At 73.2% G+C, this 57,152-nt stretch carries 51 protein-coding genes (1 of these 51 only partly in view); 38 read left to right on the forward strand and 13 right to left on the reverse strand.

Features of this window, described 5'->3' with window-relative positions; genetic code table 11:
• Together BF93_RS10450 and BF93_RS10455 are read left to right on the forward strand one after the other, a co-directional pair.
• Positions 1-333: the final stretch of a M50 family metallopeptidase gene (locus BF93_RS10450; protein WP_038372452.1), read on the forward strand. 1,008 nt of this gene lie to the left of the window's left edge; 333 of the gene's 1,341 nt are visible here — the last part of the coding sequence; the start codon falls outside the window, past its left edge; the stop codon is at positions 331-333.
• A 224-nt stretch (positions 334-557) separates the two neighbouring features.
• A complete protein-coding gene (locus BF93_RS10455) occupies positions 558-1,415 on the forward strand; it encodes a GNAT family N-acetyltransferase (RefSeq protein WP_038372453.1) in 858 nt (285 codons plus the stop codon).
• Positions 1,416-1,494: 79 nt separating this feature from the next.
• On the opposite strand, the gene BF93_RS10460 is transcribed toward BF93_RS10455, so the two are convergent.
• A complete protein-coding gene (locus tag BF93_RS10460; protein WP_051486825.1) occupies positions 1,495-2,112 on the reverse strand; it encodes a class I SAM-dependent methyltransferase in 618 nt (205 codons plus the stop codon).
• Positions 2,113-2,224: 112 nt separating this feature from the next.
• The gene (locus BF93_RS10465) at positions 2,225-3,856 is read right to left on the reverse strand and encodes a ribonuclease J (protein ID WP_232226321.1); all 1,632 of its coding nucleotides are present in this window, start codon (positions 3,854-3,856) and stop codon (positions 2,225-2,227) included.
• Between the two features lie 311 nt (positions 3,857-4,167).
• Here BF93_RS10465 and BF93_RS10470 point away from each other — a divergent pair, with 311 nt between their 5' ends.
• Positions 4,168-5,949: a proline--tRNA ligase gene (locus BF93_RS10470; RefSeq protein WP_038372455.1), complete on the forward strand. Its 1,782-nt coding sequence runs from the start codon at positions 4,168-4,170 to the stop codon at positions 5,947-5,949.
• On the opposite strand, the gene BF93_RS10475 is transcribed toward BF93_RS10470, so the two are convergent.
• Positions 5,946-7,031 (reverse strand): DUF4439 domain-containing protein, encoded by a 1,086-nt coding sequence (locus BF93_RS10475; RefSeq protein WP_051486826.1) that lies wholly within the window; start codon positions 7,029-7,031, stop codon positions 5,946-5,948. The genes BF93_RS10470 and BF93_RS10475 overlap by 4 nt on opposite strands.
• 151 nt (positions 7,032-7,182) lie before the next feature.
• On the opposite strand from BF93_RS10475, the gene BF93_RS10480 reads away from it, so the two are divergent.
• The 7 genes from BF93_RS10480 (at position 7,183) to truB (ending at position 15,003) form a co-directional block, all read left to right on the forward strand.
• A complete protein-coding gene (locus tag BF93_RS10480; protein WP_051486827.1) occupies positions 7,183-7,758 on the forward strand; it encodes a ribosome maturation factor RimP in 576 nt (191 codons plus the stop codon).
• Position 7,759: 1 nt separating this feature from the next.
• A complete protein-coding gene (gene nusA, locus BF93_RS10485; protein ID WP_051486828.1) occupies positions 7,760-8,785 on the forward strand; it encodes a transcription termination factor NusA in 1,026 nt (341 codons plus the stop codon).
• A 167-nt stretch (positions 8,786-8,952) separates the two neighbouring features.
• Positions 8,953-9,258 (forward strand): YlxR family protein, encoded by a 306-nt coding sequence (locus tag BF93_RS10490; protein ID WP_038372457.1) that lies wholly within the window; start codon positions 8,953-8,955, stop codon positions 9,256-9,258.
• Between the two features lie 95 nt (positions 9,259-9,353).
• Complete coding sequence (gene infB, locus BF93_RS10495) at positions 9,354-12,308, forward strand: translation initiation factor IF-2 (protein ID WP_038372458.1); 2,955 nt, start codon at positions 9,354-9,356, stop codon at positions 12,306-12,308.
• 76 nt (positions 12,309-12,384) lie between these two features.
• On the forward strand, positions 12,385-13,509 hold the full coding sequence (locus tag BF93_RS10500) for a TRM11 family SAM-dependent methyltransferase (RefSeq protein ID WP_038372459.1): 1,125 nt from the start codon (positions 12,385-12,387) through the stop codon (positions 13,507-13,509).
• The gene (gene rbfA, locus BF93_RS10505; protein ID WP_038372461.1) at positions 13,502-14,026 is read left to right on the forward strand and encodes a 30S ribosome-binding factor RbfA; all 525 of its coding nucleotides are present in this window, start codon (positions 13,502-13,504) and stop codon (positions 14,024-14,026) included. The genes BF93_RS10500 and rbfA overlap by 8 nt, the downstream gene beginning before the upstream one ends.
• On the forward strand, positions 14,023-15,003 hold the full coding sequence (truB, locus tag BF93_RS10510) for a tRNA pseudouridine(55) synthase TruB (RefSeq protein ID WP_038372463.1): 981 nt from the start codon (positions 14,023-14,025) through the stop codon (positions 15,001-15,003). Before rbfA ends, truB begins: the two co-directional genes overlap by 4 nt.
• Positions 15,004-15,111: 108 nt before the next feature.
• On the opposite strand, the gene BF93_RS10515 is transcribed toward truB, so the two are convergent.
• Complete coding sequence (locus tag BF93_RS10515; protein ID WP_038372464.1) at positions 15,112-16,665, reverse strand: L,D-transpeptidase family protein; 1,554 nt, start codon at positions 16,663-16,665, stop codon at positions 15,112-15,114.
• A 327-nt stretch (positions 16,666-16,992) separates the two neighbouring features.
• Here BF93_RS10515 and ribF point away from each other — a divergent pair, with 327 nt between their 5' ends.
• From ribF to BF93_RS10595, 16 genes are all read left to right on the forward strand, one after another.
• Positions 16,993-18,075: a bifunctional riboflavin kinase/FMN adenylyltransferase gene (gene ribF, locus BF93_RS10520; RefSeq protein ID WP_038372465.1), complete on the forward strand. Its 1,083-nt coding sequence runs from the start codon at positions 16,993-16,995 to the stop codon at positions 18,073-18,075.
• A gap of 159 nt (positions 18,076-18,234) precedes the next feature.
• Positions 18,235-18,504, forward strand: a complete 270-nt coding sequence (rpsO, locus tag BF93_RS10525) for a 30S ribosomal protein S15 (RefSeq protein ID WP_038372468.1) — start codon at positions 18,235-18,237, stop codon at positions 18,502-18,504.
• 196 nt (positions 18,505-18,700) lie between these two features.
• Positions 18,701-20,953 carry a polyribonucleotide nucleotidyltransferase gene (locus tag BF93_RS10530; RefSeq protein ID WP_038372607.1) on the forward strand — a complete coding sequence of 751 codons (2,253 nt, stop codon included), beginning with the start codon at positions 18,701-18,703 and terminating at the stop codon, positions 20,951-20,953.
• A gap of 271 nt (positions 20,954-21,224) precedes the next feature.
• Entirely contained in the window at positions 21,225-22,553 is a 1,329-nt protein-coding gene (locus BF93_RS10535) for a M16 family metallopeptidase (protein WP_038372608.1), read from the forward strand.
• Between the two features lie 100 nt (positions 22,554-22,653).
• Complete coding sequence (dapB, locus tag BF93_RS10540) at positions 22,654-23,412, forward strand: 4-hydroxy-tetrahydrodipicolinate reductase (RefSeq protein WP_038372469.1); 759 nt, start codon at positions 22,654-22,656, stop codon at positions 23,410-23,412.
• Between the two features lie 7 nt (positions 23,413-23,419).
• Positions 23,420-23,875, forward strand: coding sequence for a hypothetical protein (locus tag BF93_RS10545; RefSeq protein WP_038372471.1), 456 nt, complete (start codon positions 23,420-23,422; stop codon positions 23,873-23,875).
• Positions 23,876-23,944: 69 nt separating this feature from the next.
• A complete protein-coding gene (locus BF93_RS10550) occupies positions 23,945-24,700 on the forward strand; it encodes an HAD family hydrolase (RefSeq protein ID WP_038372473.1) in 756 nt (251 codons plus the stop codon).
• Positions 24,701-24,823: 123 nt separating this feature from the next.
• Positions 24,824-25,753, forward strand: coding sequence for a 4-hydroxy-tetrahydrodipicolinate synthase (gene dapA / locus BF93_RS10555; protein WP_038372475.1), 930 nt, complete (start codon positions 24,824-24,826; stop codon positions 25,751-25,753).
• A gap of 69 nt (positions 25,754-25,822) precedes the next feature.
• Positions 25,823-27,460, forward strand: a complete 1,638-nt coding sequence (locus tag BF93_RS10560; protein ID WP_051486846.1) for a ribonuclease J — start codon at positions 25,823-25,825, stop codon at positions 27,458-27,460.
• Between the two features lie 279 nt (positions 27,461-27,739).
• Positions 27,740-30,529 (forward strand): FtsK/SpoIIIE family DNA translocase, encoded by a 2,790-nt coding sequence (locus tag BF93_RS10565; protein WP_038372477.1) that lies wholly within the window; start codon positions 27,740-27,742, stop codon positions 30,527-30,529.
• A 44-nt stretch (positions 30,530-30,573) separates the two neighbouring features.
• Complete coding sequence (gene pgsA / locus BF93_RS10570) at positions 30,574-31,173, forward strand: CDP-diacylglycerol--glycerol-3-phosphate 3-phosphatidyltransferase (protein WP_038372479.1); 600 nt, start codon at positions 30,574-30,576, stop codon at positions 31,171-31,173.
• Positions 31,170-31,676, forward strand: a complete 507-nt coding sequence (locus BF93_RS10575) for a CinA family protein (protein ID WP_051486829.1) — start codon at positions 31,170-31,172, stop codon at positions 31,674-31,676. Before pgsA ends, BF93_RS10575 begins: the two co-directional genes overlap by 4 nt.
• 390 nt (positions 31,677-32,066) lie before the next feature.
• The gene (locus BF93_RS10580; protein ID WP_038372481.1) at positions 32,067-32,372 is read left to right on the forward strand and encodes a helix-turn-helix domain-containing protein; all 306 of its coding nucleotides are present in this window, start codon (positions 32,067-32,069) and stop codon (positions 32,370-32,372) included.
• A 1-nt stretch (position 32,373) separates the two neighbouring features.
• On the forward strand, positions 32,374-32,598 hold the full coding sequence (locus BF93_RS10585; RefSeq protein WP_038372484.1) for a DUF3046 domain-containing protein: 225 nt from the start codon (positions 32,374-32,376) through the stop codon (positions 32,596-32,598).
• A 247-nt stretch (positions 32,599-32,845) separates the two neighbouring features.
• Entirely contained in the window at positions 32,846-33,934 is a 1,089-nt protein-coding gene (gene recA, locus BF93_RS10590) for a recombinase RecA (protein ID WP_038372485.1), read from the forward strand.
• A 124-nt stretch (positions 33,935-34,058) separates the two neighbouring features.
• Positions 34,059-34,715, forward strand: coding sequence for a regulatory protein RecX (locus BF93_RS10595; protein ID WP_232226322.1), 657 nt, complete (start codon positions 34,059-34,061; stop codon positions 34,713-34,715).
• A gap of 79 nt (positions 34,716-34,794) precedes the next feature.
• On the opposite strand, the gene BF93_RS10600 is transcribed toward BF93_RS10595, so the two are convergent.
• From BF93_RS10600 to BF93_RS10615, 4 genes are all read right to left on the reverse strand, one after another.
• Complete coding sequence (locus BF93_RS10600) at positions 34,795-35,664, reverse strand: amino acid ABC transporter permease (RefSeq protein ID WP_038372486.1); 870 nt, start codon at positions 35,662-35,664, stop codon at positions 34,795-34,797.
• Entirely contained in the window at positions 35,661-36,308 is a 648-nt protein-coding gene (locus BF93_RS10605) for an amino acid ABC transporter permease (protein ID WP_038372488.1), read from the reverse strand. The genes BF93_RS10600 and BF93_RS10605 overlap by 4 nt, the downstream gene beginning before the upstream one ends.
• Before the next feature lie 85 nt (positions 36,309-36,393).
• Positions 36,394-37,272, reverse strand: coding sequence for a glutamate ABC transporter substrate-binding protein (locus tag BF93_RS10610; protein WP_051486830.1), 879 nt, complete (start codon positions 37,270-37,272; stop codon positions 36,394-36,396).
• Between the two features lie 40 nt (positions 37,273-37,312).
• Positions 37,313-38,095, reverse strand: a complete 783-nt coding sequence (locus BF93_RS10615; RefSeq protein WP_038372490.1) for an amino acid ABC transporter ATP-binding protein — start codon at positions 38,093-38,095, stop codon at positions 37,313-37,315.
• 175 nt (positions 38,096-38,270) lie between these two features.
• Between BF93_RS10615 and miaB the strand changes: the two genes are divergently transcribed.
• Entirely contained in the window at positions 38,271-39,866 is a 1,596-nt protein-coding gene (gene miaB, locus BF93_RS10620; protein ID WP_038372491.1) for a tRNA (N6-isopentenyl adenosine(37)-C2)-methylthiotransferase MiaB, read from the forward strand.
• A gap of 90 nt (positions 39,867-39,956) precedes the next feature.
• Here miaB and BF93_RS10625 read toward each other — a convergent pair whose 3' ends face one another.
• Positions 39,957-40,442 carry a YbjN domain-containing protein gene (locus tag BF93_RS10625; RefSeq protein ID WP_051486831.1) on the reverse strand — a complete coding sequence of 162 codons (486 nt, stop codon included), beginning with the start codon at positions 40,440-40,442 and terminating at the stop codon, positions 39,957-39,959.
• 156 nt (positions 40,443-40,598) lie between these two features.
• Here BF93_RS10625 and miaA point away from each other — a divergent pair, with 156 nt between their 5' ends.
• Positions 40,599-41,555, forward strand: a complete 957-nt coding sequence (gene miaA / locus BF93_RS10630) for a tRNA (adenosine(37)-N6)-dimethylallyltransferase MiaA (RefSeq protein ID WP_198025406.1) — start codon at positions 40,599-40,601, stop codon at positions 41,553-41,555.
• A 9-nt stretch (positions 41,556-41,564) separates the two neighbouring features.
• Positions 41,565-42,458 (forward strand): diaminopimelate epimerase, encoded by an 894-nt coding sequence (dapF, locus tag BF93_RS10635; RefSeq protein WP_084148456.1) that lies wholly within the window; start codon positions 41,565-41,567, stop codon positions 42,456-42,458.
• A 65-nt stretch (positions 42,459-42,523) separates the two neighbouring features.
• Here dapF and BF93_RS10640 read toward each other — a convergent pair whose 3' ends face one another.
• The gene (locus tag BF93_RS10640) at positions 42,524-43,141 is read right to left on the reverse strand and encodes a class I SAM-dependent methyltransferase (protein ID WP_038372494.1); all 618 of its coding nucleotides are present in this window, start codon (positions 43,139-43,141) and stop codon (positions 42,524-42,526) included.
• 126 nt (positions 43,142-43,267) lie between these two features.
• Between BF93_RS10640 and hflX the strand changes: the two genes are divergently transcribed.
• Both hflX and BF93_RS10650 read left to right on the forward strand, forming a co-directional pair.
• The gene (gene hflX / locus BF93_RS10645; protein ID WP_038372496.1) at positions 43,268-44,818 is read left to right on the forward strand and encodes a GTPase HflX; all 1,551 of its coding nucleotides are present in this window, start codon (positions 43,268-43,270) and stop codon (positions 44,816-44,818) included.
• Positions 44,819-44,971: 153 nt separating this feature from the next.
• Positions 44,972-46,990 (forward strand): ATP-dependent DNA helicase, encoded by a 2,019-nt coding sequence (locus tag BF93_RS10650; protein ID WP_038372498.1) that lies wholly within the window; start codon positions 44,972-44,974, stop codon positions 46,988-46,990.
• Positions 46,991-47,096: 106 nt separating this feature from the next.
• Here the strand turns inward: BF93_RS10650 and lexA are convergent, their stop codons facing one another.
• Positions 47,097-47,783 (reverse strand): transcriptional repressor LexA, encoded by a 687-nt coding sequence (gene lexA, locus BF93_RS10655; protein WP_038372501.1) that lies wholly within the window; start codon positions 47,781-47,783, stop codon positions 47,097-47,099.
• Positions 47,784-47,963: 180 nt separating this feature from the next.
• On the opposite strand from lexA, the gene BF93_RS10660 reads away from it, so the two are divergent.
• Positions 47,964-48,344: a LysM peptidoglycan-binding domain-containing protein gene (locus tag BF93_RS10660; protein ID WP_038372503.1), complete on the forward strand. Its 381-nt coding sequence runs from the start codon at positions 47,964-47,966 to the stop codon at positions 48,342-48,344.
• A 34-nt stretch (positions 48,345-48,378) separates the two neighbouring features.
• Positions 48,379-48,846, forward strand: coding sequence for a transcriptional regulator NrdR (nrdR, locus tag BF93_RS10665; protein WP_038372504.1), 468 nt, complete (start codon positions 48,379-48,381; stop codon positions 48,844-48,846).
• Positions 48,847-49,003: 157 nt separating this feature from the next.
• Here the strand turns inward: nrdR and BF93_RS10670 are convergent, their stop codons facing one another.
• Positions 49,004-51,241 carry a HelD family protein gene (locus tag BF93_RS10670; RefSeq protein ID WP_038372505.1) on the reverse strand — a complete coding sequence of 746 codons (2,238 nt, stop codon included), beginning with the start codon at positions 51,239-51,241 and terminating at the stop codon, positions 49,004-49,006.
• Between the two features lie 148 nt (positions 51,242-51,389).
• Between BF93_RS10670 and BF93_RS10675 the strand changes: the two genes are divergently transcribed.
• Entirely contained in the window at positions 51,390-52,328 is a 939-nt protein-coding gene (locus BF93_RS10675) for a proteasome assembly chaperone family protein (protein WP_038372506.1), read from the forward strand.
• A 262-nt stretch (positions 52,329-52,590) separates the two neighbouring features.
• Positions 52,591-52,794, forward strand: coding sequence for a cold-shock protein (locus BF93_RS10680; protein WP_038372508.1), 204 nt, complete (start codon positions 52,591-52,593; stop codon positions 52,792-52,794).
• Positions 52,795-52,911: 117 nt separating this feature from the next.
• Here BF93_RS10680 and BF93_RS10685 read toward each other — a convergent pair whose 3' ends face one another.
• Positions 52,912-53,808, reverse strand: a complete 897-nt coding sequence (locus BF93_RS10685; protein WP_051486832.1) for a spermidine synthase — start codon at positions 53,806-53,808, stop codon at positions 52,912-52,914.
• A 212-nt stretch (positions 53,809-54,020) separates the two neighbouring features.
• Here BF93_RS10685 and BF93_RS10690 point away from each other — a divergent pair, with 212 nt between their 5' ends.
• From BF93_RS10690 to BF93_RS10700, 3 genes are all read left to right on the forward strand, one after another.
• Positions 54,021-54,515, forward strand: coding sequence for an SAV_6107 family HEPN domain-containing protein (locus tag BF93_RS10690; RefSeq protein ID WP_051486833.1), 495 nt, complete (start codon positions 54,021-54,023; stop codon positions 54,513-54,515).
• Positions 54,516-54,668: 153 nt separating this feature from the next.
• Complete coding sequence (dinB, locus tag BF93_RS10695; protein ID WP_232226324.1) at positions 54,669-55,913, forward strand: DNA polymerase IV; 1,245 nt, start codon at positions 54,669-54,671, stop codon at positions 55,911-55,913.
• A 182-nt stretch (positions 55,914-56,095) separates the two neighbouring features.
• Positions 56,096-56,485, forward strand: coding sequence for a DUF3040 domain-containing protein (locus BF93_RS10700; protein WP_038372511.1), 390 nt, complete (start codon positions 56,096-56,098; stop codon positions 56,483-56,485).
• Positions 56,486-57,152 lie beyond the last annotated feature (667 nt).

Below are 57,152 nucleotides of genomic sequence, written 5' to 3' on the forward strand. Positions count from 1 at the left end.
CGCCTCGCGGGGGAGGTCGCCGCCGCCGAGCAGCCCGGCTTCGAGCTGCGGGAGAAGATCGCGACCCTGCTGTCGATGCTCGCCTCGTTGAACATGGCCCTGTTCGTCTTCAACCTGATCCCCCTGATGCCGCTGGACGGCGGCCATGTCCTCGGCGCCCTCGTCGAAGGGGTGCGGCGCGCGTGGGCCCGTCTGCGCGGGCGCCCCGACCCGGGGCCGGTGGACATGTCGCGGCTGCTGCCGCTGACCTATGCGGTCGCCTCGGTGTTCCTGGTGATGACGGTGCTGCTGCTGTATGCGGACATCGTCAAGCCCATCACCCTCTTCCCGTGACCGCAGCCCGCCGGCGCGGACCGCGGCATGCGCCGCCGTGCCCGGGAGCACGGCGCTCCCCGGTCCGTCCCCGATGAGCCGATCGGTGCCACATAATGGGGCGATGACCGCAACCGGCCCTGCGCCCCGGCCGGGCCGTGCGCCCGCCGTGGCCGCGCCCCGCCTCGTGCCCCACGGCGCCGTGCACCGCCGTGCGGGCACGGAGCACGGTGGCTGAGGCCCGCATGTTCCGACGGTCCGAGGCACGGGTGCGACCCGTGCGGCACGACGGCGAGGCCGCGGCGCTGCGCCACGCCCTGCGGGATCCCCTGGTGAACGCCCTGCCCGGGGCGCGGCTGATGGAGCTGCGCGGCACGGCGAGCCTGGCGCACGAGTTCAGCCGGACCGGTCCCGAGGACGCCCCGACCGGGCTGCTGTGGAACGGCGTGAACCTCTCGCCGATGGCGCAGGACGACGCGGTCCTGGACGACCTCGCCGCCTCCGTCGCGACCGGGAGGCGCCGGGCGAGCTCGGTGGTGGGGGAGCGGCGCGCCGTCGAACGGGTCTGGCGCACCCTGGCCCCGCGCTGGGGGCCGATGGTGCGCGAGTACCGGTGGAGCCAGCCGCTGCTGGTGGCGACCGAGGCCCCGGGAGCGCTGCCGGGCGACGGCGGGCTCGCCGTGCGCCCCGCCCGGCCCGAGGACGCCGAGGAGGTGTACCACCACGCCGTGGCGATGTTCCGCGAGGAGGTCGGCACGGATCCCACCGCCTTCGACGGCGGCCGGGCCTACTGGGCGCGCGTGCGCGCGCTCGTCGGCGCAGGGCGCACCTACATCGTCGAGCGCGACGGCGAGATCTGCTTCAAGGCCGACGTCGGGGCGATCTTCGGCCCCGTCGCCCAGATCCACGGGGTGTGGGTGCCGCCGCCGCTGCGCGGCCAGGGCATCGCGCGGCGGGCCATGCGGGAGATGGTCGAGCTGGTCCGCCGGGACCACGCCCCGCAGGTCTCGCTGTACGTCAACGACTTCAACGATCCGGCGCGCCGCGCCTATGCCGCCGCCGGCTTCACCCAGGCCGGCGAGCTCGCCACGATCCTGTTCTGAGCGCCCGGTGCCCGTCGGGCACACGATGGCCGCCGCTCTCCCGGTTCCCGTCGGGCGACCTCCGGCACGGACCTCGGGCTCAGCCCGCTGCCGGCTGCCGGGCGAGGATGCGGAAGGTGTGCCAGTGCTTGGGGCCCGAGAACGCGCGGCCGTCGCGCTCGTCCTCGACCATCGCGACCACCTCGAGCCCGTCCAGCAGCGCGAGGGCCTCCTCCCGGGAGTGGAACGTCCCGTCCCCACCGGCCCAGTCGTCGCGCACGCCGAACAGGTCCACCGCCAGCACGGCTCCGGGCAGCAGGGCCCCGCGGATCGCGGCCCACAGCGCCGCGAAGCGCTGCCGGCGGACGAAGGGCAGCGTCGCGCAGGACAGCAGCAGTTGGCAGGGCTCCAGCGACGGCGGTTCCTCGAGGGACGCGGTGCGATGGCGGATCGGCCAGCGCCCGGCGAGCTCGCGGAGGGCGGGACCGACGCTCGGGTCCGCGTCGAGGCTGTGCACGTGCCAGCCGTGCTCGGCCAGGTGGCGCGTCTCGATGCCGAGGCCGCAGCCCAGCTCGAGGGCGGTGCGCCCTGCACCGGGACCGGCCAGCTGCGTCGCCTGCGTCGCGAGGGGACGCACCGGTCGGCCGCGCTGGGCGGCGTTGTAGGCCCCGAAGTCGCGCTCGGCGGCGCCGGGGAGTCGCAGCGCGCCGTCGGTCATGCGCCCAGCCTACGGCGAGGCGTCGACCGCCCGGGAACGACGAGGCGGGGGCGCCCACCGCCTGGTGGATGCCCCCGCCCCGTCCGGCCGGCGTGCCGGGATCTCCGCGGGATCAGGCGTCGACGACGACCGCCATCACCGCGGGCTCGCGGCGGTAGGTGCGGCGCAGGTAGGAGCTGACCGCCTCGACGATGATCTTCTCCAGGGCGCCGATGTCGTCGACCTGGTCCGGGGTGGCGTGCTTGAGCGCCTTCGACACGGCGACCGAGGCGCCGTCGAAGGTGTGGTCGTCGTGCACGAAGCCCTTGGTGAGGAACTCCAGCGGCTCGGCGGGCTGGTTGGTCTTGGGGTCCAGCAGGGCCACCACGGTGACGACGCCGCCGTCGCCGAGCAGCCGGCGCTCGGCGAGGGTGTCCTCGGTGGCGGTGCCGATCGTCTGCCCGTCGACGTAGACCAGCCCGGCCGGGACCTTCCCCGAGACGCGGGCGCGGCCCTTGACGAGGTCGACGGTGACGCCGTCGGAGACCACCACGACGTTCTCCGCCGGCACGCCGGTGCGTCGCGCGAGCTCGGCGTTGGCGTGGAGGTGCTTGGACTCGCCGTGCACCGGCATGACGTTCTTGGGGCGCACGATGTTGTAGCAGTAGACGAGCTCGCCGGCGCTGGCATGGCCGGAGACGTGGACCTTGGCGTTGCCCTTGTGGACGATGTTCGCGCCGAGGTCGATGAGCTTGTTGATGATCCCGTAGATGGCGTTCTCGTTGCCGGGGATCAGCGAGCTGGCCAGCAGCACGGTGTCGCCCTCGCCGACCTGGATCTGGTGGTCGCCGTTGGCCATGCGGGCCAGCGCGGCCATCGGCTCGCCCTGCGACCCGGTGCAGATCAGGGTGATCTTGTGGTCGGGCATCGACTGGATCTTGCGGAAGTCGACGACCAGGCCCTTGGGGATGTTCAGGTAGCCCAGGTCGCGGGCGATCCCCATGTTGCGCACCATCGAGCGGCCGACGAAGGCGACCTTGCGGCCGTTGGCGTGGGCGGCGTCGAGCACCTGCTGGATGCGGTGCACGTGGCTGGCGAAGCTCGAGACGATGATCCGGCGCGGGGAGGAGGCGAAGACCTTGTCGATCGCGGGGGTGAGGTCCCGCTCGGACATGGTGAACCCCGGGACCTCGGCGTTGGTGGAGTCGGTGAGGAAGAGGTCGACGCCCTCCTCGCCGAGGCGGGCGAAGGCGCGCAGGTCGGTGATCCGGTCGTCCAGGGGGAACTGGTCCATCTTGAAGTCGCCGGTGTGCAGCACCAGGCCCGCGCGGGTGCGGATCGCCACCGCGAGGCCGTCGGGGATGGAGTGGTTGACCGCGACGAACTCGAGGTCGAAGCCTCCGGCCGTGCGGCGCTCCCCGGCGGCGACCTGGATGGTCTTGGGGGTGATGCGGAACTCCTTGAGCTTCGCGGTGATGAACGCCAGCGTGAGCTCGGAGCCGATGATCGGGATGTCGGCCCGCTCCTTGAGCAGGTACGGAACGCCGCCGATGTGGTCCTCGTGCCCGTGGGTGAGGACGATGGCGTCGATGTCGTCGAGGCGGTCGCGCAGCGAGGTGAAGTCGGGCAGGATCACGTCGATGCCCGGCTGGTGCTCCTCGGGGAAGAGCACGCCGCAGTCCACGATGAGCAGCCGGCCGGCGTGCTCGAACACGGTCATGTTCCGGCCGACCTCGCCGAGGCCGCCCAGGGCGGTGATGCGCATCCCTCCCTTGGGCAGGCGCGGGGGTGCGGTGAGGTGACGATGGCCGAGGGGCATGGAGGACTCTCTCTCGAAAGGGGGGACTGCGGTCGAAGTTCGGTGCTCGCGCGCTCACGTGGGCGCAGCGAGGTACACCGTCACGGTACGGCACGGCGGGCGCCGGGCCGGGGTCCCGGATCCCCGGATCCGATGCACGTCACTCCTGGCCGGTCGGGGGCGGCCGGTTCCGCGGCGATCCGGGTGCCCGGCCCTGTCCGTGAGGGGGTCGCCGCTCTACTACGATGACGTCACCCGTCATCGTGAAAGGCCCGCCCATGATCCGCATGTCCTCGTCGTTCATCCGCACCCTGCGTGAGGATCCGTCCGACGCCGAGGTCGCCAGCCACAAGCTGCTCGTGCGCGCCGGCTATATCCGCCGCAGCGCCGCCGGCGTCTACACGTGGCTGCCGCTGGGTCTGAAGGTGCTGCGCAAGGTCGAGCAGATCGTGCGCGAGGAGATGGACGCCGCCGGCGGCCAGGAGGTGCTGTTCTCGGCGCTGCAGCCGCGCGCGCCCTACGAGGCGACCGGCCGCTGGGAGGAGTACGGCCCGCTGCTGTTCCGCCTCCAGGACCGGCGCGGCGAGGACTACCTGCTCGCGCCCACCCACGAGGAGATGTTCGCGCTCACGGTCAAGGACCTGTTCAACTCCTACAAGGACCTGCCGACCACGCTGTACCAGATCCAGACGAAGTACCGCGACGAGGCCCGTCCCCGCGCCGGTCTGCTGCGGGTGCGCGAGTTCGTCATGAAGGACGCCTACTCCTTCGACATCTCCGACCAGGGGCTGGAGGCGTCCTACGCCGCCCAGCGCGCCGCCTACCAGCGGATCTTCGCGCGCCTGGGGCTGGAGACGGTGATCTGCCAGGCCGATGCGGGCGCCATGGGCGGCTCCCGCTCCGAGGAGTTCCTGCACCCCACCCCCGTCGGCGAGGACACCTTCGTGGTCTCCGACGGCGGGTACGCCGCCAACGTCGAGGCCGTCACCACGCTGCCTCCGGCCTCGCTGTCGGCGGAGGAGATCGCCGCGCTGCCGGCCGCCCATGTCGAGCACACGCCGGGCGCCAGCACGATCGCCGCCCTCACGGACTTCTCGAACCAGGCGTTCCCGGGGCAGGGCCCGGTCGCGCCCTCGGGGGAGTGGACCCGCTACGAGATGCTCAAGCACCTCGTCTACATGCTCACCATGCCCGACGGCTCCACCGAGCCGCTGGTCATCGCCCTGCCCGGCGACCGCGAGGTCGACCCCAAGCGACTGGAGTCCTCGCTGGCCCCGGCGATCGCCGCGCCCTTCACCGACGAGGACTTCGCCCGCTACCCGGTCCTGGCCAAGGGATTCATCGGCCCGGAGGGCCTCGGCCTCGACGCGCCCTCGAAGATCCGGTACCTGGTGGATCCGCGGGTCGTTCCCGGCAGCCGCTGGGTCGCGGGCGCCGGCGAGGCGGACAAGCACGTCTACGACCTGGTGTACGGCCGCGACTTCACCGCCGACGGCACCATCGAGGCCGCCGAGGTGCGCGACGGCGACCCGGCCCCCGACGGCTCCGGCCCGCTGCGCAAGACCCGCGGCATGGAGATGGGGCACATCTTCCAGCTGGGCCGCAAGTACGCCGAGGCGCTGGATCTGAAGGTCCTCGACGAGAACGGCAAGCAGGCCACGGTCACCATGGGCTCCTACGGGATCGGCGTCACCCGCGCGGTGGCGGCCCTGGCCGAGACCCACCACGACGAGAAGGGCCTCGCCTGGCCGCGCGCCGTGGCCCCGGCCGATGTCCACGTCCTCGCCACCGGGAAGGACGCCGCCGTCTTCGAGGAGGCCGAGAGGATCGCCCTCGCCCTCGAGGCCGCCGGGCTCACGGTCCTCTACGACGACCGCCCCAAGGTGTCCCCGGGCGTGAAGTTCAAGGACGCCGAGCTGCTGGGCATCCCCACCTCCGTGGTCGTGGGGCGGGGGCTGGCCGAGGGCACGGTCGAGCTGCGCGACCGCGCCGGCGGCACCTCGCGGAACGTGGCGCTGTCCGAGGTCGTCGAGGAGACCCTCGCGGAGGTCCGCGCCTAGTCCTCGTCGAAGGAGGGCAGCGCCTCGAGCCGGCCGACGTGCGGGGCGAGCGCCGCCGCCTCGGTCAGCGCGACCACGATCGGCAGCGGTCGCTGCGCGAAGGGGGCGGCGCCCACCAGGGCGAGGTACGTGGTCAGGAGATCGTGCGACGCCTGGGACGGCCAGGCGTCGATGCCTGCGGCGGACCCGAAGGAGCTCGGCAGCGGGTAGACGGCCTGGCGCACCGGCACCGGGGCCCCGGCCTCGACGGCGATCGCGGCGAGCTGCTCGGCCCGCGAGCGGTGCAGGTCGCGGGCGGCCAGGTGCGCCTCGCGGGTGCTTCCCCCGCTGCGTGCGGCCAGCACCTCGTACACGTAGCCGACGTACCACTCGTCCGTCTGCGCGGTCTCGAGGGTGCCGTGGAAGTCGACCTGGGCGCCGACCGAGGGGGGATCGGTCTCGGGCACCTCGCGGGTCGGGACCACGTCCTCAGGTGCGGGCAGAGGGGTCAGGGCCGATGCCGCCTGCGGCAGCAGCGCCACCAGCCGGGCCGTCGCCCAGGCCGTCCATGCCCCGATCGCGGTGACGGGCCGCGACAGCGAGCCCGAGACCTGCCGAGCCGCCTGCACGCACAGATCCCGCAGGGCGACCAGGGAGGCGACCAGGGCGACCGCGTCGACCGTCGCCCCGCCGCCGTCGGAGGCCATGGCGGTGGGGGCCGCGACGGTGGGGGACTCCGCGCCCCCGGACGCCGCCGCAGAGGTCTCGTCCTCGGCCTCGGCGCCGGTCAGCAGCGCCCCGCGCTGCTCCTGCAGGGCGCCCACGAGGAGGTCGGGCAGCTCGGCCTGGGCCGCGCGCACGTCGCTCGCGGAGCCGGCCAGCGCGATCGCCTGCGCGAGGGCGTCGAGCAGATCGACCCGGTACAGGTCGTCGATCCCCGGGGGCGGCGGCGTGTAGGCGTCCGGCTGCCCCAGGCGCACCGGGAGCCGGGCGCAGCCCGTGGCGAGGCCCAGGCTCCCGACCCCCGCCGCGAGCAGCAGGGACCGGCGGGCCGTGACGGGGGAGCTCGGGTGCGGACGGGAGCGGCGGGCGGCACGGGTCACGGTGCTGATTCTCGCATCCGGTCCTGACCGGCCCGCCTCGGGGCGCGAGCGCGGCCGCTCGCGATAGGCTGGACCACGCATCCGCTGCGCTCCCGGCGCGCCGGGAGCCGCCGCAGGGGCGCATGACAAATCAAGACGAGGAGAGCTCCGCATGACCGATGAGCACATGCCCGCCGCGCTGGACGGACCGATCTCCTCGATCCTCGCCCGGCACGAGCTCGTGCTCGAGGAGCTGAGCCTGCGCACGCGCGGCGGCACCACCGAGATCCGCGTCGTCGTGGACCTGCCCGAGGATCGGATCGGCAGCGCCGACCTCGACACCGTCGCGGACGCCTCCCGGGAGATCTCCGCGCTGCTGGACGAGGACGAGTCCCTCATCGGCCCCGGCCCGTCCGTGCTGGAGGTCACCACCCCCGGCGCGGAGCGCGTGCTGAGCGAGCCCCGGCACTTCCGCCGCGCCCGGACCCGCCTCGTGCGCCTGGTGCGCACCGACGGCACCGAGCTGCTGGCCCGCCTGGAGGACGTCGACGGCGATGTCCTGCGCCTGCGCCCGCAGCGCCCCCTGGACTCCCGCGGCCGGCCGCAGCGCCTCCCCGCCGGCACCCCGGAGGTCCTGGACCTGCCGATCGCGGACGTCGAGAGCGCCCGCGTCGAGATCGAGTTCTCCGCCCCTCCGGGCGACGCGCACGGCGCGACGAGCACCGACACCCCTACGAAGGAGCGCTGACATGGACATCGATATGGGCGCACTGCGCGCGCTGGAGCGCGAGCGGGACATCAGCCTGCCCGTGCTGCTGGACGCGATCCGCCGGGCGCTGCACGCCGCCTACCTGCACACGGACCACCCGGTGAAGGACTCCGAGGTCGTCATCGACGAGAAGACCGGCGCGGTCTCGGTGCTCGCCCGCGAGCTCGACGGCGAGGGCAACATCGTCGAGGAGTGGGACGACACCCCCGAGAACTTCGGCCGGGTGGCCGCGTCCACCGCGCGGCAGGTCATCTTCCAGCGCATCCGCGAGCTCGAGGACGAGGCGGTGCTGGGCGAGTACGCCGACCGCACCGAGGACATCGTCTCCGGCGTGATCCAGCAGGGCCGCGACCCGCGCATGGTCCTGGTGGACCTCGGCGGCGTCGAGGCGGTGCTGCCCCCGCACGAGCGCGTGCCGGGGGAGGACTACTCCCACGGCCGCCGGATCCGCGCCTACGTCGTGGAGGCCCGCCGCGGCATGAAGGGCCCTCAGATCACGCTCTCGCGCTCGCACCCGAACCTGGTGCGGCGCCTGTTCGCGCTCGAGGTCCCCGAGGTCGCCGACGGCTCGGTCGAGATCGCCGGCCTGGCGCGAGAGGCCGGCCACCGCACGAAGATCGCCGTGCGGGCGACGATCCCCGGGCTGAACGCCAAGGGCGCCTGCATCGGGCCGATGGGCGCGCGCGTGCGCGCGGTCATGAACGAGCTCGGCGGCGAGAAGATCGACATCGTCGACTTCGACGAGGACCCGGCGAGCTATGTCGCCCATGCCCTCTCGCCCTCGCGGGTGACCAGCGTCGTGGTCATCGACGAGGTCGGCCGCGCCGTCCGCGCGACGGTCCCGGAGAACCAGTTCTCCCTCGCGATCGGCAAGGAGGGGCAGAACGCGCGCCTCGCGGCCAAGCTCACGGGCTGGAAGATCGACATCCGTCCCGAGGGGGCGGGGGAGGACAGCGCCCATGTCGCCGTCGCGCCGGCGCCCGCCCCGGAGGATCCGTCCTCCTGAGCCGCCGGCCGCGGGGAGGTCGGGCGGTGCGATGTGGCCCACGCCTCCCCGGCCCGCCGGTCCCGGACGCCGTCCGCTACACTGGGGAGGCTGTTCACGCCTCATCGGCCGGCTCGCCTCGCGGGCCGGGCAGGGGGCGCGGAGGCGCTGGGAACGGAGGTGCGCACGTGGGACATGACGCGGAGCGCACCGGTCCCGAGCGCACGTGCGTCGGCTGCCGCAAGGCCGCCCCCCGCGCGCAGCTGCTGCGCCTGGTCCGGGAGGAGACCCTCCCCGGAGCCGCGCCGCGCATCCGGTACGACCCCTCGCGGTCGGCACCCGGACGCGGGGCCTGGATCCACGCCGACGCGCAGTGCCTCGACCTCGCCATCACGCGGGGCGGCCTGGCCCGGTCCTTCCGGGGCGCGGTCGACACCGGGCTTCTCGTGGGAGACCTCGAGGAGCTCGCCCCCACCACATCGTGGAAAAGGTAGAAGAACCATGGACATCCGATGAGTACTCGAGCATGAGCACCCTCAGGAATTAATGGTCCGCGCCCTCTTGTCGGCCGGACCGAGACAGGAGAAATGTGGCTAAGGTCCGCGTCCACGAGCTCGCCAAGGAGCTCGGACAGCCGAGCAAGGTCGTTCTGCAGAAGCTGCAGGACATGGGCGAGTTCGTCCGCTCCGCCTCGTCGACCATCGAGGCACCCGTCGCCCGCCGTCTGCGCGAGCAGTTCCCCGGCGACTCCGCCGGCAGCTCCGGCGGCCCCGCAACCCCCAAGCCCGCCGGCGCCCCGCGCCCCGGCGGCCCGTCCGCGCCCAAGCCCGGCTCCAAGCCGGCGCCGCGCCCTGCCGCCGAGAAGCCCGCGGCCCCGGCCGCCGGATCGCCGGCGGAGCAGTCCGCTCCCCGCACCCCGGCCGCGGATCGCCCGCAGGCCGAGGAGCGCCCCGCCGCCCCGGCGCCGTCCGAGCGCCGTCCCGGCGCCCCCGCCGCCCGTCCCGGCGCGGCACCGCGTCCCGGAGCGCAGCCGAAGCCCGCTCCGGCGGCGGAGGAGCAGTCCGCGCCCCGCCCCGGCGGCGCCCCCAAGCCGGGCTCCGCTCCGCGTCCCGGCGGCTCCAACCGTCCGGGCAACAACCCCTTCGCCACCTCGCAGGGCATGCCCCGTCCGGGCGGCCCCCGTCCGCGCGGCGGCGGTGCCCCGCGCCCCGGCGGCGGTCCGGCCCGTCCGGGCAACAACCCCTTCGCGTCCTCGCAGGGCATGCCCCGTCCGGGCGGTCCGCGTCCGCAGCGCGGCGGGAACGACCAGTCCGCAGGCCGTCCGGCCCGCGGCGAGGGCGCTCCCCGTCCCGGCGGCGCCCCGCGTCCCGGCGGCGGTGCGCCCCGTCCGGGCATGCCGACCCCCGGCATCATGCGCCAGCACTCCTCCGGCGGTCTCGCCGACTCCCGTCAGGGCGGCGGAGCACGTCCCGCACCGGGCGGCCGCGGTCGTCCCGGTGCCGGCGGCGGCGGTCGTCCCGGCGGCGGTCCCGGCGGCGGCGGGGGCTTCCCCGGCGGCGGTGGCGGCGGTCCGCGCGGCGGCCGCGGCGGCCGCGGCAGCACCCAGGGCGCCTTCGGGCGCGGCGGCAAGCCGGCGCGCTCGCGCAAGTCGAAGCGCGCGAAGCGCCAGGAGTTCGAGCAGATGCAGGCGCCCGCCCCGGGCGGCGTGCAGGTCCCTCGCGGTGACGGCTCGACCGTGGTGCGCCTGCGCCGCGGCGCCTCGCTGACCGACTTCGCCGATCGCATCGACGTCAACCCCGCGTCGCTGATCACGGTGCTCTTCGCGATGGGCGAGATGGCCACGGCCACCCAGTCCCTGGACGAGGACACCTTCCAGCTGCTCGGCACCGAGCTCGGCTACAAGATCGAGATCGTCTCCCCGGAGGACGAGGAGCGCGAGCTGCTCGAGCAGTTCGACATCGACCTCGATGCCGAGCTCGAGGACGAGGACGACGAGGACCGCCTCCCGCGGCCGCCGGTCGTCACCGTCATGGGCCACGTCGACCACGGCAAGACCCGCCTGCTCGACACGATCCGCAGCTCGAAGGTGGCCGCCGGCGAGGCCGGGGGCATCACCCAGCACATCGGCGCCTACCAGGTGTCGGTGGAGCACGAGGGCGCCGACCGCGCGATCACCATCATCGACACGCCGGGCCATGAGGCCTTCACGGCCATGCGTGCCCGTGGCGCCCAGGTCACCGACATCGCGATCCTCGTGGTCGCGGCCGATGACGGCGTCATGCCGCAGACCATCGAGGCGCTCAACCACGCCCAGGCGGCGAACGTCCCGATCGTGGTCGCGATCAACAAGATCGACAAGGACGGCGCGAACCCGGACAAGATCCGCCAGCAGCTGACCGAGTACAACCTGATCGCCGAGGAGTACGGCGGCGACACCATGTTCGTCGAGGTCTCCGCCCTGGCGAACCTGAACATCGACGCGCTGCTCGAGGCCGTCCTGCTCACCGCGGACGCCGCGCTCGACCTGCGGGCGAACCCGGACAAGGACGCCCGCGGCGTCTCCATCGAGGCGAACCTGGACCGCGGTCGCGGCCCGGTCGCCACGGTGCTGGTCCAGCAGGGCACGCTGAAGGTCGGGGACTCGATCGTCTGCGGCTCCGGCTACGGCCGCGTGCGCGCCATGCTCGACGAGAACGGCGATGCGATCGACGAGGCGGGCCCGTCCCGTCCCGTCCAGGTGCTGGGTCTGACCTCGGTCCCCGGGGCCGGCGATTCCCTCCTGGTCGCCCCGGACGACCGCACCGCCCGCCAGATCGCCGAGAAGCGCGAGGCCGCCAAGCGTGCGGCCGCCCTGTCGAAGTCCCGCAAGCGCATCAGCCTCGAGGACATCAACAAGGCCATGGCCGAGGGCAAGGTCGAGACCCTCAACCTCATCCTCAAGGGCGATGCGGCGGGCTCCGTCGAGGCGCTCGAGGAGTCGCTGCTGGGCATCGACGTCGGCGAGGATGTGCAGCTGCGCATCATCGACCGCGGCGTCGGCGCGATCACGATGAACAACATCAACCTCGCCGTCGCCTCGGACGCCGTGATCATCGGCTTCAACGTGCGCGCGGAGGGCCAGAACGCGGAGTACGCCGACCGCGAGGGCGTGGAGATCAAGTACTACAGCGTGATCTACCGTGCCATCGAGGAGGTCGAGCAGGCTCTGCAGGGCATGCTCAAGCCGGAGTACGAGGAGGTCGAGACGGGCTCCGCGGAGATCCGCGACATCTTCCGGTCCTCCAAGTTCGGCAACATCGCCGGCTCCATCGTCCGCAGCGGGGAGATCCGTCGTGGGGCGAAGGCCAGGATCACCCGCAACGGCGTGGTGATCACGGAGAACCTCGAGATCGCGGGACTGCGTCGCTTCAAGGACGACGTCACCGAGGTCCGCGAGGGATTCGAGTGCGGTATCAACCTCGGCTCCTTCAACGACCTGCAGCTCGAGGACGTCATCACCACCTACGAGATGCGCGAGAAGCCGCGCCAGGCCGGCGCGAAGTGACCGGTCGTGACGGGCGGTCCTCCGGGGCCGCCCGTCACGGGTCGCAGGCACCGGCGGGGCAGAGAGGGAGAGCCGCGTGAGCACGAGACTGCTCGCCCTGCGCGCCCCCTCGGCCAACCGCGTCTACACCGAGTCCGCAGGGCCTCTGTGCGTCCAGGAGGCGCACTGGGTCCTGCGGACCCGTTTCGCGGGCATCCGGGTGCGCGAGCGCACCCTCGCCGGGCTCGACCACCTGGAGATCACGGCCGATGCGCCCGTCCGGGAGCTCGTCCCCGTCGTCTCGACCCTGTCCGGCGTCATGGCGCTGTACGAGCCTGCCGAGCCGCCGGAGGCCGCGGGCGAGCCCGCGGACCAGGACCCGACGCCGCTCCTGCGACCGGTTCCGCTGGCGCCGGTGCTGCGCCATCCCAGCGATCTCGAGACCACCCTGAAGTATCCGGGCAAGACCAACGAGCAGTTCACCGCCCTGCTGATCAACACGGCCGCGGCGCTCAGCGAGCATCGCGATCGCCTGCTGGAGGGCAGCCTGACGCTGCTGGACCCCATGTGCGGTCGCGGCACCACCCTGAACCGTGCCCTGCGCCTGGGCCTGAGCCCGATCGGCGCGGAGCTGGACCGCAAGGACACCGACGCGTACCGCACGTTCCTGCTCACCTGGGCGCGCGGTCACCGCTACCGGCACTCCTCCGATGCCCGCCGGCTCACCGTGCGCGGCCGGACCATCGGCAGCCGGTTCGACGCGCAGCTGGCGCCGGACAAGCAGTCCCTGCGCGCCGGCGGCCAGAGCATCACCGTGCTCGGCTGCGACACCCTCGACCTCGGCCACGTGCTGCCCGACGGGCGCATGGACGCCGTGGTCGCCGATCTCCCCTACGGCATCCAGCACGGCGCGCATCACCGGGGCGCGGTGCGCCGCTCCCCGCTCGAGGTGCTCGCCGACGCCGCCCCGGTGTGGCGCCGGCTCATGCGTGCCGGCGCCGGCATGGCGCTGGCCGTGAACCGTCGCACCGCGCCGTACGCCGAGGCGCGCGCCGTGCTCGCCGAGGCCGGCCTGGACGTGGTCAGCGCCGACGGCGCCTTCCGCCACCGCGTGGACCAGGCCATCGACCGTGATGTGCTGCTGGCCGTACGCAGCGATCACCCCCGTGCCGAGGCGCTGCGTGCGCTCGGCGCCCCCGAGGAAAGGACCTCCCATGCATGAGAACCCCCGCGCCCGAAAGCTCGCCGATCGCATCAAGGTGATCGTGGCGACCGCCCTGGACACCCGGGTCAAGGACCCGCGCCTGGGCTTCGTGACGATCACCGACGTGCGCGTGACCGGCGACCTCCAGCACGCCTCCGTCTTCTACACCGTGTACGGCACCGAGGAGGAGCGCGAGGGCACGGCCGCCGCCCTGCGCAGCGCGACCGGCATGCTGCGCAGCGAGGTCGGCCGCCAGACGACCGTGCGCCTGACCCCCTCGCTCGAGTTCATCGCCGATGCGATCCCCGAGAACGCCCGGACCATCGACGACCTCCTGGTCGAGGCCCGTCATCGCGACGCGGAGCTCTCCGGCCTCAAGGAGGGCGCCCAGTACGCGGGGGAGGCGGATCCCTACCGCCAGCCGCGCGAGGACGACCCCGACCTCGAGGACGACGACCTCGAGGACGACGACCTGGACGAGGACGAGCACGACTCCGAGGATCGCGAGGGCGATGCCGAGGAGCCGCGCGCGTGAGTGCGCCCCACGGCGTCCTCCTGGTCGACAAGGCCCCCGACCGCACCAGCCACGACGTGGTCGCCCGCGTCCGCTGGCTGCTGGGGACGAAGAAGGTCGGGCACGCCGGCACCCTGGACCCGATGGCCACCGGCCTGCTGATCCTGGGGATCGGTCAGGGGACACGGCTGCTCACCCATCTGGTGGGGCTGCCCAAGACCTACACGGCGACGATCCGCCTGGGCGCCGCCACCACCACCGACGACCGCGAGGGCGAGCCGATCGGTCCGGCGCGTGACGCCTCCGGGATCTCCCTCGCACAGGTCGAGGCGGCGCTCGCACCGCTGCGCGGGGACATCCTCCAGGTGCCCTCGACGGTGAGCGCCATCAAGGTCGACGGGAAGCGGGCCTATGCCCGTGCCCGGGCGGGGGAGGACGTCCAGCTCGCCGCACGGCCGGTGACGATCTCCCGCTTCGCGGTGACCGCGTCCCGGCGCGAGGGCGGCTTCCTCGACCTCGACGCGGTCGTCACCTGCAGCTCGGGGACGTACGTGCGCGCGCTCGCCCGCGACCTCGGGACGGCCCTCGGCGTCGGCGGGCACCTCACGGCGCTGCGCCGCGAGGAGGTCGGCCCCTTCCGCGTCGGCGAGTCCGTGCACGTCCCGGCGCGCGGCGAGGGCGACGACGTCGACCTGCCGCTGCTGGGCCTCGGCGCGGCGGCCTCCCGGGTGATGCCCACAGTGCCTGTCGACGAGGCCGCGGCTCGGGACCTGGGCCATGGGAAGCAGGTCCGCGCCCTGCGCCCCGCCGCGCCGGACGCCGCCCCCGCTGCGGCGGATGCCGCCCCCGCTGCGGCGGATGCCGCCGCAGGGCCGGCGGGGGAGAGCCCCCGGGCCGCCCTCGACCCGGCCGGGCACCTCGCCGCGGTCGTCCGCGAGGAGCCCGGGGACGGGCTGCTGCGCCCCGTCCTGGTGGTGCCTCCCGAGGCCCGCACCTGAGCCGAGACGGCCCGGTCTCCCGTCCGGCGCACCGCGCGAACGCGAAGGGCCCCGATGATCCGCGGATCATCGGGGCCCTTCGGCGACCGGCGTGCGCCGGCGGGGCGATCAGTAGTGGACCTCCACGCGGGTGCCCTCGGACGCCCAGTCGTACAGCCACTTCGCATCGGAGACCGGCATGTTGATGCAGCCGTGCGAGCCGGAGTAGCCGAAGGACGAGCGCCACGGCGCGCCGTGGAAGGCGTACCCGTTGTGGAAGTACTGCACCCACGGGACGTCCTCGGTGTAGTAGTAGCGCGGGTCGTCCTCGCCGTACCGGGACGCATTGGTCATGTCCTGGTTCTCGTAGCGGAGGTAGATCTCGTACGAGCCGGTGACCGTCTCGTAGTCCTTCTTCCCGTCGACCATCGAGCGCGGGCCCCACACCGGGGTGTCCCCGACGTAGGCGGTGACCGTCTTGTTGCTCAGATCCGCGTCGATCCACTTCTCGCCGGACGGCGTGGCCTTCTCGGTCGGCTCCGCACCGGGCGTCGCCGTGGAGCCCTCGGCGGGGGCGGTGGCCTCATCCGTCGGAGCCGTCGGCGCCTTCACCTGCGTGACCTCGGCGGGGGTGGTCGAGGTCTCGAAGGCGGCCTCGAGCGGGGTCCTGCCCTGCAGCGAGGCGATCAGCTCGTCGGAGACGGCGTCGGTGTTGGTGACCTTCAGGCCGTCCTCCTTCTCGGCGACGACCTTGACGACCTTGCCGGAGGCGTCGACCTGCTCGATGCCGTCCTTCGCCTCGACGCTGTCCTTCTCGGCGCGGGAGGACACCCAGTCGCGCACGGCGTCCTCGTCCACGGCGATCTGGAGGCCGTCGGCGGCCTCGGTGGGGACCACCGAGATCCACTCGCTGCGGCGCTCGGGGGAGACCTCGTGGGTCTCGCCGTCGGGACCGGCGATCGACATCGGCTGCTCCAGGATCGCGTCGATCTCGTCGACGACGGCCTGGGCCTCCTCGGTGGTGACCGCGGGGGCGATCTCCTCGATGGTCTGCTCGACGGAGAAGTCCTGCAGGGCCGGGGCGTTCTCGGTCACGGCGGAGACCAGCTCGGAGGGCTCGACGCCCTGGCCGGGCGTGCCCTCGACGACCTTCCACGCCTCCTCGTCCTCGTCGTAGACGACCTGCGCGTCCACCGGGACGGTGCGGTCGGCGGGGACGAGGGAGGTCGCGTAGGCGGCGACGGCGGCCCGGTCCACGGAGACCACCGGCTCGACGGACCGCTCGCCCGACCAGGTCGAGGAGAGGACCTCGGGGATGGTGCCGTCGTGGTCGACGGCGCTCTGCGCGGTCGCCGGGGCGTCGACGCTGACGCCGAGATCGGCCAGGGTGGCCTCGTGGTCGGTGCCGTCGGCGGTCACGGTCACCGTGACGCCCTCGGCGCGCTCGGCGATGGCCGCGGCGATCTGCTCCGCGGTCTGGCCCGAGACGTCCTGTCCCAGCACCGTGGTCCCGGGCAGCGCCTTGCCGGCGTACTGCTTGGCGTAGGCGAAGGCGCCGCCGGTCAGGACGACGGCGATGACGGCCAGGATCGCCACCACGATGAGCACGAGGCGGCGTCGTCCGGATCGCGCGACGGGCCCTGTCGGGCCGCCGAGCGCCGCGGCGTCGGTCACGTTCGACATGGATACGTTCGCTTCCTGGCGGCATTCCCTCCGTCCGCACGCGGGCGCGCGTGCGGGGGCATCGGGGGTACTTCCCCTCAACCGCCTTTCCCGACCACGATACCGGACGGTCCCCCGCCCGCCACGTGGCCATGGCCACAGGCGCGGCACGTGTCCGCCGCCACGCCTGCGGCGCCGTGGGCGGCGCGGGCGCGGCGCGGCGCTACAGTGGTCTGCGGCCGGCCCGTGCCGGGCGCGACGCCGACGCCCCGCGACCGCGCGGGATCGCGGCCGCGACCCCTCCCGACGTCGCCGGGCCCCACCCGCCGCAAGGACAGGAACCATCCCGTGACACGCGCCCCCCTCTGGCACTCCCTCGAGGAGGTGCCCGCCGACCTCGGCGCGACCGCCGTCACCATCGGCAACTTCGACGGGGTCCACCTGGGCCATCGGGCCGTGCTGGCGCGGCTGCGCGCCGCCGCCGAGCAGCGCGGCCTGCGCCCCGTGGCCCTCACCTTCTGGCCCCATCCCCGCCACGTGATGGGGGATCCGGCCCGCACCCCGCTGATCACGGCCCACGAGGACCGCGACCGCCTCCTGCTGGGGACGGGGATCGCCGGAGTCCTGGACCTCGCCTTCACGGGGGAGTTCGCCCAGCACTCCGCCGACGACTTCGTGCGGATCTTCCTGGTCGAGGGGCTCGGCATGCGCTGCGTGGTCATGGGGGCCGACTCCCGCTTCGGCCGGGCCAACGAGGGCGACCTGACCACCATGCGCGAGCTGGCCGAGCGCTACGGCTTCGACGTGGTGCTGGTCGAGGACCAGGGCCACGAGGAGCTCACCGGGACGTCGCCCGAGCAGGTCGGACCGGACGGCATCGCGGAGATCGGCGGCGCGCAGGTCCGCCGCGACCGGGTCTCCTCCTCCGAGATCCGCACCGCGCTGCTGGACGGGGACGTCGGCACCGCCGCCTCGATGCTGGGTCGCTTCCACACGGTCGCCGACGTGGTCCACCACGGCTTCAAGCGCGGCCGCGAGCTGGGCTTCCCGACCGCGAACCTCGGGCCGGTGCCGCGGGGGCTGGTCCCCGCCGACGGGGTCTACACCGGGCTGCTCTCCGTGATCGAGCAGGCGCCCGAGCACCGGGGCACGCCGCCCCTGTCGCGCGCCGCGGCGACCATCTCCATCGGCACCAACCCCACCTTCCCCAGCGAGGACGGCATCGCCCCGCGCATGGTCGAGGCGTACGTCCACGGCGACCACGACCTCGATCTCTACGGGGACCTGGTCGTCCTCGAGTTCGTCGCACGGCAGCGCCCGACGGTCACCTTCGAGACCGTGGAGGCGCTCGTCGAACAGATGGAGCGGGACAAGGACGTGACCCGCCGCACCCTCGCGTCGCTCCCCGGCCTGGACGGCCCGCGTCCCTGATACGATTCTGGCGCCGTGAATTCGGCCGCGGAGGGGCGCGCATCCACCTCGTCGCCCTGCTCGGCCGTCGTTCGGTCCGCAGCGCAGCGAGGGGTGCCCCGCTCAGAGAGCCCGGGAGAACAGGCCCCGGCGCGCCGCGCAACGACCGAGGGAGAGAGCATGGCTTTCGACACTGCCACCAAGCAGGAGATCATCAAGGAGTACGGCACGAGCGAGGGCGACACGGGCTCGCCCGAGGTCCAGATCGCGCTCCTGACGCACCGCATCACCTACCTGACCGAGCACCTCAAGACCCACAAGCACGACCACCACAGCCGTCGGGGTCTGATGCTGCTGGTCGGCCAGCGCAAGCGGCTTCTGCAGTACCTGCAGAACGTCGAGATCGAGCGGTACCGTTCGCTGATCCAGCGACTCGGCATCCGCCGATGACCTCCAGCCGCCGCTCGCCCTCCGGGGCGGGCGGCGGCTCGGTTCCCACCCCCTGAATCCAGACACCCCGCCCCCGGACCAGGTTCGGTCCTCGGCAGAGACCTGCGGAACCCGCGACAGCGGACCGTCCGCGCGCCTCTGACGATGGCCGCACCGGCAGGGGCACCCACCCCCTCCAGAGGAGCAGCCCATGGCCATGGAAGGCCCTGAGATCACCGCAACCACCGCTGTCATCGACAACGGTTCCTTCGGCCGCCGCGAGGTCCGCTTCGAGACCGGCCGTCTCGCCCAGCAGGCCGCCGGCGCCGTCGCCGTCTACCTCGACGACGACACGATGGTGCTGTCGGCGACCGCCGTCTCGAACCGTCCCAAGGACCAGTTCGACTTCTTCCCGCTCACCGTCGACGTCGAGGAGCGCATGTACGCCGCGGGCCGCATCCCCGGCTCGTTCTTCCGTCGCGAGGGCCGTCCCGGCACCGACGCGATCCTCGCCTGCCGTCTCACCGACCGCCCGCTGCGCCCGGCCTTCGTCAAGGGCCTGCGCAACGAGGTCCAGGTCGTCCTGACCGTCATGGCCTGCGCCCCCGAGGACGCCTACGACGTCGTCGGCATCAACGGCGCCTCCGCCTCCACCCAGATCTCGGGCCTGCCGTTCTCCGGCCCGATCGGCGGCGTGCGCATCGCGCTGATCCCGACCGCCTCGGGCGGCCAGTGGGTCGCGTTCCCGACCTTCGCCCAGCTGGACGAGGCCGTCTTCTCGATGGTGGTCGCCGGTCGCATCGTCGAGGACGCCGAGGGCGGCTCCGACGTGGCGATCATGATGGTCGAGGCCGAGGCCACCGACAACTCCTGGTCGCTCATCAAGGAGCAGGGCGCCATCGCCCCCACCGAGGACGTCGTCGCCGAGGGCCTCGAGGCCTCGAAGATCTTCATCCGTGCGCTCTGCGAGGCGCAGAAGGAGCTCGCCGCGACCGCCGCGAAGCCGGTGCGCGAGTTCCCGCTGTTCCTGGACTACCAGGACGACGCCTACGAGATCGTCGCCGAGGCCGCCACCGAGCGCCTGGCCGGCGTCATGGCGATCGCCGGGAAGCAGGAGCGCGAGACCGCCACCGAGGAGCTCCTCGCCGCCGTCACCGCCGAGCTCTCCGAGAAGCTCGAGGGGCGCGAGAAGGAGATCACCGGCGCGTTCCGGGCCCTGACCAAGAAGGTCGTGCGCAACCGCGTGCTCACCGAGGGCGTCCGCATCGACGGCCGCGGGCTGCGCGACATCCGCCAGCTCTCCGCCGAGGTCGAGGTCATCCCGCGCGTGCACGGCTCGGCGCTGTTCGAGCGCGGCGAGACCCAGATCCTGGGCGTCACCACGCTGAACATGCTCAAGATGGAGCAGCAGATCGACTCGCTGTCCCCGGTGACGCACAAGCGCTACGTCCACCACTACAACTTCCCGCCCTTCTCGACCGGCGAGACCGGTCGGGTCGGCTCCCCGAAGCGCCGCGAGATCGGCCACGGCATGCTCGCCGAGCGCGCCATCACCCCGGTGCTGCCGGGCCGCGAGGAGTTCCCCTACGCGATCCGCCAGGTGTCCGAGGCGCTCGGCTCCAACGGCTCGACCTCCATGGGCTCCGTCTGCGCCTCGACCCTGTCGCTGCTGAACGCCGGTGTGCCCCTGCGGGCCCCCGTCGCCGGCATCGCCATGGGCCTGATCTCCGACACCGTGGACGGGGAGACCCGCTACGCGGCCCTCACCGACATCCTCGGTGCGGAGGACGCCTTCGGCGACATGGACTTCAAGGTCGCCGGCACCAGCGAGTTCGTCACCGCGATCCAGCTGGACACGAAGCTCGACGGCATCCCCGCCTCCGTGCTCGCCGGCGCCCTGTCGCAGGCCCGCGAGGCGCGCCTGGCGATCCTGGACGTGCTCGGCGAGGCGATCGACGTCCCCGACGAGATGAGCCCGAACGCCCCGCGCGTCCTGGCGGTCACCATCCCCGTCGACAAGATCGGCGCGGTCATCGGCCCCAAGGGCCAGATGATCAACCAGATCCAGGACGACACCGGCGCGGACATCTCCATCGAGGACGACGGCACCGTCTACATCGGCGCCACCGACGGCCCGTCCGCGGAGGCGGCCCGCAGCGCGGTCAACGCCATCGCGAACCCGCAGGTCCCCGAGATCGGCGAGCGCTACCTCGGCACCGTCGTGCGCGTGGTCGACTTCGGCGCCTTCGTCTCGCTCACCCCGGGCAAGGACGGGCTGCTGCACGTCACCCAGCTGCGCAAGATGAACGACGGCCGCCGCGTGGAGAACGTGGAGGACGTCGTGTCCGTCGGCACCAAGGTCGAGGTCGAGATCCGCGAGATCGACGCCCGCGGCAAGATCAGCCTCGCCGTCGTCGAGGACGACAAGCCCGAGGCCGAGGCGCAGCCGGAGACCGCTGCCGCCGAGTGACCCGGCCGGCCCCCGCGGATGCCGCGGAGGCCCGACGCGAGATGACGAGAGCCGTCCCGCGAGATGACCGATGCCGTCGCGTGAACCCCGGTTCGCGCGACGGCATCCGTCGTCAGAGGGCGCGGCACCCTGAGCGCCGGGAGGTCCGGGAGCGGGAGGCCGGAGGGCCGAGCCCGAGGGGGAGAGGCGATCGGGCGGCCCGTCCGCCGCGTCGATCACACTGGGCCTGATGCGGGCGCCTCGAGCGCCGTCCGCGTGGGATCATCGGATGATGCCTCTCGACCTGCCTCTGGACACGCCCGGCTCCGATCTCGTGCTCGATGCGGAGGCGGGGATCCGACGGAGCCTCCTGCCCGGCGGCGTGCGTCTGCTGACGCAGACGGATCGCTCGGTGCGCAGCGCGAGCGTCGGCTTCTGGCTCCCCGTGGGCTCGCGCGACGAGTCCCCGCAGCACGCCGGCTCCACGCATGTGCTCGAGCATCTGCTGTTCAAGGGCACGGACCGGCGCAGCGCCATGGACATCGCCGCCGCCTTCGACGAGGTCGGCGGGGAGTCCAACGCCGTCACCGCGAAGGAGCACACCTTCTACTACGGCCGGGTGCGCAGCTCCGACGTGCCGATGGCCGTGGACGTGCTCACCGACATGATCACCTCCAGCCGTCTGGCCGACGAGGCCCTCGAGACGGAGCGCGAGGTCATCCTCGAGGAGCTCGCCATGGCCGCCGACGATCCGGGGGACATCGGCTACGAGACCTTCCTCGAGCAGGTCATCGGCCCCGGCACCGCGCTGGGCCGGCCCGTCGGCGGGACGGCGGAGACCGTCAGCGCCCTCGGCGGCGGAGACGTCCGCGACCACTACCGCCAGCACTACCGCCCCGACACCCTGGTGGTGACCGCCGTCGGCGACGTCGACCACGACGGGCTGCGGGACCTGGTGCTGGAGCGCCTCGCCGCCGGCGGGTGGGAGCTGCCGGATTCCGCCGCGCCCGCCCCGCGCCCCGCGCCCGCGGACCTGCCGGAGCGCGACGGGACCGCGCAGGTGCTGGACCTCGCCCCGCACCGCCTGGTCCGCGACACCGAGCAGGTGCACGTGTACCTCGGCGGGCCGGGGCTGAGCGCCACCGATCCCGCGCGCCACACGATGAACGTGCTCATGTCGATCCTCGGGGGCGGCATGTCCTCGCGGCTGTTCCAGCACATCCGCGAGGAGCGCGGGCTGGCCTACAGCGTGTACTCGTTCAGCGGCGGCTACCGGGAGGCGGGCCTGTTCGGCCTGTACGCGGCCTGCCGTCCGTCCCGCACCGAGGAGGTCGTGGCCCTGCTGCGCGAGGAGCTCGCCGAGCTCGGGCGCACCGGCCCCACCCCGGAGGAGATGCGCCGCGCCCTCGGCCAGATCACCGGCTCCCTCGCCCTGGGCCTGGAGGACACCACCAGCCGCATGGGCCGCCTGGGCAGCACCGAGCTGATCCACGGCCGCTACGCGAGCGTCGATGAGACGATCTCCCGCATCGCCGCCGTGACCGAGCACGATGTCCGGGAGCTCGCGGAGCGGCTCGCCGGATCCTTCACCACCCGCGTGGACATCGGCCCCGCCGCCTGAGAGCCTCGTGCGGGAGACCGGCGGCGCCGGCTCCCACCCCCGAACCGCACTCCTCGCCCCCTCCCGGCCGCCGCCGCGGCCGTCACCGGAAGGACCGCCGATGACCAGCACCCCCCTCCCCGTCGCCGTGCTCGGAGCCGCCGGCCGCATGGGCCGCGAGGCCTGCCGCGCCGTCGAGGACGCCGCCGATCTCGAGCTCGTCGCGAGCATCGGCCGCGGCGACGACCTCGAGGCCGTCGCCGAGGCCGGGGCGCAGGTCGTCGTCGACCTCACCGTCCCGTCGGCGGCCAAGGGCAACGTCCTGTGGGCGATCGAGCACGGCATGCACGCCGTGGTGGGGACCACCGGCTGGGACGAGCAGTCCCTGGGCGAGGTCCGCTCCGCCCTCGCGGGCGCCCCGGGGCTCGGCGTGCTGATCGCCCCGAACTTCGCCATCGGCGCGGTGCTGGCCATGCGCTTCGCGGAGATCGCGGCCCGGTACTACGAGAGCGCCGAGATCGTCGAGCTGCACCACCCCGCCAAGGTGGACGCCCCCTCCGGCACGGCGCGCCACACCGCCGGGGCGATCGCCCGCGGCCGCGCCGCGGCGGGCCTGGGGCCCGTGCCCGATGCCACCGAGCAGGATCCGGACGGGGCCCGCGGGGCGGTCGTGGACGGCATCCATGTGCACGCGGTGCGCCTGCGCGGCCTGGTCGCCCACGAGGAGGTCCTGTTCGGCGGGACGGGGGAGCAGTTCACCCTGCGCCACGACTCCTTCGACCGCGTCAGCTTCATGCCCGGCGTGCTGCTGGGCATCCGCGAGGTCTCCCGTCATCCCGGCCTGACCGTCGGTCTGGACGGCTACATGGACCTGGGCTGAGGCACGGATGCTCCATCGGATCTTCGTCGGCGTCCTGGTGGCGATCTCCGCCGCCTACTGCTGGGGACTGCTGTGGCTGGCCTGGGGATTCTCCCGCGCCGGCGGGCTCATCGGCTGGGGCCTCGCCGCAGGCGTGATGATCCTGCTGGTCCTGACGCTGTGGGTGATCTGGCGCGAGCTGCTGTTCGGCATGGCCGCCGCGCGGCTGAACCGGCGGTACCGGGAGTCGTCGCCGACGCCCGCAGAGCCGGGACCCGACCACGCCGAGGCCGCACCCGACTGCGGTGCGGACGGCGCGGCCGATGGGCGCGAGGAGTTCGAGAAGGCGCGCAGCGCCCTGCAGAACGGCGAGGAGGACTGGCGGGCCTGGTTCCGCCTCGCGCTCGCCTACGAGGGCCTGCGGGACCGCAAGCAGGCCCGCGCCGCGGTGCGCCGCGCCATCGCCCTCGACCGCGGCCGCTGAGGCCCGCGCCCGCCGGCTCGGGGCCTCCGGCGGATCCGCCCGAGGACGCCGGTGTGAGAGCGTAGGGGCATGGCTCAGACCTCCGCCGGCCCGGCGCCGTCCACCGTTCCCGCGCCGGTTCCCGCGACCGCCGCCGATGCCGAGCTCGACCTCGCCGCCGACGTGCTCCTGCTGGACATGGACGGGACGCTGATCGACTCCGGCCCGGCCGTCGAGCGGTCGTGGAACGCGCTGTTCGCGGAGCTGGGCAGTGCGCGCACCTTCGACCACTCCCTCCACGGCGTCCCCGGCATGCAGGTCCTGGCCGAGGTGTTCCCCGACCTGGGGCCCGCCGAGCGGGAGGCCGCCTACCGCCGGGTGCTGGACCTCGAGATGGCCGACGTCTCCGAGATCCGGGTGCTGCCGGGGACCCGCCGCGTGCTCGAGGAGCTCGACGCCGCGGCGGCAGAGCTCGGCCGCAGCACCTGGACGATCGTCACCTCCTGCGCCCGCCCCCTGTTCGAGGCCCGATGGGCCGTGACCGGCCTGCCCGTCCCGGCGCAGATGGTCACGGCGGACCAGGTCTCGCGCGGGAAGCCGGACCCGGAGCCGTACCTGCTCGGGGCGAGCCGCCTGGGCGTCGATCCGGGCCGGGCCCTCGTGGTCGAGGACTCCCTGGGCGGTCTGCGCTCCGCCCGCGCCGCCGGATCGTCCTCGCTGGCGGTGACGACCACGTCCCCGGCCGCGGCGCTCGCGCCGCTGGCCGACGCCGTGGTCCGCGACCTGGACGACGTGAGGGTCGCCGTCGAGGGCTCCGCGCTGCGGATCCGCCGCCGCCGCGCCTGACCCGTCCTCCGCGTGGGATCGCCGACAGCTCCGCGCCGGTGATCCTGCGGAGCCGGGGCCCGCACCTGCACTACCCTTGGGGGCAATCAGCGACACACCGGCAGAGCCTGCCAAGGAGGACACATGAGCAGTGACGACGCCATTCCCGCGCGCCCCTTCGGTGCGGTCGGGACCGCCATGGTCACGCCCCTGACTCCCGATGCCTCCGGCCTCGACCTCGACGCCGCGCAGCGCACCGCCGCGCATCTCGTCGAGCACGGCAACGACCTGCTGGTGCTCGGGGGCACGACGGGGGAGTCCCCGACCGTCTCCGACGCCGAGAAGCTGGAGCTCGTGCGCGCCGTGCGCGAGGCGGTCGGCGATCGGGCGACCCTGGTCGCGGGCGTCGGCTCGAACGACACCCGCCACAGCGTCGAGCTGGCCCGGGCCAGCGCCGAGCTCGAGATCGACGGCGTCATGGTCGTCACCCCGTACTACTCCAAGCCCTCCCAGGAGGGCATCGTCGCCCACACCCGCGCGGTGGCCGATGCCACCGACCTGCCGGTGATGCTGTACGACATCCCCGGCCGCGCCGGCGTGGGGCTGTCGACGGACACCCTGCTGACCCTCGCCGAGCACGAGCGGATCGTCGCGGTCAAGGACGCCAAGGGGGACCTGCACCAGGCCACCGTCGTGATGGCGCGCTCGGGCCTGGCCTACTACTCCGGCGAGGACGCGCTGAACCTCGCCTGGCTCGCCCTCGGCGCCGCGGGCGTCGTCTCCGTGGTGGGACATGCCGCCCCGCGCCTCGAGGCGGACCTGGTGCAGGCCGTGGACGCGGGCGACCTCGCGCACGCCCGTGCGATCAGCGCGCGCCTGGCCCCGCTGGTCGAGGCCCTCATGGACCGCATCCCCGGCGTCACCGCCGCCAAGACCGCGCTGATGCTGCAGGGCGTGCTCCCGCACGCCGCCGTGCGCCTGCCGCTGGTCGCCCCGAACCCCGAAGAGGTCGCCGACCTCGCCGCCACGCTCGGCGCGGCGGACGGCATCCCGCCGCTGACCCGCCAGCCCTGAGGAGAACACCCTGTGAGCACCGCTTTCACCGAGCGACGGAACCAGCCCCCGAAGCTGCGCCAGGACACCATGCGGGTGATCCCCCTGGGCGGGCTGGGGGACGTGGGCCGCAACATGGCGGTGATCGAGTACGCCGGGCGGCTGCTCGTGATCGACTGCGGAGTGCTCTTCCCCGAGGAGACCCAGCCCGGAGTCGACCTGATCCTGCCGGACTTCGACCACATCACCGACCGCCTCGACGACATCTCCGCGATCGTCCTCACCCACGGACACGAGGACCACATCGGCGCCGTCCCCTACCTGCTGCGCCTGAAGCCGGACATCCCGCTGGTCGGCAGCCAGCTCACGCTCGCCTTCATCGAGGCGAAGCTCAAGGAGCACCGCATCACGCCGTACACCCTCGCCGTCGCCGAGGGGCAGAGCGAGCAGCTGGGTCCCTTCGACCTCGAGTTCGTCGCGGTCAACCACTCGATCCCCGACGCGCTGGCCGTGCACGTGTCCACCCCCGCCGGCACCATCCTGCACACGGGCGACTTCAAGATGGACCAGCTGCCGCTGGACGGCCGCATCACCGATCTGCGCGCCTTCGCGAGGCTCGGCGAGAAGGGCGTGGACCTGTTCATGGTCGACTCCACCAACGCCGAGGTCCCCGGCTTCACCGTCGCCGAGCGCGAGATCGGGCCCGTGATGGACGCGATCTTCGCGCGCGCCCAGCAGAAGATCGTCGTCGCCTCGTTCTCGAGCCATGTCCATCGCGTCCAGCAGGTGCTCGACGCCGCCGAGCGCCACGGGCGCCGGGTCGCCTTCGTGGGCCGGTCGATGGTGCGCAACATGGGCATCGCCGCGGAGATGGGATACCTGCGGGTCCCGCCGAACATCCTCGTGGACGTCCGCAAGATCGACGACCTGCCCGATGACCGGGTCGTGCTCATGTGCACCGGATCCCAGGGCGAGCCGATGGCGGCGCTGGGCCGCATCGCCAACCGCGACCATCGCGTCGAGGTGGGGGAGGGCGACATCGTCATCCTGGCCTCCTCCCTGATCCCCGGCAACGAGAACTCCGTCTTCCGGGTGATCAACGGCCTGCTCGCCCTCGGCGCCGAGGTCGTCCACAAGGGCAACGCCAAGGTCCACACCTCCGGCCACGCCAGCGCGGGGGAGCTGCTGTACTGCTACAACATCGTGCGCCCGAAGAACGTGATGCCGGTGCACGGCGAGGTCCGCCACCTCATCGCCAACGGCCGCATCGCCGAGGCCACCGGCGTGCCCCACGAGAACGTGATCCTCGCGCGCGACGGCCACGTGGTGGACCTCCGCGACGGGAAGGCCACCGTCGTCGGCGAGATCCCCAACGGCTACGTCTACGTGGACGGCTCGAGCGTCGGCGAGATCTCCGAGGCCGATCTCAAGGATCGCCGCATCCTCGGCGACGAGGGATTCATCTCCCTGTTCGCCGTCGTGAACTCCGAGACCGGCGCGCTCATCGCCGGTCCGGAGATCCACGCCCGCGGCGTCGCCGAGGACGACCAGGTCTTCGAGCGCATCAAGCCCGACATCGTCAAGGCCCTCGAGCAGGCGGTCGCCGACCAGTCCAACCGCCGCGACACCTATCAGCTGCAGCAGGTCATGCGCCGGGTGGTGGGCCGCTACGTCTCCCAGCGCCTGCGCCGGCGGCCGATGATCATCCCCGTGGTCATCGAGTCCTGACACCTCCGCCCCGCCCCGGCGCGCCTCCGCATCGCCCCGGCGCGCGGCGGCCGGGCCGGGATGCGGGGCCGGCGGGCCCCGGCCGGCGCGGCGGGTCCGCGGGCCCCCGGAGCGATTCGCTCCGGGCCCCGCGCGGCGCCGCGCGGTAGATTGGGGACCATGGCGACACGTACGTCTTCCCCCGCACGTGCGTCGAAGGGCTCGTCCCGGACCTCCTCCGCCCGTTCCGCTCGCGGTTCCGGCGGCGGGGTCCACGATCCGTCGACGCTCCCGCTCCCGGTGCGCGCAGTGCGCTCCGGGTACCTCGGCATCGCCCGCGGCATCGGCGGGTTCGTCCGCGCGATCGGCGTGGCCCGCTGGGAGGTCGAGCACGAGCAGCGCCGCGACGGGTACGCCCTGTTCCTCCTGCTGCTGGCCGGCCTGATCGCCGTCCGGGAGTGGTGGCAGGTGCCCGGCGCCTTCTTCGACGTCGTGCACGTGGTGGCCGCCGGCACCTTCGGCATCGCCTCGGTCGCCCTGCCGCTGCTGCTGGCCGGCTGGGCGCTGCGCATGTTCCGCCGACCGGACCTGGTGCGGGCCAACACGCGCGTGTTCCTGGGCATCGCCATCCTGGTCACCGCGATCTCCGCGATCGCCTCGGTGAGCGCGAAGATGCCCGCCCCGGCCGACGGCATCGACGCCCTCGCCCGCGGCGGGGGAGTGCTCGGCTACCTGGGGGCGGCGCCGCTGGCGGCGCTGGTCCCGCCCGTCGCCGTCATCGTCGTGTACTCCGTGGTCATCGTGTTCGGCGCGCTGGTGCTGACCGCGACCCCGGTGGAGTCGATCCCTCAGCGCCTGCGCGGGGTGTACGACCTGCTGGTGGGCCGGAGCGAGGACGAGGACGCCGAGCGGGAGAGCTTCGGCCTGCGCCCGCGTCGCCCCGACCCGGCCGTCCACGAGGCCGAGACCACCGTGCAGAAGGCGCCGCGCTCGCGCCGCCGGTCGCGGCGCGAGAAGGAGGCCCAGGAGGCCGCCGACGCCGCCCGGGACCACGACGAGTTCGGCTACGCCGGCGATGCCGCCTTCGACCAGGGGATCCTGGACGAGAAGGCCGCCGCCGGGGCCCGCGCCGGCGCCGGGCGCAAGCGCCCCGCCCCGCGCACCCGTCCCGCCGCGCCGGCCGCGGAGGACGATCCCGCGACCGAGGTCTTCGACGTGGTCGCCGACGAGAACCAGCGCGCCAAGTCCTTCCCGCCGGCGACCGCGCCGCTGCCTGCGGCCGAGCGTGCCGCCTCGCCTGCGGCGGCCGCTGCCGCGCCCGCTCCGACCCGCCCGGTCCGCGCCGCGGAGCCGGAGGTCGAGGAGAAGGCCGAGCTGGTCCCGCCGCCGATGGGCGACCTGCCGCGCGCCGGCGAGCAGCTCGAGCTGTCCGGCGACATCGTCTACACCCTCCCGGAGTCCTCGTACCTGCTCGAGGGGCCGCCGCACAAGACCCGCTCCGAGGCCAACGAGCGCGTGGTCGCGGCGCTGGCCGAGGTCTTCGAGCAGTTCAACGTCAACGCCGAGGTCGTCGGGTTCTCCCGCGGGCCGACGGTCACCCGGTACGAGGTCGAGCTCGCCCCCGGCACCAAGGTCGAGAAGGTCACGGCCCTGGACAAGAACATCTCCTACGCCGTGGCCAGCTCCGATGTCCGCATCCTCTCGCCCATCCCGGGCAAGAAGGCCATCGGCATCGAGATCCCCAACGCCGATCGCGAGACGGTGGCCCTGGGCGACGTGCTGCGCGCCCCGGTCGCCACCCGCAACGAGCACCCCATGGTGATGGGCGTGGGCAAGGACGTCGAGGGCGGCTACGTCGTCGCGAACCTCGCCAAGATGCCCCACCTGCTGGTCGCCGGCGCCACCGGATCCGGCAAGTCGAGCCTCGTCAACGCGATGATCACCTCGATCCTCATGCGCGCGACCCCCGAGGACGTGCGGATGGTGCTGGTGGACCCCAAGCGCGTCGAGCTGACCATCTACGAGGGCATCCCGCACCTCATCACGCCGATCATCACCAACCCCAAGAAGGCCGCGGAGGCCCTCGAATGGGTCGTCAAGGAGATGGACGCGCGCTACGACGACCTGGCCACGTTCGGGTTCAAGCACATCGACGACTTCAACAAGGCCGTCCGCGCCGGGGAGGTCACCGTCCCGGCGGGCAGCGAACGGCGCCTGGCGCCCTATCCGTACCTGCTGGTCGTCGTCGACGAGCTCGCCGACCTCATGATGGTCGCCCCCCGGGACGTCGAGGCCTCCATCCAGCGCATCACCCAGCTCGCGCGCGCCGCCGGCATCCACCTGATCCTGGCCACGCAGCGGCCCTCGGTGGACGTCGTCACCGGCATCATCAAGGCCAACGTCCCCAGCCGCCTCGCCTTCGCGACCTCGTCGCTGCAGGACTCCCGCGTCATCCTGGACACCCCCGGCGCGGAGAAGCTCATCGGCCAGGGCGACGCCCTGTTCCATCCCATGGGCAAGTCCAAGCCGATGCGCGTCCAGGTCGCCTGGGTCAACGAGTCGGAGATCCACAAGGTCGTCGACCACGTCAAGACGCAGATGAAGCCGACCTACCGCGAGGACGTCACCGTCACCGCGGCCAAGAAGCAGATCGACGACGACATCGGGGACGACCTCGACGTGCTGCTGCAGGCGGCCGAGCTCGTGGTCACCACCCAGTTCGGATCGACCTCCATGCTCCAGCGCAAGCTGCGCGTGGGCTTCGCCAAGGCCGGTCGTCTGATGGACCTGCTCGAGTCGCGGGAGATCGTCGGCCCCTCCGAGGGGTCGAAGGCGCGCGACGTGCTCGTGCATCCCGACGACCTCGCCGGTGCCATCGCGCGCATCACCGGCGGCGACGAGCCGTCCGCGGCGCCTGCCGCGCCGGCCCCCGCCGCAGCGCCGGAGGCGCCCGACGCCGCCGCCGATTCCGACCGCTACGGGGAGGATCCGCTGGCGCACGACACCGGCGACGTCGCCCCCGACTACTACGACGACGTCGACGGGGACTCCGACGACGGCGACGACGCCTGGCAGCTGACCGGGCGCTGAGCGCCCGGTCCGGGACCCGGCCGCCCCGGGACGAAGGAGCACAGATGACCACGAACGACCAGGCGCCCCCGGTGCCCCTGTGGAACATCGCGAACATCCTCACGATGGTCCGCTGCGCGATGGTGCCGGTGCTCGTCGTGCTCGCGATCCTGTACCCCGACACGGTCGGCGGTCGACTTCTGATCACCGCCGTGTTCGTGGTCGCGATGATCACCGATTTCCTGGACGGGCATCTGGCCCGCAGCCGAGGCCTGATCACCGACTTCGGGAAGATCGTCGACCCCATCGCCGACAAGGCCATGACCGGCGCCGCGCTGGTCATGCTGTCGGTGTGGGACTACGTGCCCTGGTGGATGACCGTGCTGATCCTGGTGCGCGAGTTCGGGATCACGATCATGCGCTTCACGATCCTGAAGTACGGGGCGCTGCCGGCGAACATGGCCGGCAAGGCCAAGACGATGGTGCAGACCATCGCCATCACCTTCTGCCTGCTGCCCTTCGAGCTGTGGTGGGGCCCGGCGCGGTGGATCGGTCTGGCCCTCGTGCTGCTGGCCGTGGTCCTCACCGTCTGGTCGGGAGCCGTGAACCTCAAGGACGGCCTGCGCCTGCGCCGGGAGGCGCTGGCCCGGGGCGCGGGAGCATGAGCGATCAGGACCTCCCGGCAGGACCTGACCTGGTCATCGCCCGGGCCTCCGCCGCAGGGCTCATGATCGCCACCGCCGAGTCGCTCACCGGAGGCGCGCTCGTCTCGCGTCTGGTGGACGTCCCCGGCGCGAGCCGCTGCCTGGCCGGCGGCGCCGCCTGCTACTCGTACACCGCCAAGTCCCGGGTGCTCGGGGTCGACGCCGCCATGCTCGAGCGCGACGGGGCCGTCAACGAGGCCACGGCGCGCCAGATGGCCGAGGGCGCGCTGGACGCCTATGCGGCCGATGTGGCGGTCTCCACCACCGGGGTGGCCGGGCCGGGCCCCGACGGCCGCGGCGTGCCGGCCGGCACGGTCCACATCGCCGTGGCGCGCCGCGGGGGCGGGACCCGGGCGCTCGTGCTGCAGCTGGACGGCGACCGGACGGAGGTCCGCGCGCAGGCCGTCGCCGCCGCCCTGGACGCTCTCGCCCGCGCCCTGCCCAAGGTCCCCGCCACGGCCTGAGACCGCCGGCGCCGCGCCCTCCGGCCGCGCCGGAAGGTCGCCCGGGTCACCTCCGGGGCCCCGGGGGACCGGACGGTCCCGGCACGCGATGCCGGGGCTGCGACCAGGCACGGCACCGCCCGCGGGAGGCTCTGTGTGAACGGGCACAGTGTTCTCCCACGGCGGAGCACTAGGATCGGGAACACTCGTGAGGCGCTTCGCGTTGGAGCTGGTGTGATGAGCACGATGACCACCATGACCAGTCCTCGGTCCACCCGCCCGGCTTCCGGCCGGGGGATCGCTGCTCCGGGCCGTCGACCCCTGCGGTCCCTGCCGACGACGAAGATCGCACGAGCCGACGACCACGCGGCGCCGAGCGCGCCGCACGACGCCAGGAAAGGAGGCCGCCCCGTGGTCCTCTTCCGACAGGAGCTCGGAGACGTCCTGCGCGACGCCCGTCGTGCCCAGGGCCGTACGCTGCGCCAGGTCTCCTCGGACGCCCGGGTCTCCCTGGGCTACCTCAGCGAGATCGAGCGCGGCCAGAAGGAGGCCTCCAGCGAGCTGCTGACCTCCGTGACCGGCGCGCTGGGCCTTCCGCTGTCCTTCGTGCTGCGCGAGGTCTCCGAGCGCATCGCGATCGCCGAGGGCGTGGCCGTCCCGGACACCGTCCCGGACGACCTCGCCGGGCACGCCCCCAGCCTCGTGGGCGCCCGCTGAGGTGCGGCGCAGCGAGTTCGACGAGCTGGCCGACCACGTGTTCGGCCGCGTGCTCGCGGTGACCTACCGCCGGGACGTCGTGCTCGAGGAGGTCGGCGGTCTGACCGCCGAGAGCGCCCTCGAGCAGGGCGTCCCGGTGCGCGCGGTCTGGACCGCGCTGTGCGACGCGATGGACGTCCCGGAGCGCGACCGCTGGGAGGTCCCGCAGGAGGCCCGCCGCCGCTGACGGCCTCCGCAGGATCCGACACGCCCGGCGTGTCGGAGGGCAGAGGTCGCATCTCGAACAGGTGTTCGGGTACTGTGGGTCGCAGACGACCGGCGGGCCCGGACCGATGCAGCCTCCGCTGCTCCTCCCCAGCACGGGGTTCTCCACAGCGGGGGCAGGCTGCGGCTCGACTGTCGGAACGCCGACCTACTGTGGCCGCATACGTTCGAAACCGCCGGCGAGCCGGCCCCGTGGAAGGAATCCGATCATGGCTAAGTCCGCACCGAAGGAGCGCGCGTCGACCCTCGACGCCGCGCTCGCCCAGATCGACCGCCAGTTCGGCAAGGGGTCGATCATGCGCCTGGGGGACGACACCCGTCCTCCGATCGAGGTGATCCCCACCGGCTCCGTCGCCCTGGACGCGGCGCTCGGCATCGGCGGCCTGCCCCGCGGGCGCATCGTCGAGATCTACGGCCCGGAGTCCAGCGGCAAGACGACCGTCGCCCTGCACGCCGTGGCGAGCGCCCAGCGCAACGGGGGCATCGCGGCCTTCATCGACGCCGAGCACGCCCTGGATCCCGACTACGCCAAGAAGCTCGGCGTCGACACCGACGCCCTGCTCGTCTCCCAGCCGGACACGGGGGAGCAGGCGCTCGAGATCACCGACATGCTGGTGCGCTCGGGGGCGCTGGACGTCATCGTCATCGACTCCGTGGCGGCGCTCGTGCCCAAGGCGGAGATCGAGGGCGAGATGGGCGACTCCCACGTCGGCCTGCAGGCCCGCCTCATGTCGCAGGCGCTGCGCAAGCTCGCCGGAGCCCTCTCCTCGACGGGCACCACGGCGATCTTCATCAACCAGCTGCGCGAGAAGATCGGCGTGTTCTTCGGCAGCCCGGAGACCACCACGGGCGGCAAGGCGCTGAAGTTCTACGCCTCGGTGCGCATGGACATCCGTCGTATCGAGACGCTGAAGACGGGCACCGACTCCGTCGGCAACCGCACCCGCGTCAAGGTCGTGAAGAACAAGATGGCGCCGCCCTTCAAGCAGGCGGAGTTCGACATCCTCTACGGCGAGGGCATCTCCCGCGAGGGCGGCCTGATCGACCTGGGCGTCGAGCACGGGATCGTGCGCAAGTCCGGGGCCTGGTTCACCTATGAGGGGGACCAGCTGGGCCAGGGCAAGGAGAACGCCCGCCAGTTCCTCAAGGACAACCCGGATCTGGCCGTCGAGGTCGAGCACAAGATCCTGCGCACCCTCGGCGTGGGGCAGTACGCGGCGGAGGACGCCGCGGCGGCCGAGGCCGACGACCTCGTCGAGGACGAGCTCATCGACGAGGACGTCCCGGCGACCATCTGAGGTTCCGCGGCCGGGCGGCGCGATCGCCCGCCCGGCCTGCCGGACCCCGGCGCGGGCCGGATCCTGCCTCCCGCAGGGTCCGGCCCGCGCGCCCTCATCACCCCCGACCGAACAGGACGCACCCGTGACCCAGGACCGGCAGAGCATCGCCGCCGGGGGCGGCGCCATGGACGGGGACTCGGCGGTGCGTGCGGAGCTCGCGCGGCGCACCCAGGCGATCCTCGACGCACCGCGCCGCGAGGTCGACCCGGCCGCGCGCGAGCGCGAGAAGCGCATCGTCTCGGAATGCCGCTACCTCATGCGCCTGCTGGCCGGGCGCCGGCGCAGCGAGGGGGAGCTGCGCGCCCGGCTCGACGAGCGCGAGGTCCCTGCGGATCTCGCGCACGAGGTGATGGCGCGCACCCGTCGCGCCGGGCTGATCGACGACGCGGAGTTCGCCCGGGAGTGGATCGCGCAGCGGCGTGCGCGCAAGGGGCTCAGCGACCGGGCCCTGCGCGAGGAGCTCCAGCAGCGCGGCGTCTCCACGGCCGACCAGGACGAGGCCTTCGCCGCCCTCACCGGCAGCGGACCTCTCGAGGAGGACCCGTCCCTGGCCGAGGAGGAACGCTGCCGGGAGCTCGTCCGCGAGCGGCTGCGGCGAGAAGCACACGGCCCCGCCTCCGATCCGCAGCGGCGCGGCCAGATCGCCCGACGCCTGGACGCCTACCTGCGCCGGCGGGGCTACGACGGGTCGCTGGCCGTCCGGGTGATCTCCAGCGAGATGCGCGCCCGCGAGCTGTGACCCGCGCCCGGCGCACCGGTGCGCGGGTCGCGCTGCGGGGACCAGCCCGCGCCCCCGGGACCAGCCCGCGCCGCCGGGATCAGTCCTCGACGATCGGGGCCAGCGGCGTGGCGGCCACGGTGCGGCGGGTGCGCGCGCTGCGACGCTGCACCCACACCGCCAGGCGCGAGAGCGCGATGTTCAGCGCGATGTACACCGCCGCGCCCACGGCCAGCAGCGGCAGCAGGTAGGCGGCGTTGGTGAGGGCGTCCGTGACCCGGGAGACCTGTCGCAGCAGCTCCGCATAGCCGACGATGTAGCCCAGCGACGAGTCCTTCACCAGCACCACGCCCTGCGCGATGAGCGAGGGCAGCATCATGCGCACCGCCTGCGGGAGCTGGATGTCGCGGTAGGTGAGGAACGATCCCATCCCCAGCGACTGCGCCGCTTCCGTCTGCCCCTTCGGCAGCGCGGCGATGCCGGCGCGGAGGATCTCCGCGAACACGGCCCCGTTGTAGAGGACCAGGCCGAACACGACGGCCATGAGCGGGCTCGCCCCCGGCAGCACGAGGACGCCGAACAACATCACCAGCACCACGGGCAGGGCGCGGAACACCTCGACCGCCACGGCGACGGCGCCCCGCACCACCGCGAAGGGCGAGGTGCGCAGGGACACCAGTGCCACGGCCAGCAGCAGTGCCAGCGGCAGGGAGATGACCGCGGCCAGCAGCGTGCTGCCCAGGCCCCGGAAGATCGCCATCCAGATGTGCTGGACCTCGTAGCCCGCGAAGTTCGGGGGCGCCTCGATGAGTATCCGCCAGCGGTCGTCGAAGACGCCGTTGGCCGCCAGCCGCCAGATCAGCGCGCCCGCGCCGAGGAGGACCACCACGCCCAGCACCCAGGAGATCAGCCGCTCCCGGCGCTTCTCCTCGGGCCCGGCGACGTCGTACAGGATCGGTCCGGTGCTCATCGGCCGAACACCGCCTTCCGTTCCAGAGCGGCCGCCACGCGCCCCAGCGGGATGCAGATGACCAGGTAGCACAGGGCGATCCCGATGAGGATCGTGATGACATCGGCCGAGTACGCGTTGGTCAGGCGCTTGGACAGCGCGAACAGCTCGAGCACGCTGAAGGCGCCGGCGACCGAGGTGTTCTTCACCAGGGCGATGAACACGCTGATCAGCGGCGGGATGGCGGTGCGGAAGGCCTGGGGGAGGACCACCAGGCCCAGGTTCTGCCCGAAGGACATGCCCAGCGAGCGCGCCGCCTCCGCCTGCCCGGGGGCGACGGAGTTGATGCCCGAGCGCACGGCCTCGGCGACGAACGCCGCCGTGTAGCAGGTCAGGGCGATCACGGCGGCGACCTTGTAGCTGAAGGAGAACCCCATCGACGGGGTGACGAAGACGTAGAAGAAGAACACGATCGTCAGCGGGGTGTTGCGCAGGAACTCCGTGTACCCCGTCGCGATGATGCGCAGGGGCAGGAACGGGCTCACGCGCATCCCGGCGAGCACGGTGCCCAGCACGAGGGCGAGGAGGCCGGAGATCCCGGCGAGGGACAGCGTCGTGAGGAACGCGTCCCAGATCGCCGAGCGCTGCTCGAACAGATGGTCCATTCACGAGCTCCTGATCGGGCAGGGGCCGGGCCGGGCGTGCGCCGGGCCCCTGCCGCAGGTGGGAAGGGGAGGAGGGGGAGTCGGATCAGTAGCGGTCCACGGCCGGGGGCTCCGGCGTGGGCAGCACGGTGCCGGCGGTGCTCTCCCAGGCAGCCGCCCAGGTGCCGTCCGCGTACGACTCCTCGAGCACGTCGTTGATGAAGCTGCGGAAGTCGTCGTCGCCCTTCTTCAGCCCGATCCCGTACGGCTCCTCGGTGAAGGTCGCGCCGTCCCCCGCCATCTTGAGGTTCTCCTTGTCGGCGGCGACGAAGCCGGCGAGGATGACGTTGTCGGTGGTGACCGCGTCGATCTGGCCGTTGTTCAGCTCCACCACGCACTTGGAGTACGTGTCGAAGGTGACCAGCTCCGCGTCGGGGTGGTTGGTGGCGATGTACTCCGCGGGCGTGGAGCCCTCCACGGAGCAGACCTTCGTCCCGGCGATCGAGTCCTCGCCGGTGATGGTGTCGTTGTCCGCCGCGACCATGAGCGCCTGGCCGGCGATGTAGTACGGCCCCGCGAAGTCGACGACCTCCTTGCGGGTGTCGTTGATGGTGTAGGTCGCGACGACGAGGTCGACCTGGCCGCCCTCGATGAAGGGCTCGCGGTTGGCCGAGACCGTCTCGAGCCACTCGATGTTCTCCGGGGCGATGCCGAGCTTGCCGGCGATGATCTTGCCGATCTCGACGTCGAAGCCGACCGGGTCGCCGTCGGGGCCGGCCTGGCCGAACAGGGGCTGGTCGAACTTCGTGCCGATGGTGATGGCGCCCGCCTCGGCGAGGCGGGCCATGGTCGAGCCCTCGGGGAACGCCGACGGGTCGACCTCCTCGACGGGCGGGTCCTCGGAGCCGCCGCCGCAGGCGGCCAGGGCGAGGGAGGCGGCGGCTGCGGCGCCGCCGCCGAGCAGGATGCGTCGTGTCAGGTCCATGGTGTTCTCCTTCGAAGGGCGGGCGTGCCCGCGGTGATGTTCAGTGGTCGAGGATCTTGGAGAGGAAATCCTGGGCCCGCTCGCTGCGCGGGGCGGTGAAGAACTGCTCGGGAGGCTGGATCTCGACGATGCGCCCGGCATCCATGAAGACCACGCGGTCGGCGGTGCGGCGGGCGAAGCCCATCTCGTGGGTGACCACGACCATGGTCATGCCGGACTTCGCGAGGTCCGTCATCACGGTGATGACCTCGTTGATCATCTCGGGGTCCAGGGCGGAGGTGGGCTCGTCGAAGAGCATCACCTTGGGCTTCATCGCCAGGGAGCGGGCGATCGCGACGCGCTGCTGCTGCCCGCCGGAGAGCTGCGCGGGAAGCTTGTCCGCCTGATCGGCGACGCCCACCCGCTCCAGCAGCTCCCTGCCCTCGCGCTCGGCCTGGGCCCGCGGCACCTTCTTCACCTTGATCGGGGCGACGGTCACGTTGTCCAGCACGGACTTGTGGGCGAAGAGGTTGAAGGACTGGAAGACCATCCCCACCTCGGATCGCAGCCGGGCGAGGCCGGGGCCGGAGGTCGGCAGCAGCTCGCCGTCGATGCGGATCTCGCCCTCGTCGATCGTCTCCAGGCGGTTGATGGTGCGGCACAGCGTCGACTTGCCGGAGCCGGAGGGCCCCAGCACGACCACGACCTCCCCGGCCGTGACCTCGAGCTCGATGTCCCGCAGCACGTGGAGATCCCCGAAGTGCTTCTGCACGCCGTGCAGCGACAGCAGGGCAGGTGCCGTCGCCGCCGACCCCTCGGGCGCCGGTTGTGTGATCTGGGTCATCCCCCAAACCTATGCCATGACGGGCCGCGATGCGCGCCGACCTGCCGCGCTGTTACGGCACGGTGACCTTCGCGGCCATCTGCCGGAACCGTCCCCGGCGGCGGCTGTGATCCCTCCCGGGCGTGCCCGCGGCGGCATGCCGGGAGGGGGCCCGCCGCCGTACCCTGGAGCCATCATGTCGACGATCACCGCCCCGATCCCCGCCCCCGATGTGGCCGGTCCCCGCGGCACCTACCAGGTGCGCACCTTCGGCTGCCAGATGAACGTGCACGACTCCGAGCGCCTGACCGGACTGCTCGAGGGCGCCGGCTACGTCGCCGCGCCCCCGGAGGCCGATGCCCAGCGCGGCGAGGTGGACATCGTCGTGTTCAACACCTGCGCCGTGCGCGAGAACGCGGACAACAAGCTCTACGGCAACCTCGGCGCGCTGCGTCCGGCCAAGAGGGCCAACCCGGACATGCAGATCGCCGTGGGCGGCTGCCTCGCGCAGAAGGACCGCGCCGGCATCGTGGAGAAGGCCCCCTGGGTCGACGTCGTCTTCGGCACCCACAACATCGGCTCCCTCCCGGTGCTGCTGGAGCGGGCCCGGCACAACGCCGAGGCGCAGGTCGAGATCCTCGAGTCCCTCGAGGTCTTCCCCTCCACCCTGCCCACCAAGCGCGAGAGCTCGTACGCGGCCTGGGTGTCCATCAGCGTCGGCTGCAACAACACCTGCACCTTCTGCATCGTGCCCGCGCTGCGCGGGAAGGAGAAGGACCGCCGGCCCGGCGACATCCTCGCCGAGGTCCGCCAGGTGGTCGAGGCCGGTGCCCTCGAGGTCACCCTGCTGGGCCAGAACGTGAACTCCTACGGCGTGGAGTTCGGCGACCGGGGCGCCTTCGCCAAGCTGCTGCGCGCCTGCGGGGAGATCGAGGGCCTCGAGCGGATCCGCTTCACCTCCCCGCACCCGGCGATGTTCACGGACGACGTGATCGACGCGATGGCCCAGACGCCCGCGGTGATGCCGCAGCTGCACATGCCCCTGCAGTCCGGCTCCGATGCGGTGCTGAAGGCGATGAAGCGCTCCTACCGCTCCACGAAGTTCCTCAGCATCCTCGACCGCGTGCGGGCGCAGATCCCCGACGCCGCGATCACCACCGACATCATCGTCGGCTTCCCCGGCGAGACGGAGGACGACTTCCAGCGCACCCTCGAGGTGGTCGAGGCTTCCCGGTTCGCGAGCGCCTTCACCTTCCAGTACTCGATCCGGCCCGGCACGCCGGCCGCGACCATGGAGGACCAGATCCCCAAGGAGGTCGTCCAGGAGCGCTACGAGCGGCTGATCGCCCTGCAGGATCGGATCGCCCACGAGGAGAACCAGGCGCGGGAGGGCTCCGTCGTCGAGGTCCTCGTCGCCGAGGGCGAGGGGGACCGGGACGACCTGACCCGCCGCATCTCCGGACGGGCCCGGGACAACCGCCTGGTGCACCTGTCCCTGCCGGCCGATCTGCCCGCCGCGCAGCGCCCGCGTCCGGGCGATCTCGTCACCGCGACCGTCACCCGCGGGGCACCGCACTACCTGCTGGCCGACAGCGCCCTGTCCCTGCCCGGGACGGCGTGGCACGCGCTGCCGGAGACGGCCTACTCCCTGCGCCGCACCCGCAGCGGCGATGCCTGGGAGGCGGGTTCCGCGGGCCTGGACGGCGGCTGCGGCACCGGATCCTCCTGCGGCACCGGCAGCGCCCCCGCCGGCCCGGTGACCCTCGGCCTGCCCACCCTGCGGTCGCGCTGAGGCGGAGCCGACCGGCCACGAGGAAGGGCGCGCACCCCGGGAGGTGCGCGCCCTTCGTCGTGGCCGGTCCCGCCGTGGGCGGCTGGTGCCTCAGTCCGAGGCGGGGCCGAGGTCCGAGCCCAGGCGCGCCTCGATCTCGCGGAAGAAGGAGATCACCGTGGAGAGCCCGCACTCGATCGCCCGATCGATCTGGGCATCGGCCGCGCCGCACAGGTAGTCGGTGTTGACCTCGCCGTACAGGGCCAGCACCGACTCCGATTCGCGGCGCACGTAGGCCTTGGGCCACACCCGGTTCATGTTCCACTCGTTGCAGAGCTTGATCATCTCGACCTTGCGGGAGATGTCCACGGAGTGGTTCCAGCGCCCACGGGTCTGCAGCACGCTGCGATGCGCCCCGGCCAGCAGGATGTGGAAGCGGTAGTCGTCGAACCGCGCCCGGAGCACCTCGGGGTGCTCCTCGTCCCGGACGAAGGAGTACCCCAGACGCGTCAGGCTCTGCTCGACGCGCTCGAGCGTGATCGCGGGGAGCTCGCCGGCTCCGGCGGAGGGGTGCGGGGCGCCATGTACGGCAGTCACATCGGACCTCAGGGGGACGAAGGGGCTCAGCGAACCGGATCGGACGGATCGGCCCACACCCTACCCCGTTCCCGGCCCGGACGGACGGGGCGCCGGTCACGCTCCGATGCCCCGACGACATGCCCGCGTGCAGGGGAGACCAGTACAGTGCGGACCATGCACCCCGCGCCCCTCGTCGCCGTCGTCGGCGCGACCGCGACCGGGAAGTCCGACCTCGCCGTGCGGCTGGCCGAGGAGCTGGACGGCGAGGTCGTCAACGCCGATGCCCTCCAGCTGTACCGCGGCATGGACATCGGCACCGCGAAGATCACCGCGGCCGAGCGTCGCGGCGTGCCCCACCACCTCCTGGACGTGCTGGACGTGACCGAGGAGGCCAGCGTCAGCGCCTACCAGCGCGATGCCCGCGCCGCGGTCGCCGGGATCCGGCGCCGCGGGCGGACCCCGATCGTCGTCGGCGGCTCGGGCCTGTACGTCCGCGCGCTGCTGGACGACATCGAGTTCCCTCCCACCGATCCGGCCGTGCGCGCCGAGCTCGAGGACCGGGCCCGCCGGATCGGCGCCCCGGCCCTGCACCGCGAGCTCGCCGAGCGCGACCCCGAGGCGGCCGCCGGCATCGGCGTGCAGGACGCACGGCGCATCGTCCGCGCTCTCGAGGTGGGCCGCCTGACCGGTCGCCCCTTCCGCGCCTTCCTCCCGCGGCCGGTGCTCCACGACCCGGCCACCGTGCAGATCGGCCTCAGCCGCCCGCGCGATCAGCTGCACGCGCGGATCGCCCGCCGGGTGGACCGGATGGTCGCGGCGGGACTGCTCGCGGAGACGGCGGCGCTGCGGGCGCAGGGCCTGGACCGGTCGGTCACCGCCCGCCGCGCCATCGGCTACGAGCAGGCGCTCGCCGTCCTCGACGGCACCATGTCCTGCGCGCAGGCGATCGAGGCGACGGCGGCGGGCACCCGGCGCCTGGTGCGCAAGCAGGACACCTGGTTCCGCCGCGATGCCCGCGTTCACTGGATCGAGGCCTCCGACGATCTCGAGGAGACCACCGCCGCCGCCCTGTCCCGCCTCGCCGAGGGGTGGGAGGCGCAGGTCACGGCGCCCGCCGCCGAGTCGGACTAGGGTCGGAGCATGACCACTCCGCGCGCGCACGCCCTCCCCGCCTCCCTCCGCTCGCAGGCGGGCCTGCGCGTGACCAAGGGGCATGGCACCTTCAACGACTTCGTCCTGGTCGACGACCCCGACGGCGAGCTCTCGCTGGATGCGCAGCACGTGAGGGGCCTGGCGGATCGCCGCGGCGGGCTGGGCGGCGACGGGGTGATCCGCGTGGTCCGCACCTGCTCCGCCGGGGTCGACGCCCCGGCCGATGCTCCCGAGTGGTTCATGGACTACCGCAACGCCGACGGCTCGATCGCCGAGATGTGCGGCAACGGGGTGCGGGTGTTCGCGGCGTACCTGGACCGGGCCGGGCGCGCCCCGGAGGGCATCTTCCCGATCTGGACGCGCTCCGGCGTGCGCACCGTCGAGATCCTCGAGCGTCCCGGGGCGGAGGGGCCGGGCGCCTGGCAGGTCCGCGTGGGCATGGGCCCGGCCCGGATCGGGGACACGCCCCGCACCCTCGAGCTGGCCGGCCGCCGCCTGCCCACCACCGACGTCGACATGGGCAACCCCCATGCCGTCGCGATCCTCCCCGCGGAGATCGACCTCGACGGCATCGACCTCGAGCGCCGTCCCGAGCTCGCGCCCTTCCCCGAGTCCGGGGTGAACATCGAGCTGGTCAGCCTCCGCGGCCCGCGGCACGCCGCGCTGCGGGTGCACGAGCGCGGCGTCGGCGAGACGCTGAGCTGCGGGACCGGCACGGTCGCCGCGGCGGTCGTGGCGGCCCGATCCGTCGGGGAGGAGGGCGGCGCCCCCTGGCGGATGGACGTGCCCGGCGGGACGCTCACCGTCGGCTGGACCGAGGACGGGCAGACCACCCTCAGCGGCCCGGCGGAGCTCATCGCCGAGGTGACTCTGCTGGCTTGAGCCGCCGGCCCGGACCGACCGCCGGGTGCTCCCGAGCCGGGTGCTCCCGGGTCCGCCGGGACGGCTCAGCCGTGTTCGGGGCCGACCTCGAGGATCCGGAAGCCCTTGGCGCTGGCCGCCTTGCGCACCGGGCGCGAGGGCAGCTGCCCGGCGAGCCAGGCCGCCAGCGGGTCCGCACCCAGGTTCCTGCCGACCACGAGCGCCATCCATCCCTCGGGGGTGAGCCGGGCCGACCAGTCCATCAGGAGCTCGTGCAGCGCCTCCTTGCCGATGCGGATCGGCGGGTTGGACCAGATCACCTCGGCCGTCAGCTGCGCGGGGACCTCCTCGGGGGAGACCACGCGCACCGTCGACAGGCCCAGCCTCCGCGCGTTCTCGGCCGTGAGCTCGCGGGCGCGCTCGGAGACGTCCACCGCCCACACCTCGGAGGCCGGGTGCAGCAGCGCGGCGCTCAGCGCGATCGGGCCCCATCCGCAGCCCACGTCGACGATCCGGGCGCCCTCCGGGACCGCCGGCAGCACGTCCAGACGGTCCAGCAGCACGGCGGTGGCCTTGTCCAGGCCGGCGCCGCTGAACACGCCCCGCGCCGAGACGAGGTCCCGCTCGGCGCCGGCCAGGCGCACCCGCAGCGGGTGGCGGGAGTCGTCGGTGCCGCTGGTGGGGGAGAAGTAGTGCTCGCTCACCCCCGCAGGATACGGGGACCGCGCCGCCCGCCTGCGGCGTGGCCGGGGCGATAAATCCCTCGACCCCGGGCGCCGAGGGTGGGAAACTGGATCACCAGCACCCCCGACAGAGAGCAGGACCGATCAGTGCCCATCGCCTTCCATCCTGATCCCGATCGCACCGAGGACGTCACCGCCGACGCCCCCGCTGAGCAGACGGGCGGTGGGAGCCGATCCACGGAGCGCTCCCGCGACCCTCTGACCGAGCGGATCCTCGCCCGCGGGGACGCCTCCGTCTCCTCGGTGACCTACAGCTCGACGTCCGACGGCGACCAGTTCGACCTCGCCGACCGCCAGGCCCTGCGCCGCGTCGCCGGGCTGCGCACCGACATCGAGGACGTCACCGAGGTCGAGTACCGCCAGCTGCGCCTGGAGCGCGTGGTCCTGGCCGGCCTGTTCACCACCGGCAACGTGGAGGACGCCGAGAACTCCCTGCGGGAGCTCGCGGCGCTCGCCGAGACCGCCGGCTCCGAGGTCCTCGACGGCGTCATGCAGCGTCGGGCCCACCCGGACCCGGCGACCTTCCTCGGCAAGGGCAAGGCGCAGGAGCTGGCCGAGGTCGTCGCCGAGACCGGCGCCGACACGGTGATCGCCGACGGCGAGCTGGCCCCCAGCCAGCGCCGCGCCCTCGAGGACATCGTCAAGGTCAAGGTCGTCGACCGCACGGCGCTGATCCTGGACATCTTCGCCCAGCACGCCAAGTCCCGCGAGGGCAAGGCGCAGGTCGAGCTGGCCCAGCTCGAGTACCTCCTGCCGCGACTGCGCGGCTGGGGCGACTCGATGTCCCGCCAGGCCGGTGGCCGCGTGGCCGCCGGCGGCGCGGGCATGGGCTCGCGCGGACCCGGCGAGACGAAGATCGAGCTGGACCGTCGCCGCATCCGCACCCGGATGTCCAAGCTGCGCCGGGAGATCAAGGAGATGGCTCCCGGCCGCGAGGCCAAGCGGGCCGACCGCAAGCGCCGCGAGGTGCCCGCCGTCGCCATCGCCGGGTACACCAACGCGGGGAAGTCCTCCCTGCTGAACCGGCTCACCGGAGCCGGGGTCCTCGTCGAGAACGCGCTGTTCGCGACCCTGGACCCCACGGTGCGCCGGTCCCAGACCCCGGACGGCCGCGAGTTCACCTTCGCCGACACGGTCGGCTTCGTGCGACACCTCCCGACGGAGCTGGTCGAGGCGTTCCGCTCGACGCTCGAGGAGGTCGGGGACGCCGATCTCCTGCTGCACGTGGTCGACGCCTCGCACCCCGATCCCGAGGGGCAGATCCGGGCGGTGCGGGACGTGCTGGCCGACATCGACGGATTCGACGTGCCGGAGGTGATCGTCCTGAACAAGGCCGACATCGCCGAGCCCGAGACCATCGCGCGGCTGCGCAGCCAGGTCGAGGACTGCATCGTCGTCTCCGCCCGCAGCGGGGAGGGGATCGAGGAGCTGCGCCAGCTCATCGCCGACCGCCTCCCTCGCCCGGAGGTCGAGGTGGACCTGCTCGTGCCGTACACCCGCGGCGATCTCATCTCCCGGGCCCACTCCAGCGGGGAGGTCCTGGACGAGGAGCACCGCAGCGAGGGGACCCGCCTGCATGCCCGGGTCGATGCGGCGCTCGCCGCGGAGCTGCAGGCGCAGGCCGTGCACGTGGCCTGAGAGCCCGCGACCATCCCCGCGCGGCGGGCCCGGGATCCCGGGCCCGCCGCGCGGTCGTCGTGCCGCCGCAGCGCTCCCGGATGTGTCCACGGCGACGCTCCGCACGGCTCTCTCATCCCCGGGCGCGGGCCCGGACGGAGCTAGGCTTGAGCAATGCCCACCGCCCCGGACGAGACCGATGTCGCCATCGACGTGAAGACCCTCATGGCCCGGGCGATCGACGCCATCGGCGGCAGCGAACGCCCAGGTCAGGCGCGGATGGCAGAGGCCGTCGACGTGGCGATGCGCGAGCGGCGGCACCTCCTGGTCCAGGCCGGGACCGGCACCGGGAAGTCGCTGGCCTACCTCGTGCCCGCGCTGCATCACGCGGTCACCGGGGAGCGGCCCGTGGTCGTCTCCACCGCCACCATCGCCCTGCAGAGCCAGATCATCCGCAAGGACCTGCCGCGGATCGTCGAGGCGCTGGCCGATCATCTGCCGCGGCGGCCCACCTTCGCGCTGCTCAAGGGCCGCAGCAACTATCTGTGCAAGCACAAGATGGAGGGCGGGTACCCCAGCGATCTCGAGCCCGGGGCACTGTTCGCGGAGTCCGCCGCCCGCGGGGGAGAGCGCGGCGAGCGGCTGGGCGATCAGGTCAAGCGCCTGCGCAGCTGGGCGGAGGAGACCGACACGGGGGACCGCGACTCCCTCGAGGCGCCCGTCTCCGACCGCGCCTGGCGGCAGGTCTCGGTCACCGGCAACCAGTGCCTGGGGCAGACCTGCCCGCTGGTGCAGTCGTGCTTCGCCGAGCGCAGCCGCGAGGTCGCCCGCGAGGTCGATGTGATCGTGACCAACCATGCCCTGCTGGCCGTGGACGCGTTCGACCGCCACGGGATCATCCCCGAGCACGATGTGGTCGTGCTCGACGAGGCCCACGATCTCGCCTCCCGCGTCACCAGCGCCATCACCGAGCACCTCTCCCCGGGCATGGTGCGCGGCGCCGTCCGCGAGCTGAGGTCGCTGGGGGTGGCCGCCACCGCCCTCGACGACGCCGGGGAGGAGCTGCGCGCGGCCCTGGAGGAGATGCCCGACGGCCGCGTCATCGGCGACCTTCCCGCGCGCATGTCCGATGCGCTGACCACGCTGCGCACCGAGGCGCGCGGGGCGCATGCGGATGCCAAGGAGGCCGGGGACGAGTCGCTCGCGGGGACCGCGGGCGCCCGCAAGGCCGTCCGGTCGATCCTGCAGGAGATCATCGACGTCTGCGAACGTGCCGTGACCCCGGACGAGGACGATGTCGTGGCCATCTCCCGGTCCGATGCGACGGGGCGCACCAGCCTCACCATCGCCCCCATGTCCGTGGCCACGGCGCTGCGCGGAGCGATCCTCGAGGAGCGCACCGCGGTGCTGACCTCGGCCACCCTGGCCCTCGGCGGGCGTTTCGAGCAGCCTGCCGGCGCGGTGGGCCTGCGTGCTGCGGACCGCCAGGACCCGGATCGGCGCGGCGGCGCCCGGAACGCGAGCCATTGGGCCGGCCTCGATGTGGGCAGCCCCTTCGACTACCCGCGCCAGGGCATCCTCTACATCGCCTCGCACCTGCCGCAGCCCGGTCGGGAGGGCCCGTCCCTGGACATGCTCGATCACCTGACCGAGCTCATCGAGGCCTCCCGCGGCGGTGCGCTGTGCCTGTTCTCCTCGCGCCGCGGGGCGGAGCTCGCCGCCGAGCACGTGCGGGCCCGCACGGACCTTCCCGTGGGGGTGCAGGGCGAGGACTCCATGTCCAACCTCGTGCGCGCCTTCGCCGCCGACGATGCGACGAGCCTGTTCGGCACCATCACCTTGTGGCAGGGCGTGGACGTGCCCGGTCGTGCCTGCCGCCTGGTCACCATCGACCGGATCCCGTTCCCGCGGCCGGACGAGCCCCTGGTGGCGGCGCGGCAGGAGCGGATCTCCGAGCGCGGCGGGAACGCCTTCATGTCGATCTCGGCGCAGCACGCCGCCCTGCTCATGGCCCAGGGCGCCGGCCGGCTGATCCGGACGGCGGAGGACCGGGGGATGGTCGCGGTGCTGGATCCGCGCCTGATGACCAAGCGCTATGGCTCGTTCCTGGTGCAGGCGATGCCGCCGCTGTGGCAGACCCGGGACCCGCAGGTCGCGCTCCAGGCCCTCGGTCGCCTCGCCGCGTCCGGCTGACCCCGTGTCCGACTGACCCCGCAGCCGGCTGACCCCGCGGTCGGCTGATCTTCGCGGCCGGCCCCGGAGGGTCGGCCCCCCGGCGGGTGCGGCGCGCAGACGCGTCTCAGACCGCTCGCAGCACCGCCACGACCTTGCCGAGGATCTCGGCGGAGTCGCCGAGGATCGGCGCGAACGACGGGTTGTGCGGCATCAGCCAGACGTGGCCGTCGCGCTGGGCGAAGGTCTTCACGGTCGCCTCGCCGTCGATCATGGCCGCGACGATCTCGCCCTTCTGGGCGACGGGCTGGCTGCGCACCACGACCCAGTCCCCGTCGCAGATCGCGGCGTCGATCATCGACTCCCCGACGACCTGGAGCAGGAAGAGGTCCCCGTCCCCGACGAGCTGCTGAGGGAGGGTGAAGACGTCCTCGACCTGCTCCTGGGCGGTGATCGGCACGCCCGCGGCGATGCGGCCCACCAGGGGGACGGGGACGCCCACGGTGCTCGGCATCGGCTCGCCGGGGGAGAGCTCGGGCTCGCCGCTCTCGTCCGGGAGCACGATCTCCATGGCGCGGGGGCGCTTGGGGTCCCGGCGCAGGAAGCCCTTGCGCTCGAGGACCCCGAGCTGGTGCGCGACGGAGGAGGACGAGGTCAGGCCGACGGCGTCGCCGATCTCCCGCATGGTGGGCGGGTAGCCGTGATCGGCGATCGCGGCGGCGATCTCCTCGAGGATCCGGCGCTGGCGATGGGTGAGGCCCGCCGTCGCGGAGGCGTCCTCCGCCTCCGGGGTGCTGGTGCTGCTCGGCGACATGGCGGGGCCTCCTGGCGTTCGACCGCGGCTTCGGATGTCGGACCCTCCTGGTGGAGTGATCCCACGAACAACAGTAGGCGCTGGAGGCGCTGTCACCAAACATGTGTTCGACATGTTCTTGCGTGTCGCGCCGCGGGGGCCTACAGTCGTACACGTATTCGATCGAACAGGAGTTCGGACATGGCCACGATCCTTTCCCTTCCCACCCGGGATGCCGCCGCCGTCGACGCTACCCCTCGACCGCGTGTTCGACTCGAGCTGACCCGCCGGGGGCGGGTGCTCGTCACCGGGGCCGCCTTCGTCCTCGGCGTGCTCGTCGCCCTCGCGCTGCTCCTCTTCGCCGGCGGCCCCTGGGCCTTCGCCGGTGCGACCGAGCACGGCCCCGTGGTGACGGTCGAGTCCGGGGACACCCTGTGGGCCTATGCCGAGTCCTATGCGCCCGAGGGGGTCGAGCCCCAGGCCTTCGTCGAGGAGGTCCGTCGCCTCAATGGGATGGAGACCCCGCGTCTGACCGCAGGCCAGGAGATCGTCCTGCCGCAGGGGGTCACCGCGCAGAAGTGAGGGCGGCGCGGCGCGCTGCCGGTAGGCTGGACGGGTGCACTGCCCGTTCTGCCGCAATCCTGACTCGCGCGTCGTCGACTCCCGGACCTCTGACGACGGCGCGACCATCCGTCGCCGCCGTCAGTGCACCGCCTGTTCCCGCCGGTTCTCCACCGTGGAGACCGCCTCCCTCTCGGTCGTGAAGCGATCCGGGGTGAGCGAGCCCTTCAGCAGGTCCAAGGTGATCTCCGGGGTGCGCAAGGCCTGCCAGGGCCGGCCGGTCAGCGATGACCAGCTCGCGGTGCTGGCCCAGCGCGTCGAGGACGCGATCCGCCAGCGCGGCCAGGCGGAGATCGAGGCGCACGAGGTGGGCCTCGCGATCCTCCAGCCGCTGCAGGATCTCGACCTGGTGGCCTACCTGCGCTTCGCGAGCGTGTACCAGTCCTTCGAATCGCTGGACGACTTCGAGGCCGCGATCGCGCGGCTGCGCGCCGAGGCGGCCGGGGGTGCATCCGGCGTCTGAGGGGTCCGGATCCGGGAATCGTGCGCGAGCCCGTCCGGTTCATGCATAAGATGTCTGCTGGCGCCTCACGAGGCGCCGACCGGATCGGCGGTCGCGGAGGGGAAGCCGCGGCCGCCGATCCTTCGTCCCGGCCCGGGACGCCCGGGGGGCGGGGCCCTCAGCCCTCCAGGCCGGCCGGCAGCGGTGCCGCATGCACGACGTCCAGCCGCCGCGTCGGGCGGGTCATCGCCACATACAGATCACCGGCCCCGTGCACGCCGTCCGAGACGAGCCGCGCCGGCTCGACCACGACGACGCCGTCGAACTCCAGGCCCTTGGCGTCCTGCGGCGACATCACCGCCACCTCGTCGTCCACGCCCGCGCTTCCCGAGCCCACGCGCGGCAGCCCCTCCTGCGCGCGCAGCGCCGCCACCAGCTCGCTCACCTGATCGGCCTCGACGATCACGGCGATGCGCCCGGTATCGGCCGAGAGCTGGTCGCGCACCGCGCGGACCACCTCGTCGGCGAGCTGCCCCGCCCGCGCAGGGCGCAGCACGGGATCCAGCTCGCCCTCGCGCACGGAGGAGACCGCCGTGACGGGGAGGTCGTGGCGCTCGGCCATGCGCTGGGCGGCATCCATGACCCGTCGCGGGGTGCGGTAGTTGACCGTGAGGTGCTCCACCTGGAGGCGGTCCTCGACATAGGGGGCCAGCACCGCCTCCCAGGAGGAGGTCCCGGCCGCCGAGGAGGTCTGGGCGACGTCCCCGACGACCGTGAAGGACTTGGTCGGGTTGCGGCGCATGAGGGCGCGCCACATCATCGGCGAATGCTCCTGGGCCTCGTCCACCACGATGTGCCCGTAGGTCCAGTCCCGCTCGGACCGCGCCCGTTCGGCCAGCGTGCGGCCGTCGCGCACCCGGGCGACCTGGTCGGCGAGGTCCTCCGCACGGACCATCCCGGAGGTGTCCACGTTCTCCAGGACCTCGCGCGCGTAGCTGACGTCCTGGCTGCGCTTCTCGCGGCGTCGTTCCGCCTCCGCGCGCGAGACCGAGTCGTCCTCGCCCAGGAGCTCGGCGACCTCGTCCAGCAGCGGGACGTCCTCGATGGTCCAGGGGGAGTCCTTGGGGCGCACCAGGTGCTGCAGCATCGCGGGGCGCAGGCTGCGCGGCGCGGCCGCGCGCAGCCGCTCGGGGTGGGCCAGCAGGATCCGCAGGAAGGACTCGGGGGTGTAGGGCATCCAGGCGAGGTTCAGCGCGACGCGCACGTCCCGCTCGGCGCGCAGGTCGGCGAGGATCTGCGGGCGGTCCTCGGGCAGCACTGTCTGCCCGCTCGCCCGCAGCGCCTTCTCGTAGGCGGTGGCCAGGCGGTCCAGGGCGGCGCGCACGAAGACCGCGCGGGCGGCGTTGTGCGGCTTGTGCGAGGCGCGGGCCTCGCGGCGGGCCTCGGCGATGTCCCGGGTCGTGAGCGAGAACCGGGTGCCGTCGATCGTGATCGGCACGTCCTCGTCCGGGACCCGCTGGCGGTTCTTCACGGCGCGCGCGAGCAGCGCCGCCATGTCCGGATGCCCCTTGACCTGCGCGACCTCCGCGGTGTCGTGGAGGGTCGTGCTCACGCCGGGGAACAGCTCGCCCGGGGTCAGCATCACCACGCCCGACTCGCCCAGGCTCGGCAGCACGCGTTCGATGTAGCGCAGGAAGCCGTGCGTGGGCGCCATGATCAGCACGCCCGTGTGCTCGAGCCGGCGACGGTGCGTGTACAGCAGGTAGGCCGCACGGTGCAGGGCGACGGCGGTCTTGCCCGTGCCGGGGCCGCCCTGGACGACCAGCACGCCCCGGTTGGCAGAGCGGATGATGCGATCCTGCTCGCCCTGGATGGTGGCGACGATGTCGCCCATGCGACCGGTGCGCTGCGAGGAGACGGCAGCCAGCAGGGCTCCCTCGCCCTGCAGCACGACGTCCTCGCCCATGGTCAGCACCTCGTGGTCCAGGACGTCGTCCTCGAGGCCGACCACGGTCCGGCCGCGGGTGATGAGGTGGCGGCGCAGCCGCACGTCCAGGCGATCGATGCTGGTCGCCTGGTAGAAGGCGGCCGCCGCGGGGGCGCGCCAGTCCACCAGGAGCTGGTCCCGCTCCGCGGTGAACAGGCTGATGCGGCCGATGTAGTGGCGCAGGCCCTCGTCGGTGTCCAGCCGGCCGAAGACGACGTTGTGGCTCACCGAGCGCAGCAGGGACAGGCGGTCCTCGTACAGGGCCATGAAGGCGTCGCGCTCGGAGCGGTTCTGATGGGTCGAGGCGCTCTGGGATCCCTGGGTCTGCTCGAGGTTCCGTTCGACCTGCTCGATCAGCTCGTCGACGCGGGCGTAGAGCTGGTCCGTGTACGCCTGCTCGGCGGCGATCTGTGCGGTGGTGGCATCCAATGCTGAGGTCCCCCTGAGAGCTGCAGGCCGCGGTCGTGCGTCCGCGCGCGCGAGGGCCGGGACGCCCCGCGCGCGAACACGGTGATCCATTATGGTGGATGCTCCTGGGTGCGTGCGACGCACGCCCCGACCGGCGGAGGAGGTGGACATGCGCGACCCGCGGGATCTGTACTCCTACGCCTCGGCCGATGTCGTGGCGGCGGTGCCGCGCGGCAGGCTGACGCTGGTGCATGCCCTGCCGGGCATGGTCGATGCCGGGAACGCCTGCCGCATCGCCGCGACGTACCTGCGCGATTCCCTGCGGCATGTCCGTCTGGTGACCTTCGAGGCCGATGAGCTCGTGGACTATCGCGGCTCGCGCCCGCAGGCCGTGTTCGACGGCCGGTCCTACGCCTCCGTGGACATCCCCGAGATGGCGCTGTACCTGATGTACGACGAGTCGGATCGTCCCTTCCTGTTCCTGGACGGCCCGGAGCCGGACCTGCAGTGGCAGCGCCTGGCGCAGGCCATCATCGACCTCGTGGAGTTCTTCGAGGTCGATCAGGTCGTGAGCATGGAGGCCTACCCGATGGCCGTCCCGCACACGCGGCCGATCGCCCTCATCGCGCATGCCAACGACGGGTCCCTCTCCTCGGCCGATGCCGAGGGTCAGGAGGAGACGGAGGTGCTGGTCCCGGCGAGCTTCGGCGCTCTGCTCGAGAAGGAGCTGGAGCGGGCCGGCCATCGGGCGATGGGATACGCGGCCCAGATCCCCCACTACCTCACCCGCACCGACTTCCCGGCGGGGGCCCTCGCCCTGCTGCGCCGCGTGAGCGAGGCGGCCGGTCTCGAGCTCCCGCTCGTGGAGCTGGGGGACCTGACCGATGCGGCCTCCTCCGCGCTGGCCGGCACGCTCGAGGGGAACGAGGAGATCGGCGCGGTGGTCTCCGCGCTCGAGGAGCAGTACGACGCGGTCGCCGGGGACGGCTCCGTGCACGGGATCGCCACCACCATGGATCTGCCCACCGCCGACGAGATCGGCGATCACTTCGAGCGGTTCCTCGCGCGCCAGGACGACGATCCGGACCCCGGCCGCTCCCCGTCCTGACCTCCGCGACGCTGCCTGCGGGTTTGTTACGCCTTCGTTATGGCTCAGCCGCTCTCTCGACGTGAAATGAGCCACGATCGTGGGACAATGGTCTCGTTGCAGTGCAGTACGACCAGCAGGACAGTTCCGGTGATGTCGCCCGCGGGTGCAGCACGGGTCTCGCGCCTGATGCGTTCAGCTCGCTTCTCCTGAAGCGGGACATGCTCACGCGACTTCGGGATCGCACCGCGATCGTCGACGGACCAGAAGGAAAGTGAAAGATATGGCGCAGGGCGCGGTCAAGTGGTTCAACGCTGAGAAGGGCTACGGCTTCATCGAGATCGATGGGGGCGGAGCCGACGTCTTCGTGCACCACAGCAAGATCGACATGGATGGATACCGCTCCCTCGAAGAGGGCCAGCGGGTGGAGTTCGAGGTGGCGCAGGGCGACAAGGGCCCGCAGGCCGAGCAGGTCCGCCCCCTCTGAGCATTCGTCCGGCGCGACCGGACAGGAGGGCGGGCAGGAGACCGGGGGTCTCCTGCCCGCCCTCACGCATGTCCGCGCCCGCGCAAATCCGCCCTCGCGGGTCCGCTGCGGAGCCGGTCAGCTCCCGTCGGCAGCGCTGCCGTCGGGAGCTGCTTCGGGCAGGGGGACCTCCACCACCTGCCCGCGATCGGCGAGGCTGCGGACCTCCGCGGGTGGGGACAGGCGCACGGACACGGCGTCCGAGCGCAGCGCCCGATCCACGTCCGCGGGCAGCGGCTCCCCGGAGGCGACCAGCACGCAGTTCCCGCGCCGCTTGCCGCTGAGGTGGGCCGGCTCGGCGATGATCCCGACGTGGGGGAAGACCGTCGAGAGCGTCGCGACCTCGTCGGCGAGGATGCGCGTCCCGGGCGGGGCCGCGCTGTTGGCGAGATAGAGCCCCCCGGGGCGCAGCACCCGACGCGCATGCTCGGCCACGGCCCGTGAGGTGAGCACGAGCGGCGTGACGTTTCCGCTGAACACGTCACGGATCACCAGGTCGAAGCGGGCATCGCGCCAGGAAGTGAGCGCCGTGGTGGCGTCGTCCACCCGGATCCGCACCCGGGGCGAGCGCGGCAGGGAGAACCAGGTGCGCACGTGCTCGGCCAGGAGCGCGTCCTTCTCGACGACCACGTGGCGCGATCGCGGCCATTGGTCCGCGAGCGCCCGCGGCAGCGAGCACCCGCCGCCGCCGAGGTGGGCGACCTCCATCGACTCCCGGTCCGGGCGATCCGCCGCCCAGCGCCGCACGACCAGCTGCATCCAGCGCATGTACTCGAACTCGAGATGCTGGGGATCCGGATGCAACCCCGAGGAGGGGACCCCGTTGACGTACAGGACGACCGAGCCGTCCGTCTCCGTCTCCAGCAGGGCCGTGCCCGTGGAGATGGGGATCGGTCGGCCGACGGGGCCGAGGTCCGGGAACGGGCTCGAGGAGGGGTCCGGGCCGCGGCGGCGCCGCGGGTCGCGCTTGCTCATGCAGCCACTCTAGGGTCCGCCGGCTTCTCCTCCCCACGGCGGCCCGGTCCCCAGCGGACGTCGTCTGTCCGTCCCCCTGCGTAGCGTCAGGGGCATCGAGGCGGTCGGGAGCCGGGACATCGGGTCCGGGCCGCGGCGACGGACCGACGGGGCGCGGCCCCGGCGGTCACGGACCGGAGCAGCGCAGGAGACGGGAGGACGTGATGGCACCGATGACGAACCGAGCGACGACGCCGCGGCAGGCCGCGCCGGCACGGCACGGGCAGGGGGCTCCCACCGGGCGGCCCTCCCGCGCGCTGCAGCTCCTGGACGCCGAGCTCGACATCCTCGATCGGGCGGAGTCGATGCTGCGCGAGGGCGAGGCCCTCGCGCTGACCGACCCCCGCGCCGCGTACGAGCTCGTCCACCGCGCCGCACTGCGTGCGGCCGGGGTGGTGGTCGCGCGCGCCAACCGGGATCGCCGGCGCCGTCTGCCCCTGAACGCCTGGACCGCGCTGGCGAGGATCGGCGGCGAGCATCGTGCCTGGGCCGAGGAGATGGCCGAGCTCGTCGCGGAGCGCGACCGCCTCTCCCGCCGGGAGGACGCGACGCCCGACCCGGTCCTCCTGGCCCGCCACCGCGACCTCACCGCGCGCCGCGTCAGGATGGTCCGGGAGGAGGTCCTCGAGGCCAGCCTGCCGGAGGACCTCTCGACCCTGGGCTCGTGAGGGCCCGGGGTGGGCGCGGCCTCCCGGCATCCGCGCGGATCGTGCTGCCGCCCAAGCCGCCCCGCGCCCTCGCCCCGTGCCGCCGCCTGGGGGCGGGGGCCTCCCGGGTGCGGCCCGACTACGATGGACGCTCCGGATCGAGGGGAGGGCTGCGTGGACGTCGAGGACAGCACGATCCTCCATCTCGACATGGACGCCTTCTTCGCCTCCGTCGAGATCCGTGACGACCCGGGACTGCGGGGCCGCCCCGTCGTCGTGGGCGGCGCGGGCAACCGCGGCGTCGTCGCGGCGGCCAGCTATCCCGCCCGCTCCCGCGGGATCCGCTCGGCCATGCCCATGGTCACCGCCCGCCGCCTCGCCCCGGACCTGGTGGTCGTGCCGCCGCGGATCGACCTGTACCGGCGGATCTCCCGGGAGGTGATGGCGATCCTCGCCTCGGTGACCCCGCAGGTCGAGCAGATCAGCGTCGACGAGGCGTTCCTGGACGTGCGCGGCGCCCGGCGCCTGTTCGGCACGCCCGCGCAGATCGGCGCCCTGCTGCGCGAACGGATCCGCGCGGAGCTCGATCTGCCCAGCAGCGTCGGCGGGTCCGTGTCCCGGGCGGTGGCCAAGATCGCCTCCGCGCACGCCAAGCCGGACGGCCTGCTCATCGTCGCCCCGGAGGAGACGGCGGCCTTCCTCGCCCCGCTGCCGGTGTCCGTGATCTCGGGGGTGGGCCCCAAGGCGGTCCGCTCCCTGGAGCAGCTGGGCGTGCGCACGGTCGGCGAGCTGCGCGACATCCCGGCGACGACCCTGCGCCGTGCGCTCGGTCCGCAGGCGCCGATGGTCTCGCGGATCGCCGCAGGGGAGGACCGGACGGGGCTGGGCCGTCAGGTGCGCGACCGCAGCCTGGGCACGGAGCGCACCTTCGAGGAGGACCTCACCGACCCCGAGGACATCCGCCGACGTCTGACCGCGATGGCGGACGAGGTCGCCCGGTCCCTGCGCCGCGAGGGGCTCGTGGCGCGGACGGTGAGCGTGAAGCTGCGGTCGCCGGACGGCACCACCATCACGCGGGCCGCGACGATGGACCAGCCGACCTCGGTGGGGGAGCGGCTGCGCGAGCACGTCATCGCCCTGTGGACGCGCGAGGCCGCGTCGCTGCCCCGGCTGCGGCTGGCCGGCGTGCGGGCGGAGCATCTGCGGCCGGCGGAGGGCGGCTCGTCCCTCGAGCTCGCGGGCCGCACCACCGGGTGGCAGGACCTCGAGCAGGCGATGGATCGGGCGCTGGACCGCTTCGGCGGGGTGAGCCTGACGCGCGGGTCCGCCCTGAAGGGGACGGCGGCCGAGGAGCCCGCTCCGTCCAGGTCGCTGCCAGGTCTACCGCTCGGTCGGCCCGGCGGGGAGCGTCCGGGCTGATCGGCCCGCTGTCCGCACGGAGTTGCGCACGGAGTTCCCAATCCTCAGGAAGGCGCCGTATCCTGGAGGGGCATATCCGTCGCCGACATCGTTGTTGGACGGGCCCGCCGGGAGCGGCGAAGGCGGCGCCGGGTTGCACAGCCGGAACACGCTGTGTCGTCAGTCAGAAGGGGGCGGGAGCGATGCCGCTGTCGGAACACGAGCAGAAGATGCTCGACGAGATGGAGCGTCAGCTTTTCGCGGACGATCCGCGACTGGCGCGCACCTTCCAGGCCTCGACCCGCCCTCGGCGAAGCCGCCGTCGTCTGGTCCTCGGCCTCGTCGGCGCCGTGCTGGGGCTCGGTGCCCTGGTCCTCGCGGTGCTCCTGCCGGCCATCTGGCTCGGCGTGCTGGGCTTCCTGCTCATGCTCGCCGGCACCCTCTACGCCGTCACGGCACCCCCGGCGGAGCCCGGCTCCGCCCCCGGGGCCGCTCCGGCGACCGGGCAGGGTCCGGACAGGCATCGCGGTGACTTCATGCGTCGCATGGAGGAGCGCTGGGAGAAGCGCGGCGGGGACGACCCTCGGGGTTGACCCGCACGCGCTGACGCACGACGCAGCCCCCGCCGGATCCTGATCCGGCGGGGGCCGCGTCGTGCCGTCCTCCGCAGCGCGATCGGTCCGGGCCGCCCCGCTGGGCCGCCCGGCCGGGCCGCCCCGCTGGGCCGCCCGACGCACCCTCCCGACCACGGCGCGCCCTCCTGACCCCGGCGCATCTTCCTGACCCCGGCGCACCCTCCTGACGCAGCCGCCCGGATCCTTCGGGCGCCCCCTCCACCGCGCCCCCTCGTGGCCCCGCCCCGCAGTCCCTCGTGGACCCGCCCCGCAGTCCTCGCCGCTCCGGGACCTCCGGTCGCGGCCCTCCTCCGGGCGGGCGCGGAGGCGGACGGGACGCCGGAGACCGGGAAGAACGGCTCGGCGCGTCCAGGGTTCTCCCGGATTCCCCACTTCCCTCCCCGCGATCCCTCCACCCCGCTCCACCGCGCCCCCACCGCCCTTCCGCCCCGCGCCCCGAGAACCCGGACGACGCTCTGACCTGCACTTCCAGGATGGCGCCGAGAAATCCGGAGGGAGGGAGCGCGGCTGGCCCGTTCCGCTGCGACGCGCCGGAGCGCCCGATCCGGGCGAATCTCCTCCACCCCGCACCACGCCGTTGACCTGCGTGGATGTGCGCATTGCGGGGAGAATGCGGCCAACCTGG

Source organism: Brachybacterium phenoliresistens (assembly GCF_000576425.1).
Classification (GTDB): domain Bacteria; phylum Actinomycetota; class Actinomycetes; order Actinomycetales; family Dermabacteraceae; genus Brachybacterium; species Brachybacterium phenoliresistens.

Excerpts from the sequence above, each read along its gene's own strand:
- BF93_RS10455 (WP_038372453.1), top strand. The coding sequence starts at position 558 with ATGTTCCGACGGTCCGAGGCACGGGTGCGACCCGTGCGGCACGACGGC.
- BF93_RS10460 (WP_051486825.1), bottom strand. The coding sequence starts at position 2,112 with ATGACCGACGGCGCGCTGCGACTCCCCGGCGCCGCCGAGCGCGACTTC.
- BF93_RS10465 (WP_232226321.1), bottom strand. The coding sequence starts at position 3,856 with ATGCGCATCACCGCCCTGGGCGGCCTCGGCGAGGTCGGCCGGAACATG.
- BF93_RS10470 (WP_038372455.1), top strand. The coding sequence starts at position 4,168 with ATGATCCGCATGTCCTCGTCGTTCATCCGCACCCTGCGTGAGGATCCG.
- BF93_RS10480 (WP_051486827.1), top strand. The coding sequence starts at position 7,183 with ATGACCGATGAGCACATGCCCGCCGCGCTGGACGGACCGATCTCCTCG.
- nusA (WP_051486828.1), top strand. The coding sequence starts at position 7,760 with ATGGACATCGATATGGGCGCACTGCGCGCGCTGGAGCGCGAGCGGGAC.
- rbfA (WP_038372461.1), top strand. The coding sequence starts at position 13,502 with ATGCATGAGAACCCCCGCGCCCGAAAGCTCGCCGATCGCATCAAGGTG.
- BF93_RS10515 (WP_038372464.1), bottom strand. The coding sequence starts at position 16,665 with ATGTCGAACGTGACCGACGCCGCGGCGCTCGGCGGCCCGACAGGGCCC.
- rpsO (WP_038372468.1), top strand. The coding sequence starts at position 18,235 with ATGGCTTTCGACACTGCCACCAAGCAGGAGATCATCAAGGAGTACGGC.
- BF93_RS10530 (WP_038372607.1), top strand. The coding sequence starts at position 18,701 with ATGGAAGGCCCTGAGATCACCGCAACCACCGCTGTCATCGACAACGGT.
- BF93_RS10535 (WP_038372608.1), top strand. The coding sequence starts at position 21,225 with ATGCCTCTCGACCTGCCTCTGGACACGCCCGGCTCCGATCTCGTGCTC.
- dapB (WP_038372469.1), top strand. The coding sequence starts at position 22,654 with ATGACCAGCACCCCCCTCCCCGTCGCCGTGCTCGGAGCCGCCGGCCGC.
- BF93_RS10545 (WP_038372471.1), top strand. The coding sequence starts at position 23,420 with ATGCTCCATCGGATCTTCGTCGGCGTCCTGGTGGCGATCTCCGCCGCC.
- BF93_RS10550 (WP_038372473.1), top strand. The coding sequence starts at position 23,945 with ATGGCTCAGACCTCCGCCGGCCCGGCGCCGTCCACCGTTCCCGCGCCG.
- dapA (WP_038372475.1), top strand. The coding sequence starts at position 24,824 with ATGAGCAGTGACGACGCCATTCCCGCGCGCCCCTTCGGTGCGGTCGGG.
- BF93_RS10560 (WP_051486846.1), top strand. The coding sequence starts at position 25,823 with ATGCGGGTGATCCCCCTGGGCGGGCTGGGGGACGTGGGCCGCAACATG.
- pgsA (WP_038372479.1), top strand. The coding sequence starts at position 30,574 with ATGACCACGAACGACCAGGCGCCCCCGGTGCCCCTGTGGAACATCGCG.
- BF93_RS10575 (WP_051486829.1), top strand. The coding sequence starts at position 31,170 with ATGAGCGATCAGGACCTCCCGGCAGGACCTGACCTGGTCATCGCCCGG.
- recA (WP_038372485.1), top strand. The coding sequence starts at position 32,846 with ATGGCTAAGTCCGCACCGAAGGAGCGCGCGTCGACCCTCGACGCCGCG.
- BF93_RS10600 (WP_038372486.1), bottom strand. The coding sequence starts at position 35,664 with ATGAGCACCGGACCGATCCTGTACGACGTCGCCGGGCCCGAGGAGAAG.
- BF93_RS10605 (WP_038372488.1), bottom strand. The coding sequence starts at position 36,308 with ATGGACCATCTGTTCGAGCAGCGCTCGGCGATCTGGGACGCGTTCCTC.
- BF93_RS10610 (WP_051486830.1), bottom strand. The coding sequence starts at position 37,272 with ATGGACCTGACACGACGCATCCTGCTCGGCGGCGGCGCCGCAGCCGCC.
- BF93_RS10615 (WP_038372490.1), bottom strand. The coding sequence starts at position 38,095 with ATGACCCAGATCACACAACCGGCGCCCGAGGGGTCGGCGGCGACGGCA.
- miaB (WP_038372491.1), top strand. The coding sequence starts at position 38,271 with ATGTCGACGATCACCGCCCCGATCCCCGCCCCCGATGTGGCCGGTCCC.
- miaA (WP_198025406.1), top strand. The coding sequence starts at position 40,599 with ATGCACCCCGCGCCCCTCGTCGCCGTCGTCGGCGCGACCGCGACCGGG.
- dapF (WP_084148456.1), top strand. The coding sequence starts at position 41,565 with ATGACCACTCCGCGCGCGCACGCCCTCCCCGCCTCCCTCCGCTCGCAG.
- BF93_RS10650 (WP_038372498.1), top strand. The coding sequence starts at position 44,972 with ATGCCCACCGCCCCGGACGAGACCGATGTCGCCATCGACGTGAAGACC.
- lexA (WP_038372501.1), bottom strand. The coding sequence starts at position 47,783 with ATGTCGCCGAGCAGCACCAGCACCCCGGAGGCGGAGGACGCCTCCGCG.
- BF93_RS10660 (WP_038372503.1), top strand. The coding sequence starts at position 47,964 with ATGGCCACGATCCTTTCCCTTCCCACCCGGGATGCCGCCGCCGTCGAC.
- BF93_RS10675 (WP_038372506.1), top strand. The coding sequence starts at position 51,390 with ATGCGCGACCCGCGGGATCTGTACTCCTACGCCTCGGCCGATGTCGTG.
- BF93_RS10680 (WP_038372508.1), top strand. The coding sequence starts at position 52,591 with ATGGCGCAGGGCGCGGTCAAGTGGTTCAACGCTGAGAAGGGCTACGGC.
- BF93_RS10685 (WP_051486832.1), bottom strand. The coding sequence starts at position 53,808 with ATGAGCAAGCGCGACCCGCGGCGCCGCCGCGGCCCGGACCCCTCCTCG.
- BF93_RS10690 (WP_051486833.1), top strand. The coding sequence starts at position 54,021 with ATGACGAACCGAGCGACGACGCCGCGGCAGGCCGCGCCGGCACGGCAC.
- BF93_RS10700 (WP_038372511.1), top strand. The coding sequence starts at position 56,096 with ATGCCGCTGTCGGAACACGAGCAGAAGATGCTCGACGAGATGGAGCGT.